Source organism: Escherichia sp. 93.1518 (assembly GCF_013368915.2).
GTDB classification, from domain to species: domain Bacteria; phylum Pseudomonadota; class Gammaproteobacteria; order Enterobacterales; family Enterobacteriaceae; genus Escherichia; species Escherichia ruysiae.
This window is the reverse complement of the sequence record NZ_JABWMT020000008.1, coordinates 57,672-115,342: the sequence shown is the minus strand read 5'-3', so window position 1 is coordinate 115,342 and position 57,671 is coordinate 57,672. Positions and strand designations below refer to the sequence as shown.

Annotated in this window: 50 protein-coding genes, 1 other RNA gene and 2 pseudogenes (2 of these 53 cut by a window edge); 26 read left to right on the top strand and 27 right to left on the bottom strand. The window is 51.6% G+C overall.

Annotated features, from left to right (window positions below; genetic code table 11):
• The 5 genes from scpC to argP all read right to left on the bottom strand — a co-directional run.
• Positions 1-709 carry the 5' portion of a propionyl-CoA:succinate CoA transferase gene (scpC, locus tag HEN21_RS08080; RefSeq protein WP_176252463.1) on the bottom strand. It extends 770 nt beyond the left edge of the window, so only the first 709 of its 1,479 coding nucleotides appear in the window; the start codon lies at positions 707-709; the stop codon falls past the left edge of the window.
• Between the two features lie 25 nt (positions 710-734).
• Entirely contained in the window at positions 735-1,520 is a 786-nt protein-coding gene (scpB, locus tag HEN21_RS08075; RefSeq protein WP_000122067.1) for a methylmalonyl-CoA decarboxylase, read from the bottom strand.
• Positions 1,521-1,530: 10 nt separating this feature from the next.
• Positions 1,531-2,526: a methylmalonyl Co-A mutase-associated GTPase MeaB gene (gene meaB, locus HEN21_RS08070; protein WP_000606538.1), complete on the bottom strand. Its 996-nt coding sequence runs from the start codon at positions 2,524-2,526 to the stop codon at positions 1,531-1,533.
• The gene (gene scpA / locus HEN21_RS08065) at positions 2,519-4,663 is read right to left on the bottom strand and encodes a methylmalonyl-CoA mutase (RefSeq protein WP_176252462.1); all 2,145 of its coding nucleotides are present in this window, start codon (positions 4,661-4,663) and stop codon (positions 2,519-2,521) included. Before scpA ends, meaB begins: the two co-directional genes overlap by 8 nt.
• A 201-nt stretch (positions 4,664-4,864) precedes the next feature.
• The gene (argP, locus tag HEN21_RS08060; RefSeq protein ID WP_000828352.1) at positions 4,865-5,758 is read right to left on the bottom strand and encodes a DNA-binding transcriptional regulator ArgP; all 894 of its coding nucleotides are present in this window, start codon (positions 5,756-5,758) and stop codon (positions 4,865-4,867) included.
• A 439-nt stretch (positions 5,759-6,197) separates the two neighbouring features.
• On the opposite strand from argP, the gene rpiA reads away from it, so the two are divergent.
• From rpiA to ibsC, 3 genes are all read left to right on the top strand, one after another.
• Positions 6,198-6,857, top strand: coding sequence for a ribose-5-phosphate isomerase RpiA (rpiA, locus tag HEN21_RS08055; protein WP_024191163.1), 660 nt, complete (start codon positions 6,198-6,200; stop codon positions 6,855-6,857).
• 258 nt (positions 6,858-7,115) lie between these two features.
• On the top strand, positions 7,116-8,348 hold the full coding sequence (serA, locus tag HEN21_RS08050; RefSeq protein ID WP_001151617.1) for a phosphoglycerate dehydrogenase: 1,233 nt from the start codon (positions 7,116-7,118) through the stop codon (positions 8,346-8,348).
• A gap of 238 nt (positions 8,349-8,586) precedes the next feature.
• Positions 8,587-8,646 carry a type I toxin-antitoxin system toxin IbsC gene (gene ibsC, locus HEN21_RS08045; protein ID WP_071525914.1) on the top strand — a complete coding sequence of 20 codons (60 nt, stop codon included), beginning with the start codon at positions 8,587-8,589 and terminating at the stop codon, positions 8,644-8,646.
• A 100-nt stretch (positions 8,647-8,746) separates the two neighbouring features.
• Here the strand turns inward: ibsC and HEN21_RS08040 are convergent, their stop codons facing one another.
• The 3 genes from HEN21_RS08040 to zapA all read right to left on the bottom strand — a co-directional run bounded on the left by HEN21_RS08040 (position 8,747) and on the right by zapA (position 9,924).
• The gene (locus HEN21_RS08040) at positions 8,747-9,349 is read right to left on the bottom strand and encodes a 5-formyltetrahydrofolate cyclo-ligase (protein ID WP_016231419.1); all 603 of its coding nucleotides are present in this window, start codon (positions 9,347-9,349) and stop codon (positions 8,747-8,749) included.
• Positions 9,350-9,369: 20 nt separating this feature from the next.
• Positions 9,370-9,553, bottom strand: a non-coding RNA gene (ssrS, locus tag HEN21_RS08035) — 6S RNA.
• Positions 9,554-9,594: 41 nt separating this feature from the next.
• Positions 9,595-9,924: a cell division protein ZapA gene (zapA, locus tag HEN21_RS08030; protein WP_001276008.1), complete on the bottom strand. Its 330-nt coding sequence runs from the start codon at positions 9,922-9,924 to the stop codon at positions 9,595-9,597.
• A gap of 166 nt (positions 9,925-10,090) precedes the next feature.
• Between zapA and ygfB the strand changes: the two genes are divergently transcribed.
• Genes ygfB through ubiI form a run of 4 tightly spaced genes read left to right on the top strand, consistent with a single transcriptional unit; the run spans position 10,091 to position 14,420 of the window.
• The gene (ygfB, locus tag HEN21_RS08025; RefSeq protein WP_001295378.1) at positions 10,091-10,669 is read left to right on the top strand and encodes a UPF0149 family protein YgfB; all 579 of its coding nucleotides are present in this window, start codon (positions 10,091-10,093) and stop codon (positions 10,667-10,669) included.
• Positions 10,670-10,694: 25 nt separating this feature from the next.
• Complete coding sequence (gene pepP, locus HEN21_RS08020; RefSeq protein WP_176252461.1) at positions 10,695-12,020, top strand: Xaa-Pro aminopeptidase; 1,326 nt, start codon at positions 10,695-10,697, stop codon at positions 12,018-12,020.
• Complete coding sequence (ubiH, locus tag HEN21_RS08015; RefSeq protein ID WP_176252460.1) at positions 12,017-13,195, top strand: 2-octaprenyl-6-methoxyphenyl hydroxylase; 1,179 nt, start codon at positions 12,017-12,019, stop codon at positions 13,193-13,195. Before pepP ends, ubiH begins: the two co-directional genes overlap by 4 nt.
• A 22-nt stretch (positions 13,196-13,217) precedes the next feature.
• Complete coding sequence (ubiI, locus tag HEN21_RS08010) at positions 13,218-14,420, top strand: FAD-dependent 2-octaprenylphenol hydroxylase (protein ID WP_001192203.1); 1,203 nt, start codon at positions 13,218-13,220, stop codon at positions 14,418-14,420.
• Between the two features lie 73 nt (positions 14,421-14,493).
• On the opposite strand, the pseudogene HEN21_RS23580 reads toward ubiI, so the two are convergent.
• Positions 14,494-14,553, bottom strand: a pseudogene (locus tag HEN21_RS23580) (hypothetical protein); the annotation flags it as partial.
• Positions 14,554-14,866: 313 nt separating this feature from the next.
• On the opposite strand from HEN21_RS23580, the gene gcvT reads away from it, so the two are divergent.
• The 4 genes from gcvT to HEN21_RS07990 all read left to right on the top strand — a co-directional run bounded on the left by gcvT (position 14,867) and on the right by HEN21_RS07990 (position 20,276).
• A complete protein-coding gene (gcvT, locus tag HEN21_RS08005) occupies positions 14,867-15,961 on the top strand; it encodes a glycine cleavage system aminomethyltransferase GcvT (RefSeq protein ID WP_000068706.1) in 1,095 nt (364 codons plus the stop codon).
• Positions 15,962-15,984: 23 nt separating this feature from the next.
• The gene (gene gcvH, locus HEN21_RS08000; protein ID WP_001295377.1) at positions 15,985-16,374 is read left to right on the top strand and encodes a glycine cleavage system protein GcvH; all 390 of its coding nucleotides are present in this window, start codon (positions 15,985-15,987) and stop codon (positions 16,372-16,374) included.
• A 117-nt stretch (positions 16,375-16,491) separates the two neighbouring features.
• Positions 16,492-19,365, top strand: coding sequence for an aminomethyl-transferring glycine dehydrogenase (gene gcvP / locus HEN21_RS07995; RefSeq protein ID WP_176252459.1), 2,874 nt, complete (start codon positions 16,492-16,494; stop codon positions 19,363-19,365).
• A gap of 167 nt (positions 19,366-19,532) precedes the next feature.
• A complete protein-coding gene (locus HEN21_RS07990; RefSeq protein WP_105286456.1) occupies positions 19,533-20,276 on the top strand; it encodes an SDR family oxidoreductase in 744 nt (247 codons plus the stop codon).
• A gap of 61 nt (positions 20,277-20,337) precedes the next feature.
• On the opposite strand, the gene bglA is transcribed toward HEN21_RS07990, so the two are convergent.
• A complete protein-coding gene (gene bglA, locus HEN21_RS07985) occupies positions 20,338-21,771 on the bottom strand; it encodes a 6-phospho-beta-glucosidase BglA (protein ID WP_157945273.1) in 1,434 nt (477 codons plus the stop codon).
• A 44-nt stretch (positions 21,772-21,815) separates the two neighbouring features.
• On the opposite strand from bglA, the gene yqfB reads away from it, so the two are divergent.
• A complete protein-coding gene (yqfB, locus tag HEN21_RS07980; protein ID WP_105285495.1) occupies positions 21,816-22,127 on the top strand; it encodes a N(4)-acetylcytidine aminohydrolase in 312 nt (103 codons plus the stop codon).
• A gap of 163 nt (positions 22,128-22,290) precedes the next feature.
• A complete protein-coding gene (trhA, locus tag HEN21_RS07975) occupies positions 22,291-22,950 on the top strand; it encodes a PAQR family membrane homeostasis protein TrhA (protein WP_000250279.1) in 660 nt (219 codons plus the stop codon).
• A gap of 76 nt (positions 22,951-23,026) precedes the next feature.
• Here trhA and ygfZ read toward each other — a convergent pair whose 3' ends face one another.
• Positions 23,027-24,007 (bottom strand): tRNA-modifying protein YgfZ, encoded by a 981-nt coding sequence (gene ygfZ / locus HEN21_RS07970; RefSeq protein WP_176252458.1) that lies wholly within the window; start codon positions 24,005-24,007, stop codon positions 23,027-23,029.
• A 32-nt stretch (positions 24,008-24,039) separates the two neighbouring features.
• Between ygfZ and HEN21_RS07965 the strand changes: the two genes are divergently transcribed.
• From HEN21_RS07965 to HEN21_RS07955, 3 genes are read left to right on the top strand one after another with little or no spacing between them, the layout of a single operon-like run.
• Positions 24,040-24,270: a hypothetical protein gene (locus HEN21_RS07965; protein WP_000181266.1), complete on the top strand. Its 231-nt coding sequence runs from the start codon at positions 24,040-24,042 to the stop codon at positions 24,268-24,270.
• A complete protein-coding gene (sdhE, locus tag HEN21_RS07960; protein ID WP_000354046.1) occupies positions 24,260-24,526 on the top strand; it encodes an FAD assembly factor SdhE in 267 nt (88 codons plus the stop codon). Before HEN21_RS07965 ends, sdhE begins: the two co-directional genes overlap by 11 nt.
• A complete protein-coding gene (locus HEN21_RS07955) occupies positions 24,507-24,914 on the top strand; it encodes a protein YgfX (protein WP_000244787.1) in 408 nt (135 codons plus the stop codon). Before sdhE ends, HEN21_RS07955 begins: the two co-directional genes overlap by 20 nt.
• 39 nt (positions 24,915-24,953) lie before the next feature.
• Here HEN21_RS07955 and fldB read toward each other — a convergent pair whose 3' ends face one another.
• Entirely contained in the window at positions 24,954-25,475 is a 522-nt protein-coding gene (gene fldB / locus HEN21_RS07950) for a flavodoxin FldB (protein ID WP_001055874.1), read from the bottom strand.
• A 111-nt stretch (positions 25,476-25,586) separates the two neighbouring features.
• On the opposite strand from fldB, the gene xerD reads away from it, so the two are divergent.
• The 5 genes from xerD (at position 25,587) to lysS (ending at position 31,673) form a co-directional block, all read left to right on the top strand.
• Complete coding sequence (gene xerD, locus HEN21_RS07945; protein WP_000806649.1) at positions 25,587-26,483, top strand: site-specific tyrosine recombinase XerD; 897 nt, start codon at positions 25,587-25,589, stop codon at positions 26,481-26,483.
• Positions 26,484-26,507: 24 nt separating this feature from the next.
• Complete coding sequence (dsbC, locus tag HEN21_RS07940) at positions 26,508-27,218, top strand: bifunctional protein-disulfide isomerase/oxidoreductase DsbC (protein ID WP_000715234.1); 711 nt, start codon at positions 26,508-26,510, stop codon at positions 27,216-27,218.
• A gap of 5 nt (positions 27,219-27,223) precedes the next feature.
• A complete protein-coding gene (gene recJ / locus HEN21_RS07935) occupies positions 27,224-28,957 on the top strand; it encodes a single-stranded-DNA-specific exonuclease RecJ (protein WP_176252457.1) in 1,734 nt (577 codons plus the stop codon).
• Between the two features lie 90 nt (positions 28,958-29,047).
• Positions 29,048-30,146 (top strand): peptide chain release factor 2 gene (gene prfB, locus HEN21_RS07930; protein ID WP_001701073.1). Its coding sequence is split into 2 segments (ribosomal slippage): positions 29,048-29,122 and positions 29,124-30,146, totalling 1,098 coding nucleotides; the frame shifts between segments, so codons are not numbered across the junction.
• Positions 30,147-30,155: 9 nt separating this feature from the next.
• Entirely contained in the window at positions 30,156-31,673 is a 1,518-nt protein-coding gene (gene lysS, locus HEN21_RS07925) for a lysine--tRNA ligase (protein WP_176242613.1), read from the top strand.
• A gap of 43 nt (positions 31,674-31,716) precedes the next feature.
• On the opposite strand, the gene idi is transcribed toward lysS, so the two are convergent.
• Positions 31,717-32,265: an isopentenyl-diphosphate Delta-isomerase gene (gene idi, locus HEN21_RS07920; RefSeq protein ID WP_105286458.1), complete on the bottom strand. Its 549-nt coding sequence runs from the start codon at positions 32,263-32,265 to the stop codon at positions 31,717-31,719.
• Positions 32,266-32,319: 54 nt separating this feature from the next.
• Between idi and HEN21_RS07915 the strand changes: the two genes are divergently transcribed.
• Entirely contained in the window at positions 32,320-32,391 is a 72-nt protein-coding gene (locus tag HEN21_RS07915) for a hypothetical protein (RefSeq protein WP_123056740.1), read from the top strand.
• On the opposite strand, the gene yqfG is transcribed toward HEN21_RS07915, so the two are convergent.
• Positions 32,388-32,513, bottom strand: a complete 126-nt coding sequence (gene yqfG, locus HEN21_RS07910) for a protein YqfG (protein WP_016159664.1) — start codon at positions 32,511-32,513, stop codon at positions 32,388-32,390. The two genes, HEN21_RS07915 and yqfG, sit on opposite strands and share 4 nt — an antisense overlap.
• Before the next feature lies 1 nt (position 32,514).
• Positions 32,515-33,963, bottom strand: coding sequence for a urate/proton symporter UacT (gene uacT / locus HEN21_RS07905; RefSeq protein WP_010347966.1), 1,449 nt, complete (start codon positions 33,961-33,963; stop codon positions 32,515-32,517).
• A gap of 434 nt (positions 33,964-34,397) precedes the next feature.
• On the opposite strand from uacT, the gene ygfT reads away from it, so the two are divergent.
• Together ygfT and HEN21_RS07895 are read left to right on the top strand one after the other, a co-directional pair.
• Positions 34,398-36,320: a formate-dependent uric acid utilization protein YgfT gene (gene ygfT / locus HEN21_RS07900; RefSeq protein WP_176252456.1), complete on the top strand. Its 1,923-nt coding sequence runs from the start codon at positions 34,398-34,400 to the stop codon at positions 36,318-36,320.
• Positions 36,317-36,805, top strand: coding sequence for a 4Fe-4S dicluster domain-containing protein (locus tag HEN21_RS07895; protein WP_000838403.1), 489 nt, complete (start codon positions 36,317-36,319; stop codon positions 36,803-36,805). The genes ygfT and HEN21_RS07895 overlap by 4 nt, the downstream gene beginning before the upstream one ends.
• A 35-nt stretch (positions 36,806-36,840) precedes the next feature.
• Here the strand turns inward: HEN21_RS07895 and ghxQ are convergent, their stop codons facing one another.
• From ghxQ to mocA, 8 genes are all read right to left on the bottom strand, one after another.
• On the bottom strand, positions 36,841-38,208 hold the full coding sequence (gene ghxQ / locus HEN21_RS07890; protein ID WP_021551327.1) for a guanine/hypoxanthine transporter GhxQ: 1,368 nt from the start codon (positions 38,206-38,208) through the stop codon (positions 36,841-36,843).
• A 25-nt stretch (positions 38,209-38,233) separates the two neighbouring features.
• Positions 38,234-39,550 (bottom strand): guanine deaminase, encoded by a 1,317-nt coding sequence (gene guaD, locus HEN21_RS07885; protein ID WP_010349348.1) that lies wholly within the window; start codon positions 39,548-39,550, stop codon positions 38,234-38,236.
• A gap of 17 nt (positions 39,551-39,567) precedes the next feature.
• Positions 39,568-40,968 (bottom strand): xanthine/proton symporter XanQ, encoded by a 1,401-nt coding sequence (gene xanQ / locus HEN21_RS07880; RefSeq protein WP_001280174.1) that lies wholly within the window; start codon positions 40,966-40,968, stop codon positions 39,568-39,570.
• 332 nt (positions 40,969-41,300) lie between these two features.
• Positions 41,301-44,171, bottom strand: coding sequence for a molybdopterin-dependent oxidoreductase Mo/Fe-S-binding subunit (locus HEN21_RS07875; protein WP_176252455.1), 2,871 nt, complete (start codon positions 44,169-44,171; stop codon positions 41,301-41,303).
• Positions 44,168-44,947: a molybdopterin-dependent oxidoreductase FAD-binding subunit gene (gene ygfM, locus HEN21_RS07870; RefSeq protein ID WP_000572470.1), complete on the bottom strand. Its 780-nt coding sequence runs from the start codon at positions 44,945-44,947 to the stop codon at positions 44,168-44,170. Before ygfM ends, HEN21_RS07875 begins: the two co-directional genes overlap by 4 nt.
• 50 nt (positions 44,948-44,997) lie before the next feature.
• Complete coding sequence (ssnA, locus tag HEN21_RS07865; RefSeq protein WP_000906293.1) at positions 44,998-46,326, bottom strand: putative aminohydrolase SsnA; 1,329 nt, start codon at positions 46,324-46,326, stop codon at positions 44,998-45,000.
• Positions 46,327-46,328: 2 nt separating this feature from the next.
• Positions 46,329-49,427 carry a putative selenate reductase subunit YgfK gene (ygfK, locus tag HEN21_RS07860; RefSeq protein ID WP_105285502.1) on the bottom strand — a complete coding sequence of 1,033 codons (3,099 nt, stop codon included), beginning with the start codon at positions 49,425-49,427 and terminating at the stop codon, positions 46,329-46,331.
• 322 nt (positions 49,428-49,749) lie between these two features.
• Positions 49,750-50,328 carry a molybdenum cofactor cytidylyltransferase gene (gene mocA / locus HEN21_RS07855; protein ID WP_001272832.1) on the bottom strand — a complete coding sequence of 193 codons (579 nt, stop codon included), beginning with the start codon at positions 50,326-50,328 and terminating at the stop codon, positions 49,750-49,752.
• 104 nt (positions 50,329-50,432) lie between these two features.
• On the opposite strand from mocA, the pseudogene yqeC reads away from it, so the two are divergent.
• Positions 50,433-51,202: pseudogene (yqeC, locus tag HEN21_RS07850) on the top strand (selenium cofactor biosynthesis protein YqeC).
• 47 nt (positions 51,203-51,249) lie between these two features.
• Positions 51,250-52,875 carry a selenium-dependent molybdenum cofactor biosynthesis protein YqeB gene (gene yqeB, locus HEN21_RS07845; protein WP_001020364.1) on the top strand — a complete coding sequence of 542 codons (1,626 nt, stop codon included), beginning with the start codon at positions 51,250-51,252 and terminating at the stop codon, positions 52,873-52,875.
• A gap of 40 nt (positions 52,876-52,915) precedes the next feature.
• Here yqeB and arcC read toward each other — a convergent pair whose 3' ends face one another.
• The 4 genes in view from arcC to dpaL are tightly spaced (at most 57 nt apart) and all read right to left on the bottom strand, a layout consistent with a single transcriptional unit that may run on beyond the window.
• The gene (arcC, locus tag HEN21_RS07840) at positions 52,916-53,848 is read right to left on the bottom strand and encodes a carbamate kinase (protein WP_000037980.1); all 933 of its coding nucleotides are present in this window, start codon (positions 53,846-53,848) and stop codon (positions 52,916-52,918) included.
• A gap of 47 nt (positions 53,849-53,895) precedes the next feature.
• Positions 53,896-55,281 (bottom strand): D-phenylhydantoinase, encoded by a 1,386-nt coding sequence (hyuA, locus tag HEN21_RS07835; protein ID WP_010349350.1) that lies wholly within the window; start codon positions 55,279-55,281, stop codon positions 53,896-53,898.
• Positions 55,282-55,333: 52 nt separating this feature from the next.
• Complete coding sequence (locus HEN21_RS07830) at positions 55,334-56,545, bottom strand: YgeY family selenium metabolism-linked hydrolase (RefSeq protein ID WP_001107125.1); 1,212 nt, start codon at positions 56,543-56,545, stop codon at positions 55,334-55,336.
• 57 nt (positions 56,546-56,602) lie between these two features.
• A protein-coding gene (dpaL, locus tag HEN21_RS07825; protein WP_000110483.1) for a diaminopropionate ammonia-lyase crosses the window boundary here: on the bottom strand, positions 56,603-57,671 show its 3' portion. Its footprint extends 128 nt past the window's final position; only the last 1,069 of its 1,197 coding nucleotides appear in the window; the start codon falls outside the window, past its right edge; its stop codon occupies positions 56,603-56,605.

Here is a 57,671-nt window from a genome sequence, read left to right as displayed (position 1 = left end):
CATTGTCGGCGATCTGTTGGCACATGGGATTTTGCTTATCCAGCAGCTTACCTGCATCAGGTAAGTTGGTTTCCACGACCGCGACAATCTTTTTCGGATCAATTTGCACATAACGAGTACCGACGCGATCCATCGCATGGAAGATCGAAACGCTATTGCGTCGCGGTGGTGCGCCAGGAATCACAATATCCGCCAGTTCCGCAATGCGCGGATCATGATAGTGATTGAGTTCAATGATTACTTTCTTGGCCCGCAGTAACCAGGTCGGAGCGTTACCGATCCCACTGGTTAACCAGACACGTCCATCCGGCTCGATGGCTGAGGCTTCAATTACCGCAACATCAATGTCGCCGAAGAAGCCGTAGTTAACCATTTGCGCGACTTCGCTCAAGTGTAGATCAACAAAACTGACTGCCCCCTGATTGATCTTTTGGCGTAACCCAGATGATGTTTGATACGGAGCGCGCCATGAAACGGCGTTAGCTTCAGAGAGCACGTCATCGGCGGCGGCGCTAATTGACGCTCCGGTTAGCAGGCGAATCTGGTACGGTTTTTTCGCCTCATGTTGTTCGTTGGCACGATGAGCAATAGCGACAGGTAGAGCTTTAGGTGAACCCGCAGGGGTAAAGCCGCTGAATGCTACCATATCATTGTGCTGGATAATTTCCGCCGCTTCATCGGCGGTCATCCTTGCCCAGATCATATTCATCTTTTGCTCCTTCATTCGCTGAGCATTAATGCCCGACGAAAGTAGGTTTACGTTTTTCCAGGAAAGCGTTCATACCTTCCTGATAATCCTCGCTGTCATAAACCGCTCGGCGCATCCCCTGAATACGTTCAAATTCGTCTGAATTCATCGTGTGCGCCTCGCCCAGCACGCGCAGTTCTTCCTTGATTACCGCGATCGCCAGCGGTGCTTTTTCGGAAATGTGGTGCGCCATTTGCAGGGTGAAATCTTCCAGCTCGCTGATGTCAACAACGTGGTTGAGAATGCCAACAGCCAGCGCGCGTTGGGCGGTGACTGGCGAAGCAGTAAATATCAGTTCTTTGACGATGTGGAAGCCCGCGTCGCGGGTCAGGTTGTGGATGCCCACCAGGTTATACGGTACGCCAAGGTTAACTGGGGTCATTGAGAAGGTCGATGTGCTGGCGGCGATGATCAGATCGGAACTCATGATCATTTCAAAAGCACCTCCCCAGACGCTACCTTCGACCATTGAGATAATCGGTTTCGGGCATTTTTGGATCATACGGGTAATTTGCCGTAGCGGATCATCGTAAGAGAGAGGATCGCGACCGCCTGATGGCAGTTCATGGATGTCGTGGCCTGCGGAGAAAACTTTGGAACCACTCGGGGCACGCAGGATGATACAGCGAATTTCGGGTCGGTTGAGATCGCTTAGCGCCTGGATCAGGTCGTCAATAAAGACTTTACTCAATGCATTGAGTTTGCGGCCATAGTTAAACTCAATGACCGCCACTTTGTTGATGATAATGACATTAACATACTGATAAGACATAAAAATTCCTTTAATCAAAATATTGAGTCTGGATAAATTCACTGAGCTGCCGCAAGCCGGTGCGCGGCGAGAGCGTATTGTTTTTGATTGCTAATAGCGTCTGGCGGTAATAGCGATCGAAATCTTCATTCGCGAACAGGTGGTGCAGCACCTCTTCTTCGGTTTGTTTACGCAGCCATTCCACCGATTGTTGTTGCCGCATTTGTTGCAAACGACCGCTGGCGGTAAGTGCGGTTTTGAAATCGATAATTGCGTGCCAAATCTCATCAATACCGCATTTTTCCAGCGCGCTACAGGTAAGAACCTGCGGCTGCCATTCGTCATATTTGCGACGCAGAATATGCAGAGCGCCCTCGTACATATGGCGGGCAATGGCGACATTCGCGTGGTTATCGCCATCGTCTTTGTTAATGACAATCAGATCTGCCATCTCCATCAGCCCCTTTTTAATGCCCTGGAGATCATCACCACCACCGGCGATTTGCAGTGAGATAAAACAGTCCACCATGCGGGCTACTTCGGTTTCCGACTGCCCGACGCCGACGGTTTCAACGATCACCACGTCATAACCCGCCGCTTCGCATAACAGCATTAACTCCCGCGCCCGCTGGCTGGCGCCGCCCAGATGACCGGATGATGGAACCGGGCGAATAAATGCCGTATCGGCACGCGCCAGTTCGGTCATCCGGGTCTTATCGCCAAGAATGCTGCCACCGGTCACTGGGCTGCTGGGATCGACGGCAATTACCGCGACTTTCAGCCCCTGGCGAATCAGCAACATACCGAAAGCTTCAAGAAAGGTGCTTTTCCCCGCGCCAGGTGTGCCGGTAACGCCCAGGCGCAGTGCATTTCCACAAAACGGCATGATGGCGTCGAGCAACTGAGTACTTAGTTCCTGATGACGTGGATGACGGCTTTCTACCAGCGTCATCGCCTGGGCGAGCGTGGCACGCTCACCCTGACGTAAGCGCCGAATGTTGTCTGTCAGCGTGGCTTCGTTAATCATGACGCTGGCTAATCCGATTCAGTACATCATGTACGCTGTCGAGCATGGGAGTACCCGGACCATAAATCGCTGCCACGCCACGTTCTTGCAGGAAGGCATAATCCTGCGGTGGAATAACGCCGCCAGCGACTACGCAGATATCTTCGCGTCCCCATTTTTTGAGGGCTTCTACCAGTTCCGGGATCAGTGTTTTATGCCCGGCAGCGAGTGAGGACGCCCCCACCACATGAACGTCGTTTTCCACCGCCAGGCGGGAGATCTCTTCTGGTGTCGAGAACATCGGACTTAAATCAACGTCAAATCCAAGATCGGAATAGGCGCTGGCAATGACTTTGGCCCCGCGATCGTGTCCATCCTGCCCCATTTTGGCGATCAGAATGCGCGGGCGACGGCCGTTATCCGCGAGGAACTGTTCCGTTTGCGCAACAATCGCATCAAATTCGCAAGCTGATTTTTCCGACTGATGATAGCTTTGCGCAATCACGCCAGTAACACACTGGCTCGGCACCAGATAACGGTCAAAAGCGGCTTCCAGCGCATCGGAGATTTCACCCAATGTCGCGCGAACGCGTGCCGCATTAATAGCAGCAGCCAGCAGGTTTTCGCTTTGCAGTGCCGCATTAGTCAGAGCATTCAGTGCGGTGGTTACGGCAGCATCATCGCGGGTGGCGCGAATGTGCTCCAGTGAAGCAATCTGCTCGTTACGTACCATCACGTTGTCTATCTCAAGGACATCGGTTTCGTCTTCGTGATCCAGCTTGTACTTGTTAACACCAACAATCACTCGTTTGCCCTGATCGATCAGTGACTGCTCACGCGCAGACGCTTCTTCGATCATTCGTTTTGGCAAACCCGCTTCGATCGCTTTCGCCATGCCACCAGCCTCATCGATCTGTTGGATAATAGCTCTGGCTTGTTTAACGATCTGATCGGTCAACGACTCAACGTAATAAGATCCGGCCAGTGGATCGACGGTGCGGCAGATTTCTGACTCTTCCTGAATGATTATCTGAGTATTACGGGCTATACGTGCCGAGAAGTCGGTTGGCAGTCCAAGTGCCTCATCAAAAGCGTTGGTATGCAGTGATTGTGTACCGCCAAGTGTGGCGCCCAACGCTTCAATGGTGGTGCGGATAACGTTGTTATAGGGATCTTGCTCGGTGAGACTCCAGCCTGAGGTCTGACAGTGGGTGCGCAGTGCCAGTGATTTTGGATCTTTGGCTCCAAATCCGCTTACCGCCTCACTCCAGAGATAACGTGCGGCGCGCAGCATGGCGACGTTCATGAAAAGATCCATACCGATGCCAAAGAAAAACGACAGGCGCGGGGCAAAGTCGTCAATTTTCAGGCCAGCAGAAAGTGCAGCTTTGATGTACTCAATTCCATCAGCGAGAGTAAATGCCACCTGCTGCACGCAGTTTGCTCCCGCTTCGCCCATGTGGTAACCGCTAATACTGATGGTATTAAAGCGCGGCATATTGCCGGAACACCAGGCGATGATGTCAGCGATAATACGCATCGACGGTTTTGGCGGATAAATGTAGGTATTGCGGCAGAGGTACTCTTTCAGAATGTCGTTCTGGATGGTGCCTGTGAGTTTCTCAGGCGACACGCCCTGTTCCTCTGCTGCCACAATATAAAACGCCAGGACCGGCAACACCGCCCCGTTCATAGTCATCGAAACCGACATTTGATCCAGCGGGATCTGGTCGAATAGCACCTTCATATCTTCAACGGTGTCGATAGCGACGCCTGCTTTACCGACGTCGCCTGAAACGCGCGGATTGTCAGAGTCGTAACCACGGTGGGTGGCGAGGTCAAAGGCAACGGAAAGGCCCTTTTGCCCGGCAGCGAGGTTACGGCGATAAAAGGCGTTAGATTCTTTTGCCGTGGAGAAACCAGCATACTGACGAATGGTCCACGGTTGAGCGGTATACATGGTGGCACGTGGACCACGAACGTAGGGGGGCAAGCCTTGAAGAGTGCCGGTTACTTCCAGATTGTCGAGATCGGCTTCGGTATACAGCGGCTTGATGGTTATCCCTTCCGCCGTTTGCCGTACCAGTGAGTCGACGTTTTTCTCCCGACGACTCAATTCCTTGTTGGCAAGTTGTTGCCATTCCTGCACGTTAGACATTATTTGCTCCATAAAACGCAATCAAAATGGTGGGATGCGCTTACGGTGAGCTTTTTACACGGGGTTGTCGCCAGCAAAAAAAATGCATTGGGACGTCGTTTTTTGCCGCGTGAGATTTGTCTGTTTCGTGACGTTGTTCAAAGAAGGTAAAAAGAAAAAAGGAAAATGCCTGATATGTGCTACCAGGCATTAAGTGATTGATTAATCCTGACGAAGCACTTTGTGACCATAGTCGAGCAAAGCATCGGTGACTTTACGCATCATGCGGCTTTCTGGGGCAAAGCGGTGCCAGTAGAGCATTCGCCGTTGAAACAGCCCTGGCGTAAGGTCGATCAGCTCGCCGCTCGCCAGTTCTTTCTCAATTTGCAGGTGTGGGATCATACAGCAGGTTGTTCCCTGGCGAGCGAGTTGAACGAAGGCTTCAGACGAGTTAACGATATGGCACGGCACGCTACCTGGCGGCAGATCGAAGTTTTGCTGTAAAAATGCCTGGTGCATATCGTCAAGATGGTCAAACGCCACCACCGGAGCCTTGAGCAGCGCGGAGCGGCTTACTCCATTGGGAAAGTATTTTTCAGCAAATGGTCTGGAGCTGACGAACAGATAGTCGAGCGCGCCAAGTTTATCGACAAGACAACTGGGCAGCGCCTGATGTTGAATACTCACCGCGCCAACCACTTCACCGCGACGCAGACGTTCCTGGGTGCGGGTTTCATCTTCCACCTGCAAGTTCAGACGAATAGGGGAATCAGCCAGCACCGGAGCCAGCGCCGGTAGCAGCCAGGTTGCCAGACTGTCAGCGTTGACCGCCAGTGAAAGCAGTAGCGGGGTTGAACCGGTTTGTTCATCCCCCAGCCACTCTTCTTCCAGCAATTCGACCTGGCGAAGCAGTGCCAGCAGTTTTTGCCCTTGTTCTGTAGGTCGCGGCGGGACAGTACGCACTAATAACGGCTGCCCGAACATATTTTCCAGCTGCTTAATGCGCTGTGAGACGGCTGATTGCGTAATGCACAATTTCTGTGCCGCGCGCTCAAATCCTCGTTCACGTATTACCGCATCCAGTGCCTGTAATGTTCTGTAGTCCGGGCGTTTCATTGCTTTAACCTGCTCCTCAAATTTTCTTATGCCGAACTATGACATAATTTTGCTTTGGGTACAGAGCATTTAACGTATACAAAAGCAGCCATAATGGAAATTTTGACTGACAACACCGTGTTTTTTTAGGCTTTGTGGAGCGTACAGGCAAGGTTCTGTGGGCGAGTTACTGGCACTGGATGTGATTTTTATTGGTAATATTATCAATTAATTGTATTACAGAGCTTCACCTTTATCGGCGTAGTTTCAGATATGCAGACTGGGGGATAGAAGGGTAATTCTGATGCCTCCTGATACCCAGCTTTGCCGGGGTGAAAGGGGATGTCCGCCATTGTCTGTTATTTCATGGATGAGTTATCCGTACGACTTGCTGACGGGGTTTGAATCGCTTTTTTTGTATATAATGCGTCTGAAATTTCATACCACAGGCGAAACGATCATGACGCAGGATGAATTGAAAAAAGCAGTAGGATGGGCGGCACTTCAGTATGTTCAGCCCGGAACCATTGTTGGTGTTGGTACAGGTTCCACCGCCGCACACTTTATTGATGCACTTGGCACGATGAAAGGTCAGATTGAAGGGGCAGTTTCCAGCTCGGATGCATCCACTGAAAAACTAAAAAGCCTTGGCATTCATGTATTTGACCTCAATGAAGTTGACAGCCTCGGCATCTACGTTGACGGTGCAGATGAAATCAACGGTCATATGCAGATGATCAAAGGCGGCGGTGCGGCGCTGACGCGTGAAAAAATCATCGCCTCGGTTGCAGAGAAATTTATCTGCATCGCGGACGCCTCCAAGCAGGTCGATATTCTGGGCAAATTCCCGTTGCCGGTGGAAGTGATTCCGATGGCGCGTAGTGCAGTGGCTCGTCAACTGGTGAAACTTGGCGGTCGTCCGGAATATCGTCAGGGCGTGGTGACTGATAACGGCAACGTAATCCTCGACGTCCACGGTATGGAAATCCTTGATCCGGTGGCGATGGAAAATGCGATTAACGCGATTCCAGGTGTGGTTACTGTTGGTCTGTTTGCCAACCGTGGCGCGGACGTCGCGCTGATTGGCACGCCTGACGGCGTTAAAACCATTGTGAAATGATCTGACGGGGGAGTTCGTTCCCCCGTTAAAAATTTTTTGCATTGTTAAATTTGGTGACATCTATCACGTTTTTAACTCACTTTTGCCTAACACGCTAAAGAAAGTCTCATCTTCAGCATTTTCTTCTGTTAATCAACCTCTCGTGATATTTCCTCAACATCGCGACGCAAACGTTCATATTGCCGCATTATTATTTTTTGATATGTTGAAAGGCGGATGTAAATCCACACACAACATTTCAAAGACAGGATTGGGTAAATGGCAAAGGTATCGCTGGAGAAAGACAAGATTAAGTTTCTGCTGGTAGAAGGCGTGCACCAAAAGGCGCTGGAAAGTCTTCGCGCGGCAGGTTACACCAACATCGAATTTCATAAAGGCGCGCTGGATGATGAACAATTAAAAGAATCCATCCGCGATGCCCACTTCATCGGCCTGCGATCCCGTACCCATCTGACCGAAGAAGTGATTAATGCCGCAGAAAAGCTGGTCGCTATTGGCTGTTTCTGCATAGGCACAAACCAGGTTGATTTAAATGCTGCGGCAAAACGCGGGATTCCGGTATTTAACGCACCGTTTTCGAATACGCGTTCTGTCGCCGAGCTGGTGATTGGCGAACTTCTGCTGCTATTGCGCGGAGTGCCGGAAGCCAACGCCAAAGCGCACCGTGGCGTATGGAACAAACTGGCAGCGGGGTCTTTTGAAGCGCGCGGCAAAAAGCTGGGTATCATTGGTTATGGTCATATCGGTACGCAGCTTGGCATTCTGGCGGAGTCGCTGGGGATGTATGTTTACTTCTATGATATTGAAAACAAACTGCCGCTGGGCAACGCGACGCAGGTGCAACATCTTTCCGACCTGCTGAATATGAGTGACGTGGTGAGCCTGCATGTGCCTGAAAACCCGTCCACCAAAAACATGATGGGCGCGAAAGAGATCTCGCTGATGAAGCCCGGCTCGCTGCTGATTAACGCCTCGCGCGGTACTGTGGTTGATATTCCGGCGCTGTGTGACGCACTGGCGAGCAAACATCTGGCTGGTGCGGCAATCGACGTATTCCCAACAGAACCGGCGACCAACAGCGATCCGTTTACTTCTCCGCTGTGCGAATTCGACAACGTCCTGCTGACGCCGCACATTGGCGGTTCGACTCAGGAAGCGCAGGAGAATATCGGCCTGGAAGTTGCGGGTAAATTGATCAAGTACTCTGACAATGGCTCCACGCTCTCTGCGGTGAACTTCCCGGAAGTCTCGCTACCGCTGCACGGTGGCCGCCGTCTGATGCACATCCACGAAAACCGTCCGGGCGTGCTGACTGCGCTGAACAAAATCTTTGCAGAGCAGGGCGTTAACATCGCCGCGCAGTATCTGCAAACGTCTGCTCAGATGGGCTACGTAGTTATTGACATTGAAGCAGATGAAGACGTTGCTGAAAAAGCATTACAGGCAATGAAAGCGATTCCGGGCACCATTCGCGCCCGTCTGCTGTACTGATTCCCTTCTCTGACAAACAACGGGCAGGTCGCTGACTTGCCCGTTTTTTTATCCCTTTTCCCGCGCTTATCACTGCATTTGCAGTGTGCTGCAATCGGCTTTGCGAGTCTGCTCGAAGAAATAAATCAAAGCCAGATCAATGCGTTGCCTTTATTCGAAGAGGATTTGCGATGGCGGGACAGCACAGGGCTGTAACGGTAAAGCCCTCACCGAAGCGAGGGCTTGAAGGAGAAGGGTTATGATGCGACTTGTCATCATACTGATTGTACTGTTACTCATAAGTTTCCCAGCTTATTAACAGTCAGTCTCAGGGGAGGAGCAATCCTCCCTTACCCTTACTCACTAAATTAGGTCAAAGAATCAACGATGTCAATCAGGGCGATGCAGGTGTATCGCCCTCACCACTTCCAGACTTTCGACGGTGTAACCACCGCAGGCAGTGGGATATCCCACTCTTCAACCGGCAGTTTTTCTACTAACTGACAATCATGCGCATAACCTACTGGCTGCATTTTGTAGTGCTGCCAGTTTTGCAATGTCCGATCATAAAAACCGCCGCCCATTCCCAGGCGTTGACCGTACTCATCAAAGGCGACCAGCGGCGTGACCAGCACATCTAACCGGGAAAGAGGAAGCACATCGCGCACGTCCAGTTTCGGCTCGTGGATCTTTAACCTGTTCACTATCAGTTCACTTTGCGGATGGTAATTCAGGAATAGTAAGTTACCGACACTAAAGGGATGCAAAACTGGAAGATACACGCGCTTACCGGCACGCCAGAGTTGTTCTATGAGCGGTTGGGTGTCGAGCTCGCCATCAAAAGAGAGGAATACAGCGACCGTATGCGCCATCACCACCGGGGGATAAGTCATCATCCGGGTAGCGGCTTGTTGACCCATTTCTTTCTGTTGTTCCGGCGTTAACGCACGACGACGTTGCCGAATCATTTTACGGATTTCTTGTCGGGATAATGTCTGTGGGAGTTCTGGTAGTTGCGTCATGGCTGGTGCCAGATAAGAAGGGAATCTCCGAGATGCCGCCGCAGGCTGTAACCCTTGAACCCTTGGTTCAAGGTGAATGTGTCGTCGCAGTTTTAAGGCTTCTCGGACGAACCGAGCATGCTCACCAACCACGGAGCGCCACATTCTTGTGGTATGAAATATCGGCTCAGGGGACTGGCCCGCTTGCGAACATCTCAGAGAAATTTTGTCTTCACGGTTACTCTACCACAGTAAACCGAAAAGTGTCATTCAAAGTTTTGGTTCGTTTTTTCGGTGATGCGACCTTGTTCAAGTAACGCTTGTTCTATGGTCTGTTGCAGCATCCGAATACGTTGTTCCATACTTGCCGCGTAGTCACGAGTCTTCGCTTTTTCTTGCGCTAACTCATAGCTGATATTCAATGCAGCAATGAAGACCAACTGTTCAGTATTTGTGACTCTAGTGCGTTCTTTCAGATCTTGCAACCGCTGATTCAGATCGTCTGCGGCCTGATTCAACGCATCCCTTTGGTCAGGCGGGCAGTTCACACGCAGTGAACGGCCAAAAATTTGGATATCGACGGGTTGTGCAGACATGCCACCTTCCTGCTGATTGACTGCGCTTCCTTCGTCTTCAGACCCATGGTCTGCGAAGGGGCGAACTATAGCTACCCTGATGAGAAGAGACAAGCCCTTTTCTGGTTCACCAGGGTCCAAAGTGGTAGCATATCATGAATCTTCCTCCCTTTGATGACGAATGCTTATGTCTATACAGAACGAAATGCCTGGTTACAACGAAATGAACCAGTATCTGAACCAACAAGGGACGGGTCTGACCCCTGCTGAGATGCACGGTTTAATCAGCGGGATGATTTGCGGTGGCAATGATGACAGTTCATGGCTGCCGCTGCTTCACGACCTGACGAACGAAGGCATGGCTTTCGGTCATGAGCTGGCACAGGCATTGCGCAAAATGCACTCAGCCACCAGCGATGCCCTGCAGGATGACGGCTTCCTTTTTCAGCTTTATCTGCCTGATGGCGATGATGTCAGCGTTTTCGATCGCGCTGATGCGCTGGCAGGCTGGGTAAATCACTTCCTGCTTGGTCTTGGCGTGACTCAGCCGAAGCTGGATAAAGTGACTGGCGAAACCGGTGAAGCCATCGACGATCTGCGTAACATTGCGCAACTGGGATATGACGAAGACGAAGATCAGGAAGAGCTGGAAATGTCGCTTGAAGAGATCATCGAGTACGTCCGTGTTGCCGCGCTGTTATGCCACGACACTTTTACTCATCCGCAACCGACCGCGCCAGAAGTACAAAAACCGACTCTACACTAAAAACAAAAAACGTAAGGAGAGTGTTATGAGTGATATATCCCCGCAAGAATTTCAGCGTCGCCGTCAGGCTCTGGTGGAGCAAATGCAACCCGGCAGCGCCGCGCTGATTTTTGCCGCCCCGGAAGTGACCCGTAGCGCCGACAGCGAATACCCGTATCGTCAAAACAGTGACTTCTGGTACTTCACCGGCTTTAACGAACCGGAAGCGGTGCTGGTGCTGATTAAAAGCGATGACACTCATAACCATAGCGTTCTGTTTAACCGCGTTCGCGACCTGACGGCGGAGATCTGGTTTGGCCGTCGCTTAGGTCAGGATGCCGCGCCAGAGAAACTAGGCGTTGACCGCGCCCTGGCGTTCAGCGAAATCAATCAGCAACTTTATCAACTGCTCAACGGTCTGGATGTGGTTTACCACGCTCAGGGCGAATATACCTATGCTGATGAAATCGTGAACAGCGCGCTGGAAAAACTGCGTAAAGGCTCACGGCAAAATCTCACCGCTCCGGCAACGATGATCGACTGGCGTCCCATTGTTCATGAAATGCGCCTGTTCAAATCGGCAGAAGAGATTGCCGTACTTCGCCGCGCGGGGGAAATCACCGCCCTGGCGCACACCCGTGCGATGGAAAAATGCCGTCCGGGGATGTTCGAGTACCATCTGGAAGGCGAAATTCATCACGAATTTAACCGCCACGGCGCGCGTTATCCTTCCTATAACACCATTGTCGGCAGCGGTGAAAACGGCTGCATTCTGCATTACACCGAAAACGAGTGTGAACTGCGCGACGGCGATCTGGTGTTGATTGACGCGGGTTGCGAATACAAAGGTTACGCTGGCGATATTACCCGCACCTTCCCGGTCAACGGCAAATTCACTCAGGCCCAGCGTGAAATCTACGACATTGTGCTGGAGTCTCTCGAAACCAGCCTGCGCCTCTATCGCCCGGGAACTTCCATTCAGGAAGTCACCGGTGAAGTGGTGCGTATCATGGTTAGCGGCCTGGTAAAACTCGGCATTCTGAAAGGTGATGTTGATGAACTGATCGCTCAGAACGCCCATCGTCCTTTCTTTATGCATGGCCTTAGCCACTGGTTAGGACTGGATGTCCATGACGTGGGTGTTTATGGTCAGGATCGCTCGCGCATTCTGGAACCGGGCATGGTACTGACCGTAGAGCCAGGGCTGTATATTGCGCCGGATGCAGAAGTGCCAGAACAATATCGCGGTATCGGCATTCGTATTGAAGACGACATTGTGATTACCGAAACCGGTAACGAAAACCTCACCGCCAGCGTGGTGAAAAAGCCGGAAGAAATCGAAGCGTTGATGGCAGCTGCGAGAAAGCAATGAGCGTAATCATCGTCGGTGGCGGCATGGCGGGCGCGACGCTGGCGCTGGCTATTTCCCGTTTAAGTCATGGGGCGCTGCCGGTACATCTGATTGAAGCGACCGCGCCAGAGTCTCATGCACATCCGGGCTTTGATGGACGAGCTATTGCGCTGGCGGCGGGCACCTGCCAGCAGCTGGCACGTATCGGCGTCTGGCAATCTCTGGCTGATTGCGCAACCGCCATCACTACCGTGCATGTCAGCGATCGCGGTCATGCCGGATTCGTCACCCTCGCCGCAGAAGATTACCAACTGGCGGCGCTGGGGCAGGTTGTCGAGTTGCATAATGTCGGGCAACGGCTGTTTGCGCTGTTGCGCAAAGCGCCAGGCGTAACGCTGCATTGCCCGGATCGCGTTGCTAACGTTGCCCGTACACAGGATACCGTTGAAGTGACGCTGGAGAGCGGCGGGACGCTGACGGGGCGCGTGCTGGTAGCCGCTGACGGCACCCATTCAGCATTAGCCAGCGCCTGCGGCGTTGACTGGCAGCAGGAGCCTTACGAACAACTGGCGGTAATTGCCAACGTTGCGACCTCCGTTGCGCACGAAGGCCGTGCTTTTGAACGTTTCACGCAATACGGTCCGTTGGCGATGTTGCCGATGTCTGACGGACGTTGTTCGCTGGTCTGGTGTCATCCACTGGAACGGCGCGAAGAGGTACTGGCGTGGAGCGACGAGAAGTTTTGCTGTGAACTCCAGGCTGCGTTTGGCTGGCGGCTGGGGCAAATTACCCACACCGGAAAACGCAGTGCTTATCCGCTGGCGTTAACCCGCGCCGCCAAACCTATTACCCATCGCACCGTGCTGGTGGGCAATGCGGCGCAAACCCTGCACCCGATTGCCGGGCAAGGATTTAACCTCGGTATGCGTGATGTTATGAGCCTTGCCGAAACCCTGACTCAGGCGCAGGAACGCGGAGAGGATATCGGTGATTATGGCATTTTGTGCCGTTATCAGCAGCGTCGGCAGAGCGATCGCGAAGCAACTATCGGTGTCACGGACAGCCTTGTACATCTTTTTGCCAACCGTTGGGCGCCGCTGGTTGTTGGGCGTAACATCGGGCTGATGACGATGGAATTATTCACCCCGGCACGCGATGTGCTGGCGCAGCGCACCCTCGGTTGGGTGGCGCGTTGAAGGCGGTTTTAAGGAATAAACAATGCAAAGTGTTGATGTAGCCATTGTTGGCGGCGGCATGGTGGGGCTGGCGGTTGCCTGCGGCTTACAGGGTAGTGGCTTACGCGTCGCCGTACTGGAGCAGCGCGTACCGGAACCTCTGGCGGCGGATGCACCACCACAACTGCGCGTTTCGGCTATCAATGCCGCCAGCGAAAAATTACTTACCCGTCTTGGCGTCTGGCAGGACATCCTCTCCCGCAGAGCCAGTTGCTATCACGGCATGGAAGTGTGGGACAAAGACAGTTTTGGTCATATCTCTTTTGACGATCAAAGCATGGGCTATAGCCATCTTGGGCATATTGTTGAAAATTCAGTAGTTCACTACACGCTGTGGAACAAAGCGCAGCAGTCGTCAGATATCACCCTGCTGGCTCCCGCAGAATTACAGCAGGTCGCCTGGGGAGAGAACGAAACCTTCCTGACGCTGAAAGACGGCAGTATGTTAACGGCGCGTCTGGTGATTGGCGCGGACGGCGCTAATTCCTGGTTGCGCAACAAAGCTGATATCCCGCTGACTTTCTGGGATTATCAGCATCACGCGCTGGTGGCGACTATTCGTACTGAAGAACCGCATATAGCTGTGGCGCGCCAGGTTTTCCATGGCGAAGGTATTTTGGCCTTTTTACCGCTTAGCGATCCGCATCTTTGCTCGATTGTCTGGTCACTGTCGCCAGAGGAAGCGCAGCGGATGCAGCAGGCAGGTGAAGACGAATTTAATCGCGCGTTAAATATCGCTTTTGATAATCGCCTGGGCTTATGCAAGGTTGAGAGCGAGCGTCAGGTATTCCCGCTGACGGGGCGTTATGCGCGCCAGTTTGCCGCGCACCGTCTGGCGCTGGTGGGCGACGCCGCGCATACCATTCATCCGCTGGCGGGACAGGGCGTTAATCTCGGCTTTATGGACGCCGCAGAGTTGATTGCTGAACTGAAACGGTTGCATCGTCAGGGTAAAGACATCGGGCAGTATATTTACCTGCGTCGCTATGAGCGTAGCCGCAAGCACAGTGCTGCGCTGATGCTGGCTGGTATGCAGGGCTTTCGCGATCTGTTTTCCGGAGCCAATCCGGCGAAAAAACTGCTGCGCGATATTGGCCTGAAACTGGCCGACACGCTTCCTGGCGTTAAGCCACAACTTATCCGTCAGGCAATGGGATTGAATGATTTGCCTGAATGGCTGCGTTAAAAATTTCTCCTCAACTCTTTATTTGATACCCATCACACTTTCTTCTCCCGGTTTTTTCGCCGGGAGATTTTCCTCATTTGAAATAAACTAATTTCACCATCAATTTCGCATTATATTTTCTAATGTTACGATTTTTTCATTGAGTGATTTTTGACATATTTTCAGTTCTTAATATTGGTTTATCCAAATCTGTTTCTTGAAAGCATCATATTTATATAAAAATAAAATAAATTTTTGGTTTTTTATTCTGTTGAGATTTTTGTATTTTTTAACCATAAGCTAATGTGATGATCAATTTTACCTTATGGTTAACAGTCTGTTTCGGTGGTAAGTTCAGGGAAAAGAGAACGATTGCGTTGGGGACCGGGAGTGGCTCCGATGCTGGGTTTCGTGGTGATAATTTTGCCATGAAAAGTTGTCAGCCCCGCTTATTCAATGAGGACAAGATGGCACAACAGACTCCTTTGTACGAACAACACACGCTTTGCGGCGCTCGCATGGTGGACTTCCACGGCTGGATGATGCCGCTGCATTACGGTTCGCAAATCGACGAACATCATGCGGTACGTACCGATGCCGGAATGTTTGATGTGTCGCATATGACCATCGTCGATCTTCGCGGCAGCCGCACCCGGGAGTTTCTGCGTTATCTGCTGGCGAACGATGTGGCGAAGCTCACCAAAAGCGGCAAAGCCCTTTACTCGGGGATGTTGAATGCCTCTGGCGGTGTGATAGATGATCTCATCGTCTACTACTTTACTGAAGATTTCTTCCGCCTCGTTGTTAACTCCGCCACCCGCGAAAAAGACCTCTCCTGGATTACCCAACATGCTGAACCTTTCGGCATCGAAATTACCGTTCGTGATGACCTTTCCATGATTGCCGTGCAAGGGCCGAATGCGCAGGCAAAAGCTGCCACACTGTTTAATGACGCCCAGCGTCAGGCGGTGGAAGGGATGAAACCGTTCTTTGGCGTGCAGGCGGGCGATCTGTTTATTGCCACCACTGGTTATACCGGTGAAGCGGGCTACGAAATTGCGCTGCCCAATGAAAAAGCGGCAGATTTCTGGCGCGCGCTGGTGGAAGCGGGCGTTAAGCCATGCGGCCTGGGCGCGCGTGACACGCTGCGTCTGGAAGCGGGTATGAATCTTTATAGTCAGGAGATGGACGAAACCATCTCTCCTTTAGCCGCCAATATGGGCTGGACTATCGCCTGGGAACCGGCAGATCGTGACTTTATTGGTCGTGAAGCTCTGGAAGCGCAGCGTGAACATGGCACAGAAAAACTGGTTGGTCTGGTGATGACCGAAAAAGGCGTGCTGCGTAATGAACTGCCGGTACGTTTTACCGATGCGCAGGGCAACCAGCATGAAGGCATTATCACCAGCGGGACTTTCTCCCCGACGCTGGGTTACAGCATTGCGCTGGCGCGCGTGCCGGAAGGTATTGGTGAAACAGCGATTGTGCAAATTCGCAACCGTGAAATGCCGGTTAAAGTGACGAAACCTGTTTTTGTGCGTAACGGCAAAGCCGTCGCGTGATTTACTTTTTTGGAGATTGATTGATGAGCAACGTACCAGCAGAACTGAAATACAGCAAAGAACACGAATGGCTGCGTAAAGAAGCCGACGGCACTTACACCGTTGGTATTACCGAACATGCCCAGGAGCTGTTAGGCGATATGGTGTTTGTTGACCTGCCGGAAGTGGGCGCGACGGTTAGCGCGGGCGATGACTGCGCGGTTGCCGAATCGGTAAAAGCGGCGTCAGACATTTATGCGCCAGTAAGCGGTGAAATCGTGGCGGTGAACGACGCACTGAGCGATTCCCCGGAACTGGTAAACAGCGAACCGTATGCAGGCGGTTGGATCTTTAAAATCAAAGCCAGCGATGAAAGCGAACTGGAATCACTGCTGGATGCGACCGCATACGAAGCATTGTTAGAAGACGAGTAACGGCTTTATTCCTCTTCTGCGGGAGAGGATCAGGGTGAGGAAATTTACGCCTCACCCTCACTCTCTTCGCAAGGAGAGAGGTTCACAATTCACTGCACGTTTCAGGAACCATCGCTCATGACACAGACGTTAAGCCAGCTTGAAAACAGCGGCGCTTTTATTGAACGCCATATCGGACCGGACGCCGCGCAACAGCAAGAAATGCTGAATGCCGTTGGTGCACAATCGTTAAACGCGCTGACCGGCCAGATTGTGCCGAAAGATATTCAGCTTGCGACCCCGCCGCAGGTTGGCGCACCGGCGACCGAATACGCCGCACTGGCAGAACTCAAGGCTATTGCCAGTCGCAATAAACGCTTCACGTCTTACATCGGCATGGGTTACACCGCCGTGCAGCTACCGCCGGTTATCCTGCGTAACATGCTGGAAAATCCGGGCTGGTATACCGCGTATACTCCGTATCAACCTGAAGTCTCCCAGGGCCGCCTTGAAGCACTGCTCAACTTCCAGCAGGTAACGCTGGATTTGACCGGGCTGGATATGGCCTCTGCTTCTCTTCTTGACGAAGCCACCGCTGCCGCCGAAGCAATGGCGATGGCGAAACGCGTCAGCAAACTGAAAAATGCCAACCGCTTCTTTGTTGCTTCTGACGTGCATCCGCAAACCTTAGATGTAGTACGTACCCGCGCAGCTACCTTTGGTTTTGACGTGATTGTCGATGACGCGCAAAAAGTGCTCGACCATCAGGACGTCTTCGGTGTGCTGTTACAGCAGGTCGGCACTACCGGTGAAATTCACGACTACACTGCGCTTATTAGCGAACTGAAATCACGCAAAATTGTGGTCAGCGTTGCCGCCGATATTATGGCGCTGGTGCTGTTAACTGCGCCGGGTAAACAGGGCGCGGATATTGTCTTTGGTTCGGCGCAACGCTTCGGCGTGCCGATGGGCTACGGTGGCCCACACGCGGCATTCTTTGCGGCGAAAGATGAATACAAACGCTCCATGCCGGGGCGCATTATCGGCGTATCGAAAGATGCGGCTGGTAATACTGCGCTACGCATGGCAATGCAGACTCGTGAACAACATATTCGTCGCGAGAAAGCGAACTCGAACATTTGTACTTCCCAGGTTCTGCTGGCAAACATCGCCAGCCTGTATGCCGTTTATCACGGTCCGGTTGGCCTGAAACGTATCGCTAACCGCATCCACCGTCTTACTGATATTCTGGCAACGGGGCTACAACAAAAAGGTCTGAAGCTGCGCCATGCGCACTATTTCGATACTTTGTGTGTGGAAGTGGCCGATAAAGCGGGCGTGCTGGCGCGTGCCGAAGCGGCTGAAATCAATCTGCGTAGCGATATTCTGAACGCGGTTGGGATCACCCTTGATGAAACCACCACGCGCGAAAACGTGATGCAGCTTTTCAGCGTACTGCTGGGCGATAATCATGGGCTGGACATCGACACGCTGGACAAAGACGTGGCTCACGACAGCCGTTCTATTCAGCCTGCAATGCTGCGCGATGACGAAATTCTCACCCATCCGGTGTTTAATCGCTACCACAGCGAAACCGAAATGATGCGCTATATGCACTCGCTGGAGCGTAAAGATCTGGCGCTGAATCAGGCGATGATCCCGCTGGGTTCCTGCACCATGAAACTGAACGCCGCCGCTGAGATGATCCCAATCACCTGGCCGGAATTTGCTGAACTGCACCCGTTCTGCCCGCCGGAACAGGCCGAAGGTTATCAGCAGATGATCGCGCAACTGGCTGATTGGCTGGTGAAACTGACCGGTTACGACGCCGTCTGTATGCAGCCGAACTCTGGCGCTCAGGGCGAATATGCGGGGCTGCTGGCGATTCGTCATTATCACGAAAGCCGCAACGAAGGGCATCGCGATATCTGCCTGATCCCGGCTTCTGCGCACGGAACTAACCCCGCTTCTGCACATATGGCAGGAATGCAGGTGGTGGTTGTGGCGTGTGATAAAAACGGCAATATCGATTTGACTGATCTGCGCGCGAAAGCGGAACAGGCGGGCGATAACCTCTCCTGTATCATGGTGACCTATCCTTCCACCCACGGCGTGTATGAAGAAACGATCCGTGAAGTGTGTGAAGTCGTGCATCAGTTCGGCGGTCAGGTTTACCTTGATGGCGCGAACATGAACGCCCAGGTTGGCATCACCTCGCCGGGCTTTATTGGCGCAGACGTTTCACACCTTAACCTGCATAAAACTTTCTGCATTCCGCACGGCGGTGGTGGTCCGGGTATGGGACCGATCGGTGTGAAAGCGCATCTGGCACCGTTTGTACCGGGTCATAGCGTGGTGCAAATCGAAGGCATGTTAACCCGTCAGGGCGCGGTTTCTGCGGCACCGTTCGGTAGCGCATCCATTCTGCCAATCAGCTGGATGTACATCCGCATGATGGGCGCAGAAGGGCTGAAAAAAGCAAGCCAGGTGGCAATTCTTAACGCCAACTATATTGCCAGCCGCCTGCAGGATGCCTTCCCGGTGCTGTATACCGGTCGCGACGGTCGCGTGGCGCACGAATGTATTCTCGATATTCGCCCGCTGAAAGAAGAAACCGGCATCAGCGAGCTGGATATTGCCAAGCGCCTGATCGACTACGGTTTCCACGCGCCGACGATGTCGTTCCCGGTGGCGGGTACGCTGATGGTTGAACCGACTGAATCTGAAAGCAAAGTAGAGCTGGATCGCTTTATCGACGCGATGCTGGCTATCCGCGCAGAAATCGACCAGGTGAAAGCCGGTGTCTGGCCGCTGGAAGATAACCCGCTGGTGAACGCGCCGCACATTCAGAGCGAACTGGTTGCCGAGTGGGTGCATCCGTACAGCCGCGAAGTTGCGGTATTCCCGGCAGGCGTGGCAGACAAATACTGGCCGACGGTGAAACGTCTGGATGATGTGTACGGCGACCGTAACCTGTTCTGCTCCTGCGTACCGATTAGCGAATACCAGTAATTTATTGATTCGACTATCTTCTAAAGGCGCTTCTGCGCCTTTTTACTTGCTGACAATTTGCTCAAACGTAAATATTGGCACGGTTTTCCCCTTTCTCCCCGAAGGGGCGAGGGGATTGATCGTGCGCTCTTTTGACTTTGTCATCAGCCTTAATTTATGAGGAAAAAATGGCTATAGCACTTGTGACTGGTGGCAGTCGCGGCATCGGGCGGGCAACTGCGCTGCTGTTGGCAAAAGAAGGGTATACGGTGGCGGTTAATTATCAGCAAAACCTTCACGCGGCGCAGGAAGTGGTGAACTTAATAACTAAAGCGGGTGGCAAGGCATTTGTGCTCCTTGCGGATATTAGCGACGAAAACCAGGTTGTCGCGATGTTTACAGCAATCGACCAGCACGATGAACCGCTAGCTGCGCTGGTCAATAACGCCGGGATCTTGTTTACCCAGTGCACTGTAGAAAACCTTACCGCAGAGCGAATCAACCGGGTGCTTTCCACCAATGTGACGGGATATTTTCTCTGCTGCCGCGAGGCGGTAAAACGCATGGCGCTTAAAAACGGCGGTAGCGGCGGCGCTATCGTCAATGTTTCTTCGGTAGCCTCACGGCTGGGATCTCCGGGGGAATATGTTGATTATGCGGCATCGAAAGGGGCGGTTGATACGTTAACCACCGGACTATCGCTGGAAGTCGCCGCGCAGGGGATCCGCGTTAACGGCGTGCGACCAGGGTTTATTTATACCGAAATGCACGCCAGCGGTGGCGAACCTGGACGCGTCGATCGCGTTAAGTCGAACATCCCCATGCAGCGCGGCGGACAGGCGGAAGAGGTCGCGCAGGCCATTGTCTGGCTGTTAAGCGATAAAGCCTCTTATGTCACGGGAAGTTTTATCGATTTGGCGGGTGGAAAATAAGATGAGAAAGTGGTCTGGGCGGATGCAACGCAATCGGCGTCGCATCCGTCATGTCATCTAATCAAAGCTTCTCGCCGTTGCTGGCAATCACCTCTTTGTACCAGTTGAAACTCTTCTTACGTGAACGCGACATATCACCAGTACCGTCGTCGTGCTTATTCACATAGATAAAGCCGTAGCGTTTGCTGTACTGCCCGGTGGTAAACGATACACAGTCGATGCAGCCCCACGGCGTGTAGCCCATCAGATCCACACCATCGTAAGTTACCGCTTTTTTCATCTCTTCAATATGGGCGCGCAGATAGTCAATGCGGTAGTCGTCGTTGATGCTGCCATCTTCTTCCACTTTGTCGTAAGCGCCAAAACCGTTTTCGACAATAAACAGCGGCTTCTGGTAACGCTCATACAGTTCGCAAAGCGCATAACGCAGACCCACCGGATCAATCTGCCAGCCCCAGTCAGACGCTTTAACATACGGGTTCGGTACGCTGCCTTCGAAACCAGAAATCGCATCGCCGGTGCCGCCTTCGGCCTTCACCGCGTTGGTCATGTAATAGCTGAAGCCAAGATAAGCGCAAGTGCCTTCGCGCAGCACATCCAGATCGCCGTCTTCCATTTTGATGTTAAATCCGCGACGTTCCCACTCGTTCAGCACATAAGAAGGGTAATAGCCGCGTAGCTGGACATCGGTAAAGACGTAACGTTCGCGCATCGACTCCTGGGCAAACATCACATCGTCCGGGTTACAGGAGTAGGGATAGAGCGGCACCATCGCCAGCATACAGCCGACTTTCATCTCCGGGTTAATGCGACGCGCGGCTTTCACCGCCAGGGCGCTGGCGACAAACTGGTGATGCAGCACCTGGTACATGGTCTCTTCAGGATTTTCATGCTCGGTATAAACCACGCCGGAGCAGCAGTAACCGAACAGCGGCGCGCGCCAGTTACGCTGGTTGTTAATTTCGTTGAAGGTCATCCAGTATTTGACTTTGTGCTTATAGCGTTCAAATACCACTTCCGCGAAACGGACAAAGAAATCAACCACTTTACGGTTGGTCCAGCTACCGTATTGCTGCACCAGATGCAGCGGCATTTCAAAGTGGGAGAGGGTGATCACCGGTTCGATGTTGTATTTCAGCAGTTCATCGAACATATCGTCGTAAAACTTCAGCCCTTCTTCGTTTGGCTGTGTTTCATCGCCTTTTGGAAAAACGCGCGTCCAGGCGATGGAAGTACGAAAACATTTGAAGCCCATTTCGGCAAATAGCTTGATGTCTTCCTTGTAGTGACCGTAAAAATCTACCGCTTCATGGTTCGGATAGTATTTGCCCGGCAAGACTTCTTTGGTGATTTCGCGCGGCACGCCGTGTGCGCCGCCGGTCAGTACGTCACAAATACTCGGCCCTTTGCCGCCTTTGTTCCAGCCGCCTTCGACCTGATGAGCGGCAACTGCGCCGCCCCATAAGAAATCTTTCGGTAAGGTGAGTTTTTTCACTATCATAGGCTCCAGATGAGTCAATTCTTACAGGAAATAGTACCATGCAGCCAAACAACATCACTTTTTTTCAACGATTCCAGGATGACATTCTGGCTGGGCGTAAAACCATCACTATCCGTGACGAGTCTGAATCGCACTTTAAAGCTGGCGATGTGCTTCGTGTCGGGCGCTTTGAAGATGACGGCTATTTTTGCACTATTGAAGTCACTGCAACCTCAACGGTGACGCTGGATACTCTCACAGAAAAACACGCGCAACAGGAAAATATGACCCTGGCTGAATTGAAAAAGGTCATTGCCGATATCTATCCCGGTCAGACACAGTTTTATGTAATTGAATTTAAATGTCTTTAAATTGAACTCACGCCTGTTAGTTGAAATTTCGCATTTAATTTCATGATTTTTCGGAGATTAGTCTCAAATCAGAATTTATTTTAGCTAACAGGTGTTCACTGGAACTATTCTCAGTTACGCTGGAGAGGTATACACGTGCGTGTACGTTTCTCCGGAGTAAGTTATGGTTCAGAAGCCTCTCATTAAGCAGGGATATTCGCTGGCAGAGGAAATTGCCAACAGCGTCAGTCACGGTATTGGACTGGTGTTTGGTATCGTCGGGTTGGTATTGCTACTGGTTCAGGCGGTGGATCTCAATGCCAGCGCCACGGCGATAACCAGTTATAGCCTCTATGGTGGCAGTATGATCCTGCTGTTCCTCGCTTCGACGCTTTATCACGCCATTCCTCATCAACGGGCAAAAATGTGGCTGAAGAAATTTGACCACTGCGCCATTTATCTGTTGATTGCCGGAACCTACACGCCGTTTTTGCTGGTGGGGCTGGATTCTCCGTTAGCGCGCGGGTTGATGGTTGTTATCTGGAGCCTGGCATTGCTGGGGATTCTGTTCAAACTGACCATCGCGCACCGATTTAAAATCTTATCTCTGGTGACTTATCTGGCTATGGGCTGGCTGTCGTTGGTGGTGATTTATGAAATGGCAGTTAAGCTCGCGGCGGGCAGCGTTACCTTACTGGCCGTAGGCGGTGTAGTTTACTCGCTCGGGGTAATTTTCTACGTCTGCAAACGCATTCCCTACAACCACGCCATCTGGCACGGCTTTGTGCTCGGCGGCAGCGTGTGCCATTTCCTGGCGATTTATTTGTATATTGGGCAGGCGTAATTGGTATGCCTTTGTAGGAATGAAAAGATACACCAGCGTCGCATCAGGCGATAAATGCCTGATGCGACACAGAGATTTACTCTTCGAGCGAATACGGCAGCGGCTCGATATGCAATGTATTCGCATCGTCACGCACGCGGAAGATGCTGTCCGGTTCCATATCGTTATTCATGACGACCTGTACCACGACCTGACCATCTTCCAGTTTTACCGCAGCCAGCACCGTACCGGTGCGACGCCAGTTTTCGCCCATTTTCAGCTCGATGTCTTCACCTGCTTCCGGCAGTCGGCTGGCGCTACCTGCCAGCAACCAGAGCGCGCGTTTGTTGGCACCACGGAATTTTGCTCGCGCCACCATCTCTTGCCCGGTATAGCAGCCTTTCTTAAAGCTGATGCCGCCCAGCGCCTGGAGATTGGTCGCCTGGGGGATAAACTGCCCGCTATTAGCCGCATCAATCACCGGGAAGCCCGCTTCAATGTTTAATGCCAGCCACTGTTGGCTATTGTTCAGTTCCGCTTCGCCGCGCAGTTTATCGGTCAGCGCACTGGCGGTAGTTTCATTGGTCACGATCAGAAAACGTTCTGCCGGGTGTTCAAACCATAGCAGGGTGGTCGCACCTTCTCTGACCACCTGTTTTTCCTTCGAAGGCAGTTCACTAAAGATATTCGCCAGCGCGGCGCGTGCCTGAAAACCGGCAACACCGAGAAGCACACGTTCATCGTCAGGGGCGATGGTCACTTTAGAAAATACCGCATATTTTTTCAGTTCGGTAAGCTGCGACTCGCGCACGCTGCGCCGTTCAATCCATGTGAAACCGTCGCCATCGTGGAACAGACGCAAATTGCTCCACATTTTACCTTTAGCATCGCAATGTGCGGCGAGCAGGTGCTGATCTTCTGTCATCTGGCTGACATCTGCTGTCACCTGACCCTGCATATATTTTTCGCTGTCCGCGCCAGTAATGGTGGCCAGCGCCCAGTCATCAAGCGTCATCAGCGTCAACGGTAAACGGGCAGAAGCCGTAGGCTGACGGGGAGGAAAAGGTGTAAAAGCCATAATGGAGTCCTGTTTTACAAACGGCGTAATTAATGACTAATGGTAAAAGAGCTATGGGGCATTGCAAGTGCTTTCACTACGCGATCTGTGCCTTCAGCCAGGCTTTGCGAGGTGACTTCCAAAAAAATGAAGCCATTGAATTGTTGTGGATTAATTTCGCGATCGTGATTGTGTTTACCGATATTCCCGCAAAAGAAGTCGAAAAACACGTTACAATAGCCAGGTACTGGATTTTCGTGAGACAGGAAGAAGATGGACATTAATAACAAAGCCCGCATTCATTGGGCATGCCGCCGTGGTATGCGCGAACTTGATATTTCGATCATGCCGTTTTTCGAACATGAGTACGACAGCTTAAGCGATGACGAAAAACGCATCTTTATTCGTCTGCTGGAATGTGACGATCCTGATCTGTTCAACTGGCTGATGAATCACGGTAAACCGGCCGATGCAGAACTGGAAATGATGGTCCGACTCATCCAGACACGGAACCGGGAACGTGGTCCTGTGGCAATCTGAACTGCGCGTCTCCTGGCGCGCGCAGTGGCTTTCCTTGCTGATTCATGGGCTGGTTGCCGCTGTTATTTTACTCATGCCCTGGCCGCTTAGTTACACCCCGTTATGGTTGGTGTTGCTTTCGCTAGTGGTGTTTGATTGCGTTCGCAGCCAGCGGCGTATTAATGCTCGTCAGGGCGAGATTCGTCTGCTGATGGATGGGCGTTTGCGCTGGCAGGGGCAGGAGTGGAGCATCGTTAAAGCGCCGTGGATGATTAAAAGCGGCATGATGTTGCGTTTACGTTCTGATAGCGGCAAACGTCAGCATCTGTGGCTGGCAGCAGACAGCATGGATGAAGCCGAATGGCGAGATTTGCGGCGGATTTTGTTACAGCAGGAGACGCAAAAATAATGGCGACGGCAAAGCGAGTGCGCTATGCCGTCAGTAATCTCAGGCGTAATGCTCAGCCATTTCGTTGAGGATTTGCTCGCACCAGCTCTGAATACGCTCGTCGCTGAGGTCATACTGGTTAGTTTCATCCAGCGCCAGACCTACGAACAGTTGCCCGTCAGCAATCACCGGTTTCGGACTGGTGAACTCATACCCTTCCGTTGGCCAGTAGCCGACGAACTTCACGCCTTTGGTCGAGAGTTTGTCATGCAGCATACCGAGTGCATCGAGGAACCACTCACCATATCCCAGTTGATCGCCTAGCCCATACAGCGCAACAATTTTACCTTCAAGGTTCAGGTCGTCGAGCTGATCCCAGACGGCTTCCCAATCCTCCTGGATTTCACCAAAATCCCAGGTCGGGATTCCCAGGATGAGCACATCGTACTGCTCCATTAATTTAGGGGAGTCGTCCTTGAGGTTATGTAAGGTCACCAGTTCTGGGCCGATAATATCGCGGATTTTTTCCGCTGCCATCTCGGTATAACAGGTGCTGGAACCGTAAAAAAGACCCATATTCATAACGTAAGCTTCTCGATTCTGCTGTGGCTTTTGCGGCTAGTGTATCAGAATCGCTTTAGTCACGGCACAATAAGGCATAATGGATCAAACGAGTAACGATAAGGGGCGCAAGTGAAACAGGATCTGGCACGCATCGAGCAGTTTCTTGATGCCCTGTGGTTGGAAAAAAATCTGGCAGAAAATACGTTGAACGCATATCGTCGCGATCTGTCAATGATGGTGGAGTGGTTGCATCATCGTGGACTGACGCTGGCAACGGCGCAAAGCGGCGACTTACAGGCATTACTGGCAGAACGGCTGGAAGGCGGGTATAAAGCCACCAGTTCCGCTCGTTTGCTGAGTGCGGTGCGCCGATTGTTCCAGTATCTTTATCGCGAAAAGTTTCGTGAAGACGATCCCAGTGCGCATCTTGCTTCGCCAAAATTACCCCAGCGTCTACCGAAAGATTTAAGTGAAGCGCAAGTCGAAAGGTTATTGCAGGCACCGCTGGTTGATCAGCCTCTGGAGCTACGCGACAAAGCGATGCTCGAAGTGCTGTATGCTACCGGATTGCGTGTCTCTGAACTTGTAGGGCTGACGATGAGCGATATCAGCTTGCGTCAGGGGGTGGTGCGGGTAATTGGTAAAGGCAACAAAGAACGCCTGGTGCCGTTAGGTGAAGAGGCAGTTTACTGGCTGGAAACCTATCTGGAACACGGGCGACCGTGGTTGCTAAACGGTGTGTCAATTGATGTACTGTTTCCCAGCCAGCGTGCGCAGCAGATGACGAGACAAACTTTCTGGCATCGCATTAAACATTATGCCGTGCTGGCGGGGATCGACAGCGAAAAGCTGTCGCCGCATGTGTTGCGTCACGCCTTTGCCACCCATTTGTTAAATCATGGTGCGGACTTACGCGTTGTGCAGATGTTGTTGGGTCATAGCGATCTCTCGACGACTCAAATTTATACGCATGTCGCTACTGAGCGTCTGCGGCAACTTCATCAACAGCATCACCCTCGGGCGTGATAGCTGAAAAGAACGGGATGATTTATGAAGAAAGGTTTTATGTTGTTTACTTTGTTGACGGCGTTTTCTGGCTTTGTTCAGGCGGATGACGCGGCAATACAACAAACGTTAGCCAAAATGGGCATCAAAAGCAGCGATATTCAGCCAGCACCCGTGGCAGGCATGAAGACAGTTCTGACTAACAGCGGTGTGTTGTACATCACCGATGACGGTAAACACATCATTCAGGGGCCAATGTATGACGTTAGCGGCGCGGCACCGATCAACGTCACCAACCAGATGTTGTTAAAGCAACTGAACGCGCTCGAAAAAGAGATGATCATCTACAAAGCGCCGCAAGAAAAGCACGTCATCACCGTGTTTACCGACATTACCTGCGGCTACTGCCACAAAATGCATGAGCAGATGGCTGACTACAACGCGCTGGGGATCACCGTGCGTTATCTCGCGTTCCCGCGTCAGGGGCTGGAAAGCCAGGCGGAGCAACAAATGAAAGCCATCTGGTGTGCAAAAGATAAAAATAAAGCCTTCGATGACGTAATGGCAGGCAAAGCCGTTACCCCGGCAAGTTGCGATATCGATATTGCCGACCATTACGCACTTGGCGTACAGCTTGGCGTTAGCGGAACTCCGGCAGTTGTGCTGAGTAATGGCACACTGGTTCCGGGTTATCAGCCGCCGAAAGAGATGAAAGAATTCCTCGACGAACATCAAAAAATGACCAGCGGTAAATAATTCGCGTGAAACAACAGATACAACTTCGTCGTCGTGAAGTCGACGAAACGGCAGACCTGCCCGCTGACCTGCCCCCCTTGCTGCGGCGTTTATACGCCAGCCGGGGCGTGCGCAGCGCGCAGGAACTGGAGCGTAGCGTTAAAGGTATGCTGCCCTGGCAGCAACTGAGCGGTGTCGAAAAGGCCGTTGAGATCCTTTACAACGCTTTTCGCGAAGGAACACGGATTATTGTGGTCGGTGATTTCGACGCCGACGGTGCCACCAGCACAGCTCTGAGCGTGCTGGCGATGCGTTCTCTCGGCTGTGACAACATCGACTACCTTGTACCGAACCGTTTCGAAGACGGTTACGGCTTAAGTCCGGAAGTGGTCGATCAGGCTCATGCGCGTGGCGCGCAGTTGATTGTAACGGTTGATAACGGCATTTCTTCCCACGCAGGTGTTGAACATGCTCGGTCGTTGGGCATTCCGGTTATTGTTACCGATCATCATTTGCCTGGCGAAACTTTACCTGCGGCGGAAGCCATTATTAATCCCAATCTGCGTGACTGCGAGTTTCCGTCGAAATCGCTGGCAGGCGTTGGCGTAGCGTTTTATCTGATGCTGGCGTTACGCACCTTTTTGCGCGATCGGGGTTGGTTCGATGAGCGTGGTATCGCAATACCGAATCTGGCGGAATTGCTGGATCTGGTGGCGCTGGGTACGGTGGCGGATGTAGTGCCGCTGGACGCCAATAATCGTATTCTGACCTGGCAGGGGATGAGTCGCATCCGTGCCGGGAAGTGCCGTCCGGGGATTAAAGCTCTGCTGGAAGTGGCAAACCGCGATGCACAAAAACTCGCTGCCAGCGATTTAGGTTTTGCGCTGGGGCCGCGTCTCAATGCCGCCGGACGACTGGATGATATGTCCGTTGGCGTGGCACTGTTACTTTGCGACAACATCGGCGAAGCGCGCGTTCTGGCTAATGAGCTTGATGCACTAAACCAGACGCGAAAAGAGATTGAACAGGGAATGCAGGTCGAAGCACTGACCTTGTGCGAGCAACTGGAGCGTAGCCGCGATACGCTGCCTGGCGGGCTGGCAATGTATCACCCTGAATGGCATCAGGGCGTCGTTGGTATTCTGGCTTCGCGCATCAAAGAGCGTTTTCATCGTCCGGTTATCGCCTTTGCGCCTGCGGGCGACGGTACGTTGAAAGGTTCTGGGCGCTCCATTCAGGGACTGCATATGCGCGACGCGCTGGAGCGGTTAGACACGCTCTACCCTGGCATGATGCTCAAGTTTGGCGGTCATGCGATGGCGGCAGGATTGTCACTGGAAGAGGACAAATTCGAACTCTTTCAGCAACGCTTTGGCGAACTGGTTACCGAGTGGCTGGATCCGGCATTATTACAGGGTGAAGTGATTTCCGACGGCCCGTTAAGTGCAGCGGAGATGACCATGGAAGTTGCGCAACTGCTGCGTGATGCCGGTCCGTGGGGGCAGATGTTCCCGGAACCGCTGTTTGACGGTCATTTCCGCCTGCTGCAACAGCGGCTGGTGGGGGAGCGCCATCTGAAGGTCATGGTTGAACCGGTCGGCGGCGGCCCGCTGCTGGATGGTATTGCGTTTAACGTTGATACGACCCTTTGGCCTGATAACGGCGTGCGTGAAGTTCAACTGGCCTACAAACTGGATATCAACGAGTTTCGTGGCAACCGCAGTCTACAGATTATCATCGATAATATCTGGCCACTTTAGCGTCGTCTTCTCTATAAAAAAGAGTGTGGATTGGGTACAATCCCGCTCTTATCACCGCATTTTGACTAGCTCAATAAAAGAAATCAGACCATGTTTGAAATTAATCCGGTAAATAATCGCATTCAGGACCTCACGGAACGCTCCGACGTTCTTAGGGGGTATCTTTGACTACGACGCCAAGAAAGAGCGTCTGGAAGAAGTAAACGCCGAGCTGGAACAGCCGGATGTCTGGAACGAACCCGAACGTGCGCAGGCGCTGGGTAAAGAGCGTTCCTCTCTCGAGGCTGTTGTCGATACCCTCGACCAAATGAAACAAGGGCTGGAAGATGTTTCCGGTCTGCTGGAACTGGCTGTAGAAGCTGACGACGAAGAAACCTTTAACGAAGCCGTTGCTGAACTCGACGCCCTGGAAGAAAAACTGGCGCAGCTTGAGTTCCGCCGCATGTTCTCCGGCGAATATGACAGCGCCGACTGCTACCTTGATATCCAGGCAGGTTCCGGCGGTACGGAAGCACAGGACTGGGCAAGTATGCTTGAGCGTATGTATCTGCGCTGGGCAGAATCGCGCGGTTTCAAAACTGAAATTATCGAAGAGTCAGAAGGTGAAGTGGCGGGTATCAAATCCGTGACTATCAAGATCTCCGGCGATTACGCTTATGGTTGGCTGCGCACAGAAACCGGCGTTCACCGTCTGGTGCGTAAGAGCCCGTTTGACTCCGGCGGTCGTCGTCACACGTCGTTTAGTTCCGCGTTTGTTTACCCAGAAGTGGATGACGATATTGATATCGAAATCAACCCAGCGGATCTGCGCATTGATGTATATCGCGCGTCCGGTGCAGGCGGTCAGCACGTTAACCGTACCGAATCTGCGGTGCGTATTACTCACATCCCGACCGGGATTGTGACCCAGTGCCAGAATGACCGTTCCCAGCACAAGAACAAAGACCAGGCCATGAAGCAGATGAAAGCGAAGCTTTATGAGCTGGAGATGCAGAAGAAGAATGCTGAGAAACAGGCGATGGAAGACAATAAATCTGACATCGGCTGGGGCAGCCAGATTCGTTCTTATGTCCTTGATGACTCCCGCATTAAAGATCTGCGTACCGGGGTTGAAACCCGCAACACGCAGGCAGTGCTGGATGGCAGCCTGGATCAATTTATCGAAGCAAGTTTGAAAGCTGGGTTATAAGGAACCAACATGTCTGAACAACACGTACAAGGCACTGACGCGGTAACCGATCTTAACAATGAACTGAAAACACGTCGCGAAAAGCTGGCGAACCTGCGCGAGCAGGGGATTGCCTTTCCGAATGATTTCCGTCGCGACCATACTTCTGACCAACTGCATACAGACTTCGACGGTAAAGAGAACGAAGAGCTGGAAGAGTTGAACATCGAAGTCGCTGTAGCTGGTCGCATGATGACTCGCCGAATCATGGGTAAAGCTTCTTTCGTTACCCTGCAGGATGTCGGTGGTCGCATTCAGCTGTATGTAGCTCGTGATGATCTGCCGGAAGGCATTTATAACGATCAATTTAAGAAATGGGATCTTGGCGATATTATCGGCGCAAAAGGTAAGCTGTTTAAAACCAAAACCGGCGAACTGTCGATCCACTGCACCGAGCTGCGTTTGCTGACCAAAGCACTGCGCCCGCTGCCAGACAAATTCCACGGCTTGCAAGATCAGGAAGCGCGTTATCGTCAGCGTTATCTGGATCTTATCTCTAACGATGATTCCCGCAACACCTTTAAAGTGCGTTCACAGATCCTCTCTGGCATTCGCCAGTTCATGGTGAATCGCGGCTTTATGGAAGTTGAAACCCCGATGATGCAGGTGATCCCTGGCGGTGCGGCTGCGCGTCCGTTTATCACCCATCATAACGCGCTGGATCTCGACATGTACCTGCGTATTGCGCCGGAACTGTACCTTAAGCGTCTGGTGGTTGGCGGCTTTGAACGAGTGTTCGAAATCAACCGTAACTTCCGTAACGAAGGTATCTCCGTACGCCATAACCCAGAGTTCACCATGATGGAACTCTATATGGCTTACGCGGATTACAAAGATCTGATCGAACTGACCGAATCGCTGTTCCGCACTCTGGCGCAGGATATTCTCGGTAAGACCGAAGTAACCTACGGTGATGTGGTACTGGACTTCGGTAAGCCGTTCGAAAAACTGACCATGCGTGAAGCGATTAAGAAATATCGCCCGGAAACTGACATGGCAGATCTGGATAACTTCGACTCTGCGAAAGCGATTGCTGAATCTCTCGGCATTCACGTTGAGAAGAGCTGGGGGCTGGGTCGTATTGTGACCGAGATCTTTGACGAAGTGGCAGAAGCGAATCTGATTCAGCCGACCTTCATTACTGAATACCCGGCTGAAGTTTCTCCGCTGGCGCGTCGTAACGACGTCAACCCGGAAATCACCGATCGCTTTGAATTCTTTATTGGCGGTCGTGAGATTGGTAACGGCTTTAGCGAACTGAACGATGCAGAAGATCAGGCGCAGCGTTTCCTAGATCAGGTTGCGGCGAAAGACGCAGGCGACGATGAAGCAATGTTCTACGATGAAGATTACGTTACTGCGCTGGAACATGGTCTGCCGCCGACAGCAGGTCTGGGAATTGGTATCGACCGTATGGTTATGCTTTTCACCAACAGCCATACTATCCGCGACGTTATTCTGTTCCCGGCGATGCGTCCGGTAAAATAAGTATTACGCGTAAGCACATAACCCCGGCAACCGTCGGGGTTTTTTATTTAAGCTGTGTAAATGCAGACAATTGTTTTCTGGCTTCGCTATTGGCTACCTGCATCACCATCCACGGGCTGAACGCCCACGGCGTAGCATCAATACCGTGTAATACATCTGCTAAATCACACCATTGATAATCCATCACTTCATCATTGTTGGGCTGTAACTCGCTGATTACGCGAGCGGCAAATACCGGGCACACTTCATTTTCGACAATGCCACTCGGATCGGTGGCGCGGTAGTGAAAGCCGGGATAAACCGGTTCTGGTGATGTTATTTCCACACCCAGTTCAAAGCGGCAACGGCGGATCACTGCGTCTTCGTTGCTTTCTCCCAGTTGTGGATGCCCACAAACCGAGTTTGTCCACACACCCGGCCATGCTTTTTTGCTCAGTGCGCGGCGGGTAACTAATAATTGCCCTTTGGCATTAAACAGCCAACTGGAGAACGCGAGATGTAAGGGGGTATTTGCCGTGTGTGCAGCATATTTTTCCAGTGTACCCGAAGGGACTCCCTGTGCATTCAGTAAAATGACGTGTTCCGTTTGCATAATTTCTCACATGTAATTCTAATCACTCGTCATTATAGATAACAGAAGTGTTAAATGATTAACCAAGTGAGCGTTTATCGACAACCGCCCGTTTTGAGCGGATGCCGACAGAGAAAGACCATTTAAAAAAGCAACATCATATATTTGAAGCGGCTTTCAATAGCCATTGCAACGCAGTCAGAAATGACAGGAATGGAGATCATTAAGAGTAATAACAGACTGAATATAGCGCGCATTAAAAGATTCATATTATTCTCCATGCTCATTTTTCTTCAGCTTGCGCATCAGAAGCCACATACGTACTGTCCTGACTTTTAGATCTTTATCAGAGACGGATTCCTTCACCAGGTCAGCATGATGCTGATAGCCATTAAAGAAGACGTTCAGCACAACGGCGCTAAGGGTTGCGAGCATAATGCCGCTATGCAGCAACGGTTGCAGTACGGCCGGTAATTTAGAAAAAAAATCGTGAGAAAGCGTCGGGGTCATGCCAACGCCGAGACTGATTGCCACAATATAAAGGTTGTAACGGTTGGTGGTGTAGTTACAGCGCGACAGAATCCGAATCCCTGTTGCCAGCACCATGCCGAACATCACCAGCCCCGCGCCGCCCAGCACAAATTGCGGAATGGAAGCCACCAGCACCGCCATTTTAGGCACCATGCCGAACAGAATTAAAATAATCCCCGAAGAAATACACACCCAGCGGCTATGAACGCGCGTCACGCTGACCAGACCGACGTTTTGTGAAAAAGATGTATGCGGAAAACTGTTAAACGTTCCGCCGATCATGGTTCCTACGCCATCCACGCGCAGCCCGCGAATAATGTCGTGCGAAGAGAGCTTACGACCGACTATTTCACCCAGTGCCAGGAACATCCCCATCGACTCAATAAATACGATGATGAGAACTGCGGTCATGGTCAAAATAGAAACGGGGTCGAAAATCGGCATACCAAACGACATCGGCGTAACAATCGCAAACCACGAAGCATCATGCAGCCCGGATAAATTGACTTCATTCATCATCCATGAAAGTAAAAAGCCAAATACAATCCCCAGTAATACGGCAACATTGGACATAAATCCTTTTGCATAGCGAGTAATAAGCAAGATGAAAATTAAGACTGCGAAGGAGATTCCTAAATAAACGGGATTACCATATTGCGGATTTCCTTTACCTCCCGCAGCCCAATCAATGCCCACCTGAATAATACTCAGCCCGATAGAGGTAATAACCACACCGGTAACCAGCGGTGGGAACAAAGGCATTAAGCGACCAATAAGCGGCGCTAATAATGTGGTGATAAATCCGGCTGCGATGGTTGCGCCAAAAATCCCCAGCAGCCCGATATCCGGGTTCATCCCGATAGCTATCATTGGCGTTACAGCTGCAAAGGTCACTGACATAATAACGGGCAGGCGGATCCCCATAAAACGACCGATGCCAATGCATTGCAAAAGTGTGACGATACCGCAGCAAAAGAGGTCGGAGCTAATAAGCATCGCTATCGCCTCTTTGGTAAGGCCGAGTCTGTCACCAATCATCAGTGGTACAGCGACTGCGCCTGCATACATCACAAGTACGTGTTGCAGACCGAGTATGATCAACTTTCCTGGTGATAATATGCGGTCAACCTCATCGGTGGGGCGGTCTTGCCCTGAAGATGAGGGAAGTTGGGAATCTATGGCGCTCATCAGTCATTCTCCTTTCGCTCGCCAGAGTGAAATGCAACCGTTTACGTTAATAAAACTGTTTAATGACATGCTCGTGGGATGCCAGTTTTAACGAGGAAGGGAAGTTATAGAATGGAAATGCGGAGGCAATCACATAATCCTGGTTAAACCAAGAAAATGAGAAAAGAATAAGACAATGGAATTATCTTTAATTTTCTCATATTGATATGTCTTTAATCATTCTGGCATGTTGCACTCTCGCATTTAATGCTTTTGAGTTGGATTACTCTGTTTTCAGCGATGGAGTTTAATTAATGAAAGCGGCACAGATTGAGGGGTAATAATTTGACCTCAGTCGCAAAATATCATTAAAGCGGACACGTTTTATAATATATGCCCGTTTATTGCATCGCGACATTTGAGAAGACATAACTCATCAAATGAAAGGGATGCAAATGAATAAGTTTATCGCTGCTGAAGCTGCGGAATGTATAGGCTGTCATGCCTGTGAAATTGCCTGTGCGGCGGCACACAATCAAGAAAACTGGCCGCAGAGCTACAGTGACTTTAGACCCCGTATTCACATTGTTGGGAAAGGCCTGCACGCGAATCCGGTGGCCTGTCATCATTGCAACAATGCCCCCTGCGTTACGGTTTGCCCGGTAAATGCTCTGACTTTCCAGCCTGATAGCGTACAACTGGACGAGCAAAAGTGTATTGGCTGTAAAAGATGCGCAATCGCTTGCCCCTTTGGCGTAATCGAGATGGTCGGTTCTATTGCGCAGAAATGCGACCTTTGTAACCAGCGCAGTTCCGGCGCGCAAGCCTGTATTGAGGTCTGCCCAACACAGGCGTTAAGGCTGATGGACGATAAAGGGTTACAGCAGATAAAGATGACCCGCCAGCGCAAAACGGCAGAAGGAAAGGCGTCATCAGATGCTCAGCCATCTCGCCGTGCAGCGTTGCTCCCCGTTAACCCGCGCAAAGGCGCAGAGAAAATTACAGCGAACGAGCGGAAGACTCACTTTGGCGAAATCTATTGTGGACTGGATCCGCAACAAGCAACTTATGAGAGTGACCGCTGTGTTTATTGTGCCAAAAAAGCCAACTGTAACTGGCATTGTCCGTTGCATAACGCCATTCCGGATTACATCCATCTGGTACAGGAAGGGAAGATTATTGAAGCGGCAGAACTCTGCCACCAGACCAGCTCCTTACCAGAAATCTGCGGCAGGGTATGTCCGCAGGATCGGCTTTGTGAGGGCGCATGTACTTTGAAAGATCACTCTGGCGCAGTCTCTATCGGCAATCTGGAACGCTATATTACTGATACTGCGCTGGCGATGGGCTGGCGTCCCGATGTCAGCCAGGTCGTTCCGCGTATGGAACGGGTAGCTGTGATTGGTGCCGGGCCAGCAGGACTGGGGTGTGCCGATATCCTGGCGCGCGCTGGCGTTCATGTTGATGTCTTTGATCGCCATCCGGAAATCGGCGGTATGCTCACCTTTGGTATTCCTCCTTTCAAGCTCGATAAAGCGGTGTTAAGCCAGCGGCGGGAGATATTCACCGCGATGGGGATCGACTTTCATCTCAACTGTGAAATTGGCCGCGATATCTCTTTCAACGAATTAACGGCGGAATATGATGCTGTTTTCCTCGGGGTGGGGACTTACGGGATGATGCGAGCGGATCTGCCGCATGAAGATGCGCCCGGTGTGATTCAGGCGCTACCGTTTCTGACCGCGCATACTCGCCAGTTGATGGGGCTGCCAGAGTCTGCAGAGTATCCGCTGACGGATGTAGAAGGTAAGCGAGTTGTCGTATTGGGGGGCGGCGATACAACAATGGATTGCCTGCGCACATCCATTCGCCTGAAGGCCGCCAGTGTGACCTGTGCTTATCGGCGTGATGAAGTCAGTATGCCCGGCTCGCGAAAAGAGGTGGTTAATGCGCGTGAGGAAGGCGTTGAGTTTCTGTTCAATGTTCAGCCGCAATATATCGCTCTTGATGATAACGGGCGCTTAAAGGCGGTGGGCTTGATTCGTACCGCAATGGGTGAGCCGGGGCCTGATGGTCGCCGTCGTCCACGTCCGGTGGCGGGATCTGAGTTTGAACTGCCCGCCGATGTGCTGATTATGGCCTTTGGCTTCCAGGCACATGCCATGCCGTGGTTGCAGGGCAGCGGCATTAAACTTGATAAATGGGGGCTGATAAAAACTGGCGATGCAGGGCATTTATCCACCCAGACGCATCTGAAAAAGGTTTTTGCCGGTGGTGATGCCGTTCATGGTGCGGATCTGGTCGTCACCGCAATGGCAGCAGGAAGACAGGCGGCACACGATATGTTAGCTATGTTTAATACGAAGGCATCGCGATGAAATCGTTAATTATCGTTAATCCAGCTGACTGTATTGGCTGCCGTACTTGCGAAGTGGCTTGCGTGGTCGCCCATCCGTTAGAACAGGAGTTGAATGCGAGTTTCTTTCTCCCACGTTTAAAAGTGCAGCGTCTGAACAACATTAGTGCGCCAGTGATGTGCCATCAGTGCGAAAACGCCCCTTGTGTTGGCGCTTGCCCCGTGCAGGCGCTGACGATGGGCGAACAGGTGGTACAGGCAAATTCTGCCCGCTGTATTGGCTGTCAGAGTTGTGTCAGTGCGTGCCCGTTTGGGATGATCACTGTTCAGTCTTTGCCCGGACATACTCGCCAACTCATCGTGAAATGCGATCTCTGTGAACAGCGGGAAGAGGGGCCAGCCTGCGTTGAATCTTGCCCAACGCAGGCGTTGCAGTTGATGACTGAGAGAGAACTCAGGCAAATCCGCCAGCAGCGTATTGCTGCCAGCGGCGAGAATCATCTCTGATAGAAATCTCCGCGCTGAAAGGCGCGGAGAATCTCTTAAATAGCCCAACCACCAGCGTAAAACGCGACCAGGGCGACGGTAATGATAACCGTACCAATATTCAGTTTTTGCCATTCGCGAGCAAAGACGCGACCTACAACCAGCGTCACAAAGCCCAGCATAATACCGGTAACGATATTGCAGGTCAGGACGATGAACACGGCACACACCAGTCCGGCCATTGCATCAATAAAGTCGTTGAAATCCAGCTTCGAAACGTTGCTTAACATCAGTAGACCAACGTACATCAGTGCAGGGGCTGTGGCATACCCAGGGATCAGAAACGACAGCGGAGATAAAAACAGAATCAACAGGAACAATGCACCAACCACGGTAGCGGTCAAACCGGTTTTGCCTCCGGCGGCGGTTCCTGCCGCTGATTCGATATAAACTGCCGCAGGTGCCGCACCCACTAAACCGGAGAATATTGAGCTAACCGAGTCACTGGTCAGGGCTTTGCCACCGTTGATTATTTGGTTGTCTTTATCCAGCAGATTCGCCTGACCGGCTACTGCACGGATGGTGCCGGTGGCGTCAAACACAGCAGTCATCACTAATGCCAGTACACTCGGAAGTACGGTTGGCTGGAGCGCGCCCATAATATCCAGGCTGAAAATCAGAGATTTTCCATCTTCACCCGTCAGACTCGGCATTGCCACCAGACCGTGGTATTTCACCGCCGGATCAAAAATTAATCCGATGATCGAGATGGCGATAATCACCAGCAAGATCCCACCAGGTACGCGGCACTTCTCCAGACCGAAAATGACCGCTAATCCCAGCAAACTCATCATCACCGGAAAGGAAGTAAACGCACCGAGCGCCACCGGCAAGCCTTCAATCGGGTTTTTGATAACCATACCCACACCGTTAGCAGCAATCAGCAGCAGAAACAGCCCGATACCGATACCTGTACCGTGCGCAATACCCATTGGTAAATTGCGTAAGATCCAGGTTCGCACGCCAGTTACGGAGATAGCGGTAAATATCAGCCCCATCAGAAAGACCGCCCCTAGTGCTACCGGAACGCTAATTTGTTGCCCAAGTACCAGGCTGAATGCAGTAAATGCTGTCAAGGAAATGGCGCAACCAATCGCCATTGGCAGGTTAGCCCATAACCCCATCAGCAGAGAGCCGAAGCCTGCGACCAGACAGGTGGCAACGAAGACCGCTGCGGGAGGAAAACCTGCTTTACCCAGCATTCCCGGCACTACGATAACGGAGTAAACCATAGCGAGGAATGTGGTCAGACCCGCCAGTACCTCCTGGCGAACGCTGCTGCCACGAGCGGTAATTTTAAAATAATTATCCAGCGCGCCCTGTGGCTTTGGTGCGTCCGGTGTTTGTAGGATGTCTCCAGACATAATGATGTCCTCACGAGGTTTATTATTAGTTACGTTCGTACACCAGACGACCATCAACGTAGGTGCGATAGATAGAACGGTCATCGCCCAACGTCATCATCACGAACAATTTGTCGACTAAAGAAACAGAGTTGTCATAGCGCAGTTGCTGCAGCGGTGTGGCGGTAGGTTCCATCACCACGAAATCAGCCTCTTTGCCTGGTATAAAGTTGCCGATCAGATCGTCAAGCCCCAGAGATTTCGCGCCACCGAGCGTGGCAAGATAAAATGCTTCATATGCTGAGAGACGATAGCCCTGTAGCTGCAATACTTTGTAGGCTTCGTTCAGTGTTTGCAGCATGTTGAAGGTGGTTCCTGCGCCAATGTCAGTCCCCATGCCAACTTTGACTTTCTTATTCCATGCTTTTTTCAGGTTGAATAAGCCGCTGCCGAGATAAAGGTTGGAGGTTGGACAAAACGCGATGCTGGATTTAGTCTCGCTGAGACGATCCCACTCTTTTTCTTCCAGATGGACGCAGTGAGCAAAGACGCAGTTTTTACCTGTCAGGCCATACTGGTGATAAACATCCAGATAACCATCATGTTCAGGATAAAGCTCTTTCACCCAGGCAATTTCATCTTTGTTTTCACACAGATGGGTATGTATCCACGTATCGGGAAACTCTTCTTTCAGGCGTTGCGCCATTGCCATCTGTTCGGGAGATGAAGTCGGTGCGAAGCGCGGCGTAATGGCGTATAACAGACGTCCATTTTTGTGCCAGCGTTTGATCAGTTCTTTGCTTTGGTGATAGCTGCTTTCTGCGGTATCGAGCAGATAATCCGGCGCATTGCGATCCATCATCACCTTGCCGGCAATCATGCGCATATTGATATGACTGGCGGCTTCAAACAGCGCATCAACGGATTGCGGATGAACAGTCCCAAACACTAGCGCCGTGGTTGTGCCGTTGCGCAATAACTGTTTGATGAAAAATGCCGACATTTCGCGGGCATATTCTAAATCTTCATAACGACGCTCTGTGGGGAAGGTGTGTTTATTCAGCCATTCCAGCAACTGCTCGCCATAGGCACCGACCATTTCACTTTGCGGATAATGGATATGTGTATCGACAAAGCCCGGAACTATCAGTTTGCCGCGATAGTCGCGAACGCGAATGGTGTCAGGAATTTGATGCTTTCCGTCCTCCCATTTGCCAAACCACTCCACTTTCCCTTGTTTAATGAGTAGTAAACCATCCTCAATAAACCGCAGCGCAGAGGCGATCTCTTCCGGGTTATCGACTGTACGGGTGACATCAATAAAACTGCCTCGTACTGCTTTTAACGTGTGTTCTCCTGACATCATTGACTCCTTTACTTTTAATCCATCTCTTCCGCTGAGGTAATACCAGGCAGAACGTTTTCCTGTCGGTAGCCACCAGGGAGAATAATATTTAATAAAATCGCAGTTAACCCGCCTGCACAAATAGGGTTTTCAACTAATACATAAATAGAGGCAGGCAATATTTTAAAAATTTCGGGATCGTAGGAAACACCAAGACCTAAACCTAATGAGGTGGCGACGATAAGTGTTTCACGGCGTTTTAAGCCATTGGTGATAATGATGCGGATACCGGCAATGGCAATCATGGAAAACATTAACGTCATTGCGCCCCCCAGAACTGCCGAGGGGATAGTGGTGAAGAAGCCGCCGATCATCGGAAATAACCCGAGGATAACCAACATAACCGCGATGGTTCGCCCGACATAACGTGAAGCGACGCCAGTCATCTGAATAACCCCATTATTTTGCGCAAACGTGGTTAGCGGTAATGAACCGACAGCGGAGGCGATAACAGAGACCAGGCCATCTGCCAGCACGCCACCTTTCAGTCGTGACTGATATTCGTCACCCTGAATAGGACGGCGGGAAACCATTGCCGTGGCGGTGATATCGCCTACTGCCTCCAGTACGCTAAGCAGATAAATAGTGCCAACCACCAGGAACTGATGAAAGCTGAAACTAAACCCGTATTTGAACGGATGTGGGATAGTGATTAACGGCAGGTTGCGCATACTGCTGAAATCCACCATGCCAAGACATAACGACGCGATATAGCCGACGCAAAGCCCGATGGCGATCCCGCCCATGCGTAGCAACGGACTACGGCAGCAGTTAAAGCCGATCACCACAATCAAAACCAATAAACCAACGCCGAGATGTTCGTAATTGCCGAACGTACCGCTGCTTTTGGCTGCAAATCCACCGCCAAAATCGATAATGCCGACTTTAATCAGGCTTAAGCCGATCATCAGCACCACAATGCCGCTGACGGTGGGGGTGATAACCCGACGTAGATAAGGCAGGATAAAAGAAGAACCGACAACCAGAAATGCGCCGACGAAGGAAACGCCAAGCAGCGACGACATGATTAATTCTTCGTGGAAACCATCGCTTTTCATGCTGCTGCCCAGCGCAATCATGACGGTAACAAATGAAAAATTGACTGACTGAATGGAGAGTAAACCGGAACCCACGATGCCATAACGGTTTACCTGTAACCATGTTCCAATGCCGGAGGCGATCATCGCCATTGAAACCAGATAGGCGGTTGTTTCTGCGGAAAGTTGTAAGGCCGCACCCACAATTAATGCGGGAGTCACCATCGGAACGAAAATTGCCAACAGATGGGTAATTGCGCCAACAATAGCCTGATGAAAGGGAGGGCGATCCTCCAGTTCAAATATAAGGTCGGAACCTGCATGGTTTATATCAGACATCCCTTCACTCCTTTTAAAGTAAATTTGATCATCTGAATCAGTAAAATAAATACCCACGAATTTGGGGCGCAGGACGCCTTGAGAACGGCTTATCTCATTTTCGCAGTTACTATTTAGTCATCGTTCAAACAGAGAAACAGGCCGCAGAAGCGGTAACAGATTGTTGATAAATCGCGCTTTGTTCATGCCGGATGCGGCGTGAACGCCTTATCCGCCTACCAAATCATGCTAACTCAATATATTGCAGTCGACATGTAGGCCTGATAAGCGCAGCGCATCAGGCAATTTCGCATTTGTCAGCAATCCAGGCCGCCGAAGCGGCCATTTATTACTTATATTTTTTCCAGCGCGGTGAGTATTTTCTCCGGAGTGAAATGCCATTCGCGTAACCAGATGCCGCAGGCATCGTGAATTGCGGTAGCAATCGCCGGAGCTGCGCCATTTACACCGATTTCCGAGATCGATTTTGCCCCGAACGGGCCGACTTTATCGTCGCTCGGCACCAACACAGCGCGGAAATCACGCGGAATGTCACCAATTTTCGGTGCGCCGTAACTGCGTAAATCGCGGGTTAACGGGTGACCTTCGGTGTCATAAATGATTTCTTCGCTCATACTGTGTCCGATAGCACGCAGGGTAGCGCCGTAGATTTGTCCCAACGCTAACTCCGGATTGACCGGCGTACCGCAATCCAGCAGGGCGTAGAATTTGTCCAGGCGGATTTCACCGGTACGCGTGTTAACGGCAACTTCGGCAAAGTTTGCGCCATACGGGAAGGCGAAATCAGGCGTGATGTAACTGGCTGTTCCCACCAGTGAACCAAAGCCAGTACCGGTTTCGCCTTTATGGGCAATATCCCCGAAACTCACTTCGCCTTTCTTACCGCGCACGACGCCCGGCGTTGCTAGTTGAACATCTGCCACTGGCTCACCCAACATTTGCGCGCCGTGGAACAGAATTTTCTCCCGCAGATTTTCCGCTGCTAAACGCGCCGCGTTACCCGAGAAGCAAGTACCGGACGAGGCATATGCGCCTTTATCAAACAAGGCATGATCGGTATCACCGGAGATAACATGCACGTCCTGCGGTGGGCAGTGCAGCACTTCTGCTGTCAGTTTCGTCACCACAGTATCCAGACCAGTACCAATATCCGCACCGCCAGAATGAACGATAAAGGTACCGTCCGATTCCAGTTTGATCATGCAGTTAGCCTGATCGATATCCGGGATCCCCGATTTCTGCATGATAATGGCGACGCCGCGACCGATATGCCAGTCACCATTTTGCGGTTTCGGTGACGACCATTGGATCATCTCGCGACCCTGACGCAGGATCTCTTCCAGTGCGCAGCTGGCGGCGGAAGGAACAGAGGTCGGCGCTTTACCTTCACCGATTGCACCGAGAATTTTCAGCTCTTGCCCTTCGTGTACCCGGTTACGTTCGATAATTTCCAGTTGGTCGATCTGTAACTGTTCAGCCAGTTCCGCTAATGCCATGGTGATAGCGAAGTTACCTTTCGGTGCGCCATAACCCTGATAAGCACCATTTGGGCAAATGTTGCTGTAGTAGGTGGTGACCTGGAAATCGACGTTATCGCACGGATATAACGGCAGCGACAGCGCCGGTCCGTTACACGGTACGGTGAGTGAGTGGTTGCCGTAAGGGCCAGTGTTGGCGCGGAAATCCATCTTCACTGCCGTCAGGCGACCATCTTTTTTCGCTCCCAGTTTGACGGTGACTTTCGCGACGTGACGAGAGGTGTTAGCAATAAACTCTTCTTCACGGGTGTAGCGGAACAGTACCGGACGCCCGGTCACGCAGGTTGCCCAGGCGCACACTTCTTCCAGCAGGATGTCCTGTTTGGAACCAAAACCGCCGCCAACTCGCTCTTTAATGACATGAACTTTATGCTGTTTCATGCCCACGAGGCGCGCGACCTGGCGGCGTAAGTGCCATGGTACCTGGGTGGAGGCGTGGATAACCAGACGATCGCCGTCCATCCGGGTAAAGCAGATATGTGTTTCAGTCGGGCACTGCTGTGCCTGCGTTGAGTTATAGGTTCTCTCAATGATCACATCGGCATCGGCAAAGCCTTTGTCCATATCGCCAATATGACCATGAATACTGGCAGCGATATTTTTGCGAGGGCGAGAACCGATCGGGAAGTTGATGATCATATGCTCGCCGCGCTGGGCTGCATGGCTGTTATCGTCTTCCAGAGTATCTGGCGCACCAGCAACATACACCACTGGTTCATCGTGCACGACAGGCGCATCTTCCGCCATTGCTTCGTCGATCGACATTACCGGCTTAAGCACTTCATATTCAACGTCGATGAGCTTCAGTGCTTCGAGCGCAATTTCTTCACTTTCTGCGACGACCGCAGCAACACGATCGCCGACATGACGCATTTTCTTGCCGAACATACGGCGGTCAAGCGGTGACGGTTCCGGTGCGCTCTGACCACCCGGGGTATAGTAGATATCCGGGCAATTCAGGTGAGTAATAACGTGAACGACGCCCGGTAAGGCTTCAGCTTTGCTGACATCCAGATGAGTAATCAGTGCGTGAGCGTGTGGGCTACGTAACATTTTAATGACGCAGGCGTCAGCCGTTACGCGGTCTTCAACATAGCAGGGTTTCGCCTGCACCATTTTCGCGGCATCAGTTTTAGGATAATGCTTGCCAATGACTTCAAGGTCATCACGGAAAGTCGGAGCGATATCAATGGTGGCCTGCGGATTATTTTTACGTGCAACCGCCAGTTCAACGACCTGGTAGTATTGCTGCCAGCCTGCATCGCGGCTGAACAGACCTGAGAGCGCGTCGTCGATCTCTTCGCGGGTAGGTGTGGCAATGCGATCGAGAAGATCGGTGATAATCAGAGCCGCAGCCGGATCGTTATAACCGGACTGCACCACGCCGACATCAACCATTGCCTGCTGAACCAGACTTAACTCGTTCCATTTGCCCAGAGATTCTGCGGTACGAATATCTGCTTTTTCTAACTGTGCGGCAATAAGCAAGGACGCGTTAACGATATTACCGTTAAAGATAATTGCGTCAGAACCGGCAAACCCAAAGCCATCATCACTGTTGCGTACAGAGTGCATTCCCATGTTAAACAACAGCTTTTGCACGTTTTCGCCAGGATTAACGGTTAGCGCCTGGGGCGCGCCATTTAAAGTAAAGTGGATAATCATACGGCTTCCTCCCCAGCCTGTTGGCAGTCGGCATACAGGTCGGCTACCAGAACTCCCGTGATATAGCGTTTATAGGCCACGCTGCCCCGCAAATCTTCCTGCGGGAAAATGGCGTTGGCGACAGCCTGTTCAAGTGCATTGCCTTCCAGATTTTGTTTTTCAACATCGTGCAGACGCAGGGCTTTACTGGCGACGCCATCCAGCGCAATTCGCATACCGTCGTGGTCGGTTAATGCAACGGCCGCAGTCACCACCGTTAACCCAGCCTGGGAACGGCTAATTTTGCGAGTCGCGCAGGTGCGATACGGATCTTTAATGATGATTTCTGTCAGCAGACGATCGCATGGGCAGGACAGGTAGTCCTCAATTGACAGCGTTTCACCGTTGCCAAAAACCAGTTCAGCATCCAGTGCCAGCAAGACGGGAAGCAACACCGACTCTTCCTGCCGGGCGGCGATTTCGCCACCAATGGTCGACTGATTACGAACATGGCGAGAGTAGACAAAGCCGAGGGCTTCACGCAAAGCTGCAGGAATAAATCGCGCATCACGCAGTGGCTGCAAGCGAGACATTGCGCCAATACGCAGTGCGCCGTTATCCCAGTCAACCCAGTCCAGCTCCAGATCCTGCAAGGAAATGGCAATCTTTTTATCGGTACGGGTTGGTGTGGCGTTGAGTTTGCTGCCCCCGGCAAACCAGACGGCTTCATCCTGGTAGCGGCGCTTCAGTTCCAGCGCCTGTTCGACAGAGTCGGGTCTGAAAAATTGTTCAATCATCTTCTTTCCTTATTTAACCCTCTTCCCTGAAGGAAGAGGGTATCTGTCATTTATGCCAGCGCATCCATCCGACGCCACATACCGGCGGCGGCTTTTCTGGCTTGCGCATAAATGGAATCGCAATCGAAGTTAAACTGACGGTCTTCATAGACCATGACACCGTTGACCATCACGCTGTGAACGCTGCCTGAACCCATGCCGAAAGCGATATGACCGGCGATATTGTCCGCCAGCAACGGCGTTGGCGAGTTGTAATCGCAAATGGTTAAATCGGCTTTATAACCGGCTTCCAGCAGGCCGAATTTCGCACCAAAGTTGCGACTCATTAGTTCGTTGCCGTTAGTCAGGGCTTTGGCAAAACTGTCAGGCCACAGCGGACCACCAGCGTCACGATGTTTAAAGAAGGCGAATTTCATCTCTTCAAACATGTCTGAACCGATGCCGTCGGTTCCCAGCGCCAGATTGCGGATATCGCTAAGATGATGGTTGTAACCAACATGGTTATTCATGTTGGAGCGGGCGTTATGTACCAGGAACGCGTCACGCTGATTAAGCAGGGCGATATCCTCTTTCGACAGATACAGGCCGTGGGCGACCAGCGTTTTGCTATCGATAAGATCGAATTGCGCCAGCCGTGCCAGCAGATCTTTGCCGTACCAGTGGTGACTGTGAGAAACGTCGTAAAGATCTTCAGCAGCGTGAATGTGTAAACCACGCCCGGTGGCTTTTACGGCTTCGCGCAGCATTTCCAGACCTGCATCCGGCACAGTAAACGGCGCGTGAGCACCAATATGCGCTTCGACCAGATATGGCTCGGTAGCCGCTTTCTTCGCGTCGTCAATCTGACGGGCGAAACGGATGTTTTCTTCTACACCTTCCTGTAACTCTGTGATGCCGTTGTTACGGTCAGTGGTTTCAAAACAGGTCATCGCACGCAGGCCAACTTTTAAAAATGCGTTGCGCAGCGTCGAGAGCGACCCGCCGATATAAGCCGGGGAAGCATGGTGATCGATAACCGACGTGCATCCGCTCTTGATTGCTTCGAGTGAACAAATCAGCCCGCTGTAATAGAGCGACTCTTCATCAAGGGCACGATCGAGCCGCCACCAGAGATTTTTCAGCGTTGAGATGAAATCCGGGCAGGGGGCGATGTTCGCCATAATTCCGCGCGAAAGTCCCGAGTAAAAATGGTTGTGCGAGCAGACAATCCCAGGCATCACAATCCGGCCATGCATCTCTTTGTAGCTGGCGTCAGGATAACGCTGCGTCAGAGCATCGCCGATCGCGACAATCACATCATTTTCGATGGCGATATCGACGCCTTCCTGCACTTTTGCCGGGTGTAACTGCACTGCGGTGACATTCTTCAGAATCAACATGATTACACCTCCACGCGGCCCAGCAGATAATGATGATGCTGGTGGACATGGCTGATAATGTGGCACATATCGTTCAGCTCTGGCGGTACGTTGTCGAACTGACCTTCGCTATTGATGTTCAACACCCAACTCTGATTATTCAGACGGACACGTACACGCTCATTTTCCACCAGGAAGCCTGGATTGCTGCTGTTATCAAAGTCTTGCGACAGACTAAAGACGGTGATTTTGTCTTTGTACGGTTTACCGTTCCACGGGCAGAACTGGGCGCAGTTGCCGCATTCGTTGCAGTAAGCGTCAAGGTGCAGCGTCTGGAAACGGTTCTGGAAGCCAGGGACGGCAATTGAGACGTTGGCGCGGTTCGGGCAGACATCTACACACTTGCTGCAAACGTAGTTACATTCAAGGCAGCGAGCGGCTTCCTGGGCGACAAACGCGTCGCGATCGTCGCTGTTCACCAGGGTGACTGAGATATCACCTTTACGTTGGTAGATTTCCGCCGGGTTGACGTTGTTCCAGTGTTTATCGTTCTGGTGGGAGCGAATATTTTCCCGACTAAGGATGGCATCGGTAGCCCGACGAGCGGTGCCAACTGCGGCAACGATAGAGGACGGTCCGCGCTGTACGTCACCGATCATAAAGACGTCAGTCAGGCGGGTCTCACCGTTATGGTCGACATCAGGCCAGCCGTTTTTGTCCAGCGGCACGCCCATCGCATTCAGGGCTTCAGTATCCTGCTGTTCGCCAATGGCGGTGATCAGGCTGTCTACGTGCAGCGTTACCGTTTCGCTGGTTTCAACCGGACGGCGGCGACCTTTCTCATCAGGTTCGCCAAGCGACATGACGCGCAACGTTAAGGTGCCATCCGCATCAAAACGTTCTGGGTTATTGAGGAAACGGAACTCTACGCCATCGTGTAGTGCTTCTTCATACTCTTCGCGCCATGCTGGCATCTCTTGCAGTGAACGACGGTAAACGACAGTCGCTTTTTCTACGCCCGGCACGCGTAATGCCGCGCGGGCGCAGTCCATTGCGGTGTTACCCGCACCGACAATCACCACATGTTTGCCCAGCTTGAGCGCCGTTCCTTTGTTGTACTCACGCAGGAAGGGGAGGGATTTCCAGACATTCTGGTTGTTGCCAGCCAGTTTCACACCGCTGTTTTTATCGGTGCCGGTGGCAATCAGAACATAGTGGAAACCCTGATTTTTTAACTGTTCGACGGTCAGATCCGGTGAGCAGTCATACTCAAATTTCACGCCGTGATCGGCAACAAAATCGATATCGTGCTGAATCAACTCAGCAGGAATACGGAATTGGGGAATGATATTTTTCACCACGCCGCCGGCGTTAGCTTCGCGTTCAAACAGTGTGACTGGATGACCCGCTCTGGCAAGGAAGTAACCTGCAGCCAGACCCGCTGGACCCGCGCCAATGACGGCAACCGGATGGCGAGAACCAGAACCCGCTGGTTTGTGCCAGCGTTGTTTGTATTCATCCCAGCCTTTTTCCAGGGCGACTTTTTTCAGTTCGCGGATATTCAGCGCACTGTCGTAATCCAGGCGGGTACAGTTGTACTGGCACTGGTGATCGCAAATGTGGCCAGTAATGGCGGGCAGGGCATTACGTTGGTAGATGAGTTCCAGCGCGTCGGCATAACGATGTTCGCCCAATAGTCGAATGTATTCCGGAATATCCTGTTTGATGGCGCAGGCAGTGACACAGGGGGCAACGTAGCAGTCGGTCAGCGGCAGGTCTTCTGCCACTTCTATACGCTCTTCTGGCTTCCAGTGTTTCTGGGTATATTCCATGGTTAGCGCATCTGCGGCCAGCTTGCTCAGTCGTTCCACGTCAACGTGGTCAAGTCCCCAGGCGTCGGAGCCTTCCAGCTCGCGCATACAGGCACTTAAACGCAGATAGCCGCCTGGTTTCAGCAAGTCGGTTGCCATGGTGATTGGACGAATGCCAGTATCGAAAATATCGCGGATAGTCAGCTGGCTGGCACCACCGGAATAAGAAATTGGCAGTTTGCCGTCAAAGGCGCGGGACAGAACTGCTGCGACATTGATAGAGAGCGGGAACAGCGCACGGCCGGACATATACATCTCTTCACCGGGCAGTGCACCTTTGTTATTGATGGTGCCGAGAGTGTTAGTCAGTTTGACGCCAAAGCCGAGTGATTTTTCTTTTGCCAGCGTCATCAGGCGTTCCAGCATTTCCAGCGCCTGCGTCAGCTTGAGGTCGTGATCAAATGACTCTTCTTTTAAGCCGATGTAATCGAATCCACATCCATCAAGAATCTCACGAACACGCGCGTACCCCAGTAAGGTCGGGTTGAGTTTCACAAAGGTGTTCAGCTCTTTTTCTTCCAGCATGTAGCGGCAAATGGCTTCGATTTCATGCGGAGGGCAGCCGTGCATGGTGGAGAGGGTAACGCCTTGTACCATGCTGGTGGGGATACGGGCTGGCAAGGCCTGCAAGCTTTCACGTTTTTCCTGCAATCCGTGGCGGGCTAAAAATGCGTCATCGTGGAGGAGTTTATTCAGCGTATCGTGGTATTGAGCGAATCTCGGATGGTCAGATGCGTCCATCATATTGTCGATGAACTGCTGCATCGGCGGCTGCTTAATGCCTTCGAGGTTGTAACCGACGCTCATATTAAAAATAAACGATTTACCGGAGTCAGAAGGCTGGAACATCGCTTCGAGAAGATGCAGGGCAAACCAGGCTTTGAGGTATTCATCCCAGGCTTTAAGCAGGGTAAATTCGGTGGACCATTCGGTGTTAAAGCACTCATCTTCGGCGTCGATACAAGGCTTTTCCAGCTCCAGACGATCAAGAATCTGGACGGTTTTTAGTTCGATGAAGCGTCCGCCAGTCAGCCAGGAGGTGACGATGTTTTGCGCGAGTTGCGTGTGCGGACCAGCGGCAGGGCCGACGGGGGTGGCACAGGTTTCACCGAAGACGCCGACAGATTTACCTTTTACGGGTGAGTAAAACTGTTGCTCAGGAATACCAAAGATTGAGCGTTGTTGTTGGTATTCATCAAATATGCGCGTCAAAAGTTCCTCAAACGGAATGGGACGCATAATATCCCCCATAACCCTCTCCTTAGCTTATACAGATATCATTGAGTAACCGGTATTGATAAATCCGGTGGTTTAAGGAGACAGAGCAACAATCGCACCACTATTGCCAGGTTGGTCCTGAAATATAAAAAAATGTGAGGCGCCTCGAAACTTAATGGTTTTTTGTGAATGATCTCACAGGTGCTAAATGAGAATTAAAATCACTACTGAGAGTTATTATTGTCAGGGCTTTTATCATTTTTTCTCATTTCTCAAAATCAGTGACTCCTTATCATTATGATAAAAACGCGCTGAGTGGAATGAATATTTGAACGCAATCGTTTAACCTGATTTTCTAAAATTTAGTATGCCGCTTTTGCGCATAAATAAAGTCCTCGGGGGTATCAATATCTAAAATTATTTCTTCATCTTCTATTTCGACGGAATAATGCTCACCCATTTGCAATGCCTGACGCATATTGGTCACGTTGGGGCGTTGGATAGCCTGCATCAGACTCGACTTTGAGATTAAAATGGGATGACCAGGAATGCCATTGTGGAGTGGAAGTATTGCGCCGCCATTGCGTAACTGCCAGATTTTATTGAAAATATTTGCATTAATGCTCGGCATGTCGCCATGAGTAATAAAGCAATATTCGGTTTGCACTTCGGGAGCAGCAGCCTTCACCGAGGTCAGTAAGCCCTGCTCATAATCTGGATTATAAATAAGAGTAATATTGTCAGTGTTCTCGTAGCGATGGTGCAGTTCATTAGCGCGAAAACCCGTAACTAAAATAATTCGACTACAAAACTGCAACGCGTTTTTGATACTTGCATCAAGAATTGTTTCCTGTTGCCAGGGTAACATCATTTTCCATTGTCCCATTCTTGATGATAATCCAGCAGCGGTAATTATACAGTCGATGGCTGACATAGTGATTCCATTATTTATATCGGTTAATAACGCCTGAAAATTGCGTTACTTCCTGGTTAATGAATTTGTGGGTTAATTTATCCCAGAGAGGTCTATGAAGACTCGTGAAAAGTATAATTGACCCATCAGCATTATTCATTGATTTAGGCGTGCAGAACGCTCCGGCAGTCATTTCTGTTGTTGGTGCAGGGGGGAAAACCAGTCTGCTTTTTTGGCTGGCAGAGTTACTTCAGTCTAGTGGCAGGCGCGTGTTAATCACGACGACGACACATATGTTTATACCAACGTCTCACTGGCCCGTGGTTTTCTGTCGCGATCCCGCCATGCTTCCTCATGCGTCTCTCACATCCCCCATTGCATTTTGTTTTCACCGCTTCAAAGCGAAACAGGGAAAGCGCAGGGATTTACGCCAGATACCATTGATGTACTGGCGCAACGACCAGAATGTGACGTAATTCTCATTGAGGCAGATGGCTCGCGTGGAATGCCGTTAAAAGCGCCGGATGAGCACGAACCTTGCATACCAAAAAGCAGTTGCTGCGTGATTGCTGTGATGGGAGGGCATATTTTGGGCGCTAAAGTTGGCACCGAAAATATCCATCGCTGGTCGCAGTTTGCTGATATTACTGGGTTAACACCAGATGCAACCTTGCAACTTAGCGATCTCGTTGCGCTGGTTCGCCATCCGCAGGGCGCGTTTAAAAACGTACCGCAAGGCTGTCGGCGAGTCTGGTTCATTAACCGTTTTTCTCAATGTGAGAATGCGATTGCGCAAAGCGAGCTACTCAAACCGCTGCAACAACATGACGTAGAGGCAATCTGGCTGGGCGATATACAAGAACATCCTGCAATCGCGCGCAGATTTGTGAATTAGCAGCTCGGGCATTCCGGGTTACTGAAAGGATATCCATTGAGGTTGGTATGAATATTTTCACAGAGGCTGCAAAACTCGAAGAGCAAAATTGTCCGTTTGCGATGGCGCAAATTGTTGATAGCCGAGGTTCTACACCCCGTCATTCTGCACAAATGTTAGTGCGTGCCGATGGTTCTATCGTCGGCACAATTGGCGGCGGAATGGTTGAGCGGAAGGTGATTGAAGAGTCGCTTCAGGCATTGCAGGAACGTAAGCCGCGATTATTCCACGGGCGCATGGCTCGTAACGGCGCGGATGCCGTCGGGTCAGATTGCGGAGGCGCAATGTCAGTGTTTATCAGCGTACATGGTATGCGACCACGTCTGGTGTTGATCGGCGCGGGGCATGTCAACCGGGCGATAGCCCAGAGTGCCGCGTTATTAGGGTTTGATATCGCCGTTGCCGATATTTATCGCGAAAGCCTCAATCCTGAACTTTTTCCGCCGTCAACTACGCTTCTCCATGCCGATTCGTTTGGCGCGGCAGTAGAAGCACTGGAGATTCGCCCTGATAATTTTGTCCTGATTGCCACGAATAATCAGGATCGTGAAGCCCTCGATAAACTCATTGAGCAGCCTATTGCATGGCTGGGTTTGCTGGCAAGTCGCCGCAAGGTGCAGCTTTTCCTGCGTCAGTTGCGCGAGAAAGGCGTGGCTGAAGAACATATTGCCCGTTTACATGCGCCGGTTGGTTACAACATTGGTGCGGAAACGCCGCAGGAGATAGCCATCAGCGTGCTGGCAGAAATATTACAGGTGAAAAATAACGCGCCGGGTGGGCTGATGATGAAACCTACGCATCCTTCCGGGCACCAACTGGTGGTGATTCGCGGTGCGGGGGATATCGCCAGTGGTGTGGCGCTGCGTCTGTATCATGCGGGGTTCAAAGTGATCATGCTGGAAGTGGAAAAGCCAACGGTGATTCGTTGTACCGTGGCGTTTGCCCAAGCCGTGTTCGACGGCGAAATGACGGTCGAAGGCGTCACTGCCTGCCTGGCAACCAGCTCTGCGGAGGCGATGAAACTTACCGAACGCGGGTTCATCCCGGTGATGGTAGATCCTGCCTGTTCACTGCTTGATGAACTGAAACCGCTTTGCGTTGTGGACGCTATTCTTGCGAAACAGAATTTGGGTACGCGTGCAGATATGGCGCCAGTGACGATCGCGCTTGGGCCGGGCTTTACCGCAGGTAAAGATTGTCATGCGGTGATTGAAACGAATCGTGGGCACTGGCTCGGTCAGGTGATTTACTCCGGCTGCGCACAGGAAAATACAGGTGTTCCCGGTAATATCATGGGGCATACCACCCGGCGAGTTATTCGCGCTCCGGCGGCAGGTATCATGCGTTCCAACGTGAAATTAGGCGATCTGGTGCAAGAGGGTGATGTGATTGCCTGGATTGGCGAGCATGAAATTAAAGCGCCGTTGACGGGGATGGTACGTGGCTTGTTGAACGACGGACTGGCTGTGGTCGGTGGTTTTAAAATTGGTGATATTGACCCTCGTGGTGAAACGGCTGATTTTACCAGTGTTTCAGATAAAGCCAGGGCGATTGGCGGCGGCGTACTTGAGGCGTTAATGATGTTGATGCATCAGGGCGTTAAAGCGACAGAAGAAGTGCTGGAAGTGGCTTAAATGAAAACGGCCGGATGGTATTACCCATCCGGCCTTTAACTTACTGACAAATCACCGTTCCGGTTTTGCCTTCAATCCCTTCTTTCGCTTTGCTCAACACGGTAATCAGTGCTTCGCGACCTGCGCGAGAGCGAGCAAACGAGGCGGCAGCTTCCACTTTCGGCAGCATAGAACCTTTCGCAAAATGACCTTCTTCGATAAAGCGTTCTGCATCGGCCAATGACAGGCGGTCGAGCCACTGCTCATTCTCTTTACCGAAGTTAATGGCCACTTTTTCTACCGCAGTCAGAATGATCAGCATATCGGCATCGATCATTTCTGCCAGACGGGCGCTGGCCCAGTCTTTATCGATAACCGCGCTGGCACCGCGCAGATGATTGCCTTCACGAATCACAGGAATACCGCCACCGCCAACGGTGATCACCACCTGGCCTGCATCTACCAGAGCTTTAACCGTTTCTTTTTCAATAATATCAACAGGCTTCGGTGAGGCTACTACACGACGATAGCCACGACCCGCGTCTTCTTTCAGGGTGTAACCCTGTTTTGTCAGTTGCTCGGCTTCCTGCTCGGTAAAGAACGATCCGATCGGTTTGGTCGGGTGGAGGAATGCCGGATCGTTAGCGTCGACTTCGACCTGAGTAACCAGCGTTGCTACAGGTTTATTAATACCACGAGAAAGCAGCTCTTCCCTTAAGGCATTTTGCAGATCGTAACCAATATATCCCTGACTTAACGCAACACAGACAGACATCGGCAGCATCGGCGAGTGCGCTTCAGTTTTTGCGGCAGCTTCGAATGCCTGGTTAATCATGCCTACCTGCGGTCCATTACCATGAGTGACGATAACTTCATGTCCCTGGGCAATTAAATCAACAATTGCCTGAGACGTAATTTTTACCGCTTTCATTTGTCCGGCCAGATCGTCGCCCAGCGCATTCCCGCCGAGGGCGAGAACAATTTTCTTACTCATTTTTCCTCACTCATCATTCTTGATTGTGTATAGATCCCTGGCAGTGGTTAGAGCACGGGAGGGACAAACGGTTTGCGTCGCAGGAAACGACCACGTCCGGCTTTGCCTGTAAAGGCTCCGTCGCAGAAAATCGTTTCACCACGGGATAAGGTTCTGACAATCGCGCCCTGACAGGTAAAGCCCTCCCAGGGAGAATAGTCGGCATTGTCGTGGAGATGGCGATGTTGAATGTGTTGGCTCTGGCGTGGATCGATAATCACCACGTCGCCATCGGAACCGGGCGCTAACAATCCTTTTTGTGGCCACAGGCCAAACAGCCTGGCGGGCATCGCACTGGTTAACTCAACAAAACGTTCCGGGGTGATACGTCCGGTCATTACGCCGCTGGAAAACAGCAATTGCATACGATTTTCCACACCGGGTAAGCCATTTGGGCAGCGACTGAAATCGCCTTTAGAAATTTGCTGGCGTTGAGCCATCGAGAAGGTGCAATGATCGGTCGCTACCACGTCAATCGCACCATCGCTGATACCGCACCACAGCTTGTCCTGCTCACGAACGTTGCGCAGCGGCGGGCTAAGGATAAATTTCATTCCGTCTTCTGTATCGTAACTGCGTTCGTCCAGCAGAAGATATTGTGGGCAGGTTTCAACCCAGACTGGCTGGTGATTCGCACGGGCAAGACGCAGATAATCCAGACCTAAGCCGTTAGACAGATGGACGATATAGAGTGGGGCGTTGCCGGCAAGTTGCGCCAGGTTAATCATGCGGGCGATAGCTTCTGCTTCGCATTCCAGAGGTCGACTCAAGGCGTGATAGCGCGGCGCGGTTAACCCGGCGGCAATAAACTCCGCCCGCTTGCTGGCGATAGCTGCGTCATTTTCCGGGTGCACAGTGGTCAGGGCGCCAGACTCATGCAAGCGGCGTAATGCTTGCAACACTTCATCATCGTTGAGTTTATATTGATAGGTTAAATAGAGTTTAAAACTGCTCAGCCCTTCCTCGACCATCATCGGGATTTCGTCGAGGATGGCGTGATTAATGTGCTGGATCACACCGTGAAAGCTGTAGTCGATGACCGCCTTATGGGCGGCATAACCACGATAAACTTCCAGTTGATGGCGTAACCGGCAGCCATTTGGGCCAAATCCCATATGGTCAATAATGGTTGTTGTACCGCCACACGCGGCTGCGCGAGTACCGGTAAAAAAATCATCACAACTGCGCGCAATGCCGACATCAATATTAAAATGCGTATGGACGTCCACGCCGCCAGGGAAAACGTAACAGCCAGTGGCATCAATTTCTTCATAAGGGAGCTGCGGCGAAATATCGGTGCCCAACTGGCGAACAATCCCGCTTTCAATCAACAAATCCTGTTTGGCTTGTCCATCTGCGTTAACGACAGTGCCGTTTTTGATCAATACGCGCATAGCAAACTCCAAAAACCCTCCGGCGAACCGGAGGGGAATAAGTTAAGAATAATTATTCGGTTGCCAGCCAGCTTAACGGGATTGCAGCGTACATAGCGGCACAGGTCACCAGATGAGATTTCCAGGTTTTTTCGTTTGGCGCGTGCGCTTCTGGTTCTTTACCTGGGCCAAAGCCGATCACCGGAATGCCGTGACGACCCATGATGGATACGCCGTTAGTTGAGAAGGTCCACTTATCAACGACCGGCGCTTTGCCAAACAGACCTTCGTAGGCATTCACCAGGGCTTTAACAGTGAAGTGATCTTCTTCCACTTTCCAGGTCGGGAAGTAGCATTCGGTTGGGTAAACCAGGCCAGTCCAGGAAGGACGGTCGTAGTTGTACATAGAAACAACCGCGTTGGCTTTCTGTACCGCAGGCAGGGCGCGGATTTCGTCCAACGCGCCTTCCCAGGTTTCACCCCAGGTCAGACGACGGTCAATAGAAACTGCGCAGCTGTCTGCTACAGCGCAACGGCTTGGGGAGGTAAAGAAAATTTCAGAAACGGTGAGGGTGCCTTTGCCGAGGAATTCGTCATAGCCCAGACGCTGGGACAGTTCTTGTAATTCGCCAAGAATCGGTCCCATTTTGAAAATGGCGTTATCACCGCGTTCTGGCGCAGAACCGTGGCAGCTAACTCCCTGAACATCTATACGAATTTCCATACGTCCGCGCTGACCACGGTATACCTGGCAATCAGTCGGTTCAGTACTGACCACAAATTCCGGGCGAATGCCGGATTGTTCAATAATGTACTGCCAGCACAGACCGTCGCAGTCTTCTTCCTGCACCGTACCGGTGACCAGCAGGGTGTATTCATCTTCCAGACCAAGGTCTTTAATGATTTTACCGGCATAAACCATAGATGCCATGCCGCCTTCCTGGTCGGAAGTGCCGCGACCACCAATCAGCTCATCAGTTTCCATGCCTTCGTACGGATCGAAGTCCCAGTTTTTGATGTTGCCAATGCCGACGGTATCGATATGAGCGTCCATTGCCACCAGACGCGGGCCGTGGCCGATATAACCGAGAACGTTACCCATCGGGTCGATTTCAACTTTATCGAAGCCGACTTTTTCCATCTCTTCTTTAATACGATGCACTACGCGTTTTTCGTCGCAGCTTTCGCTGGGAATAGCAACCATATCGCGCAGGAAGCGAGTCATGTCTGCCTGGTAATCTTTTGCTTTTTCAAGAATCAGTTTGAATGGAATATTCTTAGCCATTATTTTTCTCCAGATTTTTTACTCCCCGTTTTGCGGGGAGCAGTTCCAATAGGGTGATTAAGGTGCTACAGAGTGTTTGCCTTCCCAGACAACTTCGCGGTAGTGCTTCACATCGGTGTCGCCTTCAGTGCTGATAACCAGCACCACGGCATCTTTGTTCAGCGCCAGTTTTTCCATCAGGCTTTGACGTTGCGGGTGATAATGAACCGCCGCGAGAACGCCCAAACCGACAGCGCCAGATTCACCGGAGATGATGCGTGGATCGTTGCCATACGGATTACCCAGCACGCGCATACCTAATGCGGCAACGCTGTCCTGGCAGGAGATGAATTGGGTGGCGCAGTTACGTAGGATTTCCCAGCCCAGCGGGTTAGGTTCGCCGCAGGCCAGGCCCGCCATAATAGTGGCCATATCGCCGCCAACGTTGACGATATCGCCTTTGACGCCAGAGCGATAAATACAGTCAGCTTTGTCAGGTTCAACAATAATGCTGTGCAGATTTTGCGGGCTATAGACATCGACCAGATAACCCAACACACCACCGGCCATAGCACCGACACCGGCTTGCAGCAGAACGTGCGTCGGGGTTACGCCCATTTCACGCATTTGCTCGACAGCTTCATCTGCCAGCGTGGCATAGCCCTGCATGATCCAGGTTGGGATTTTGGTGTAGCCTTCCCAGGCTGTGTCTTGTACCACTTCCCAGCCGTGCTGCTGCGCGTGTTGCATGGTCAGGCGAACGGTGTCGTCATAGTTCATATCGGTGACGATGCACTCGGCACCGAGATTCAGAATGGCGTCAACGCGTTCCTGAGCGGAGCCTTTCGGCATGTAAATCACCGCATTCTGTCCGAGTTGCTGCGCTGCCCATGCCACACCGCGCCCGTGGTTGCCGTCGGTGGTGGTGGCGAAGGTCATTTTTTCGCCGATAGCCTTTTTCAGGTGTTCAAATGACAGTGTTTCGATATCAAGATGATATTTTTCGCACAGTAACTGAGCGATGGCATACGCACCGCCGAGCATCTTGAAGGCGTTCAGACCGAATCGTTTTGATTCGTCCTTAACGAGAATTTTCTTCACACCAAAAAGGTTCGCGAGGTCGTCCAGCGCACAAAGCGGTGTTGGG

Bases quoted from the DNA above. Each gene is read 5' to 3' on its own strand.
- scpB (WP_000122067.1), bottom strand. From the start codon at position 1,520: ATGTCTTATCAGTATGTTAATGTCATTATCATCAACAAAGTGGCGGTC.
- meaB (WP_000606538.1), bottom strand. From the start codon at position 2,526: ATGATTAACGAAGCCACGCTGACAGACAACATTCGGCGCTTACGTCAG.
- scpA (WP_176252462.1), bottom strand. From the start codon at position 4,663: ATGTCTAACGTGCAGGAATGGCAACAACTTGCCAACAAGGAATTGAGT.
- argP (WP_000828352.1), bottom strand. From the start codon at position 5,758: ATGAAACGCCCGGACTACAGAACATTACAGGCACTGGATGCGGTAATA.
- rpiA (WP_024191163.1), top strand. From the start codon at position 6,198: ATGACGCAGGATGAATTGAAAAAAGCAGTAGGATGGGCGGCACTTCAG.
- serA (WP_001151617.1), top strand. From the start codon at position 7,116: ATGGCAAAGGTATCGCTGGAGAAAGACAAGATTAAGTTTCTGCTGGTA.
- HEN21_RS08040 (WP_016231419.1), bottom strand. From the start codon at position 9,349: ATGACGCAACTACCAGAACTCCCACAGACATTATCCCGACAAGAAATC.
- zapA (WP_001276008.1), bottom strand. From the start codon at position 9,924: ATGTCTGCACAACCCGTCGATATCCAAATTTTTGGCCGTTCACTGCGT.
- ygfB (WP_001295378.1), top strand. From the start codon at position 10,091: ATGTCTATACAGAACGAAATGCCTGGTTACAACGAAATGAACCAGTAT.
- pepP (WP_176252461.1), top strand. From the start codon at position 10,695: ATGAGTGATATATCCCCGCAAGAATTTCAGCGTCGCCGTCAGGCTCTG.
- ubiH (WP_176252460.1), top strand. From the start codon at position 12,017: ATGAGCGTAATCATCGTCGGTGGCGGCATGGCGGGCGCGACGCTGGCG.
- ubiI (WP_001192203.1), top strand. From the start codon at position 13,218: ATGCAAAGTGTTGATGTAGCCATTGTTGGCGGCGGCATGGTGGGGCTG.
- gcvT (WP_000068706.1), top strand. From the start codon at position 14,867: ATGGCACAACAGACTCCTTTGTACGAACAACACACGCTTTGCGGCGCT.
- gcvH (WP_001295377.1), top strand. From the start codon at position 15,985: ATGAGCAACGTACCAGCAGAACTGAAATACAGCAAAGAACACGAATGG.
- gcvP (WP_176252459.1), top strand. From the start codon at position 16,492: ATGACACAGACGTTAAGCCAGCTTGAAAACAGCGGCGCTTTTATTGAA.
- HEN21_RS07990 (WP_105286456.1), top strand. From the start codon at position 19,533: ATGGCTATAGCACTTGTGACTGGTGGCAGTCGCGGCATCGGGCGGGCA.
- yqfB (WP_105285495.1), top strand. From the start codon at position 21,816: ATGCAGCCAAACAACATCACTTTTTTTCAACGATTCCAGGATGACATT.
- trhA (WP_000250279.1), top strand. From the start codon at position 22,291: ATGGTTCAGAAGCCTCTCATTAAGCAGGGATATTCGCTGGCAGAGGAA.
- ygfZ (WP_176252458.1), bottom strand. From the start codon at position 24,007: ATGGCTTTTACACCTTTTCCTCCCCGTCAGCCTACGGCTTCTGCCCGT.
- HEN21_RS07965 (WP_000181266.1), top strand. From the start codon at position 24,040: ATGACTAATGGTAAAAGAGCTATGGGGCATTGCAAGTGCTTTCACTAC.
- sdhE (WP_000354046.1), top strand. From the start codon at position 24,260: ATGGACATTAATAACAAAGCCCGCATTCATTGGGCATGCCGCCGTGGT.
- fldB (WP_001055874.1), bottom strand. From the start codon at position 25,475: ATGAATATGGGTCTTTTTTACGGTTCCAGCACCTGTTATACCGAGATG.
- dsbC (WP_000715234.1), top strand. From the start codon at position 26,508: ATGAAGAAAGGTTTTATGTTGTTTACTTTGTTGACGGCGTTTTCTGGC.
- lysS (WP_176242613.1), top strand. From the start codon at position 30,156: ATGTCTGAACAACACGTACAAGGCACTGACGCGGTAACCGATCTTAAC.
- idi (WP_105286458.1), bottom strand. From the start codon at position 32,265: ATGCAAACGGAACACGTCATTTTACTGAATGCACAGGGAGTCCCTTCG.
- yqfG (WP_016159664.1), bottom strand. From the start codon at position 32,513: ATGAATCTTTTAATGCGCGCTATATTCAGTCTGTTATTACTCTTAATG.
- uacT (WP_010347966.1), bottom strand. From the start codon at position 33,963: ATGAGCGCCATAGATTCCCAACTTCCCTCATCTTCAGGGCAAGACCGC.
- ygfT (WP_176252456.1), top strand. From the start codon at position 34,398: ATGAATAAGTTTATCGCTGCTGAAGCTGCGGAATGTATAGGCTGTCAT.
- HEN21_RS07895 (WP_000838403.1), top strand. From the start codon at position 36,317: ATGAAATCGTTAATTATCGTTAATCCAGCTGACTGTATTGGCTGCCGT.
- ghxQ (WP_021551327.1), bottom strand. From the start codon at position 38,208: ATGTCTGGAGACATCCTACAAACACCGGACGCACCAAAGCCACAGGGC.
- guaD (WP_010349348.1), bottom strand. From the start codon at position 39,550: ATGTCAGGAGAACACACGTTAAAAGCAGTACGAGGCAGTTTTATTGAT.
- xanQ (WP_001280174.1), bottom strand. From the start codon at position 40,968: ATGTCTGATATAAACCATGCAGGTTCCGACCTTATATTTGAACTGGAG.
- HEN21_RS07875 (WP_176252455.1), bottom strand. From the start codon at position 44,171: ATGATTATCCACTTTACTTTAAATGGCGCGCCCCAGGCGCTAACCGTT.
- ygfM (WP_000572470.1), bottom strand. From the start codon at position 44,947: ATGATTGAACAATTTTTCAGACCCGACTCTGTCGAACAGGCGCTGGAA.
- ssnA (WP_000906293.1), bottom strand. From the start codon at position 46,326: ATGTTGATTCTGAAGAATGTCACCGCAGTGCAGTTACACCCGGCAAAA.
- ygfK (WP_105285502.1), bottom strand. From the start codon at position 49,427: ATGGGGGATATTATGCGTCCCATTCCGTTTGAGGAACTTTTGACGCGC.
- mocA (WP_001272832.1), bottom strand. From the start codon at position 50,328: ATGTCAGCCATCGACTGTATAATTACCGCTGCTGGATTATCATCAAGA.
- yqeB (WP_001020364.1), top strand. From the start codon at position 51,250: ATGAATATTTTCACAGAGGCTGCAAAACTCGAAGAGCAAAATTGTCCG.
- arcC (WP_000037980.1), bottom strand. From the start codon at position 53,848: ATGAGTAAGAAAATTGTTCTCGCCCTCGGCGGGAATGCGCTGGGCGAC.
- hyuA (WP_010349350.1), bottom strand. From the start codon at position 55,281: ATGCGCGTATTGATCAAAAACGGCACTGTCGTTAACGCAGATGGACAA.
- HEN21_RS07830 (WP_001107125.1), bottom strand. From the start codon at position 56,545: ATGGCTAAGAATATTCCATTCAAACTGATTCTTGAAAAAGCAAAAGAT.